At 41.9% G+C, this 54,580-nt stretch carries 46 protein-coding genes, 18 tRNA genes, 1 rRNA gene and 1 pseudogene; 63 read left to right on the top strand and 3 right to left on the bottom strand.

Annotated features, from left to right (window positions below; all coding sequences use genetic code 11):
• Positions 1-8 precede the first annotated feature (8 nt).
• The 44 genes and pseudogenes from rrf to AC4HAL_RS07325 all read left to right on the top strand — a co-directional run bounded on the left by rrf (position 9) and on the right by AC4HAL_RS07325 (position 27,388).
• A 5S ribosomal RNA gene (rrf, locus tag AC4HAL_RS07540) occupies positions 9-124 on the top strand.
• 114 nt (positions 125-238) lie between these two features.
• A tRNA-Val gene (locus AC4HAL_RS07535) sits at positions 239-311 on the top strand.
• A 122-nt stretch (positions 312-433) separates the two neighbouring features.
• A tRNA-Asp gene (locus AC4HAL_RS07530) sits at positions 434-506 on the top strand.
• A 138-nt stretch (positions 507-644) separates the two neighbouring features.
• Positions 645-717 (top strand) — tRNA-Lys (locus AC4HAL_RS07525).
• 5 nt (positions 718-722) lie between these two features.
• Positions 723-804, top strand: a tRNA-Leu gene (locus AC4HAL_RS07520).
• A gap of 12 nt (positions 805-816) precedes the next feature.
• Positions 817-889, top strand: a tRNA-Thr gene (locus AC4HAL_RS07515).
• Positions 890-892: 3 nt separating this feature from the next.
• A tRNA-Gly gene (locus tag AC4HAL_RS07510) sits at positions 893-964 on the top strand.
• An 8-nt stretch (positions 965-972) separates the two neighbouring features.
• Positions 973-1,058, top strand: a tRNA-Leu gene (locus AC4HAL_RS07505).
• Positions 1,059-1,066: 8 nt separating this feature from the next.
• Positions 1,067-1,140: transfer RNA gene (locus AC4HAL_RS07500), tRNA-Arg, on the top strand.
• Positions 1,141-1,155: 15 nt separating this feature from the next.
• Positions 1,156-1,229: transfer RNA gene (locus tag AC4HAL_RS07495), tRNA-Pro, on the top strand.
• Between the two features lie 5 nt (positions 1,230-1,234).
• Positions 1,235-1,308, top strand: a tRNA-Met gene (locus AC4HAL_RS07490).
• Between the two features lie 22 nt (positions 1,309-1,330).
• Positions 1,331-1,404, top strand: a tRNA-Ile gene (locus AC4HAL_RS07485).
• Positions 1,405-1,426: 22 nt separating this feature from the next.
• Positions 1,427-1,516: transfer RNA gene (locus tag AC4HAL_RS07480), tRNA-Ser, on the top strand.
• A gap of 9 nt (positions 1,517-1,525) precedes the next feature.
• Positions 1,526-1,599: transfer RNA gene (locus AC4HAL_RS07475), tRNA-Met, on the top strand.
• Between the two features lie 18 nt (positions 1,600-1,617).
• A tRNA-Phe gene (locus AC4HAL_RS07470) sits at positions 1,618-1,690 on the top strand.
• Between the two features lie 5 nt (positions 1,691-1,695).
• Positions 1,696-1,766 (top strand) — tRNA-Gly (locus AC4HAL_RS07465).
• 36 nt (positions 1,767-1,802) lie between these two features.
• Positions 1,803-1,876, top strand: a tRNA-Ile gene (locus tag AC4HAL_RS07460).
• 5 nt (positions 1,877-1,881) lie between these two features.
• Positions 1,882-1,953 (top strand) — tRNA-Glu (locus AC4HAL_RS07455).
• 5 nt (positions 1,954-1,958) lie between these two features.
• Positions 1,959-2,046: transfer RNA gene (locus AC4HAL_RS07450), tRNA-Ser, on the top strand.
• 67 nt (positions 2,047-2,113) lie between these two features.
• Positions 2,114-2,944 (top strand): rod shape-determining protein MreC, encoded by an 831-nt coding sequence (gene mreC / locus AC4HAL_RS07445; protein WP_491093658.1) that lies wholly within the window; start codon positions 2,114-2,116, stop codon positions 2,942-2,944.
• Between the two features lies 1 nt (position 2,945).
• A complete protein-coding gene (mreD, locus tag AC4HAL_RS07440) occupies positions 2,946-3,449 on the top strand; it encodes a rod shape-determining protein MreD (protein ID WP_491093657.1) in 504 nt (167 codons plus the stop codon).
• Between the two features lie 89 nt (positions 3,450-3,538).
• Positions 3,539-4,885, top strand: coding sequence for a CHAP domain-containing protein (locus tag AC4HAL_RS07435; RefSeq protein WP_491093656.1), 1,347 nt, complete (start codon positions 3,539-3,541; stop codon positions 4,883-4,885).
• 122 nt (positions 4,886-5,007) lie between these two features.
• Positions 5,008-5,976: a ribose-phosphate diphosphokinase gene (locus tag AC4HAL_RS07430; protein ID WP_447453006.1), complete on the top strand. Its 969-nt coding sequence runs from the start codon at positions 5,008-5,010 to the stop codon at positions 5,974-5,976.
• Between the two features lie 97 nt (positions 5,977-6,073).
• Positions 6,074-7,249, top strand: coding sequence for a pyridoxal phosphate-dependent aminotransferase (locus AC4HAL_RS07425; protein ID WP_491093655.1), 1,176 nt, complete (start codon positions 6,074-6,076; stop codon positions 7,247-7,249).
• Positions 7,239-7,994, top strand: a complete 756-nt coding sequence (gene recO / locus AC4HAL_RS07420) for a DNA repair protein RecO (RefSeq protein ID WP_491093654.1) — start codon at positions 7,239-7,241, stop codon at positions 7,992-7,994. The genes AC4HAL_RS07425 and recO overlap by 11 nt, the downstream gene beginning before the upstream one ends.
• 215 nt (positions 7,995-8,209) lie before the next feature.
• Positions 8,210-9,199, top strand: coding sequence for a phosphate acyltransferase PlsX (gene plsX / locus AC4HAL_RS07415; protein WP_491093653.1), 990 nt, complete (start codon positions 8,210-8,212; stop codon positions 9,197-9,199).
• 12 nt (positions 9,200-9,211) lie between these two features.
• Entirely contained in the window at positions 9,212-9,457 is a 246-nt protein-coding gene (gene acpP / locus AC4HAL_RS07410) for an acyl carrier protein (protein ID WP_491093652.1), read from the top strand.
• Between the two features lie 300 nt (positions 9,458-9,757).
• Complete coding sequence (locus tag AC4HAL_RS07405) at positions 9,758-9,886, top strand: hypothetical protein (RefSeq protein WP_491093651.1); 129 nt, start codon at positions 9,758-9,760, stop codon at positions 9,884-9,886.
• Positions 9,887-10,015: 129 nt separating this feature from the next.
• Positions 10,016-10,177, top strand: a complete 162-nt coding sequence (locus AC4HAL_RS07400) for a hypothetical protein (RefSeq protein WP_491093650.1) — start codon at positions 10,016-10,018, stop codon at positions 10,175-10,177.
• Between the two features lie 376 nt (positions 10,178-10,553).
• Positions 10,554-11,012 (top strand): annotated as a pseudogene (locus tag AC4HAL_RS07395) (ATP-binding cassette domain-containing protein); the annotation flags it as partial.
• Between the two features lie 210 nt (positions 11,013-11,222).
• Entirely contained in the window at positions 11,223-12,128 is a 906-nt protein-coding gene (locus AC4HAL_RS07390; protein ID WP_491093649.1) for a helix-turn-helix domain-containing protein, read from the top strand.
• Positions 12,129-12,378: 250 nt separating this feature from the next.
• Complete coding sequence (locus tag AC4HAL_RS07385) at positions 12,379-13,077, top strand: ATP-binding cassette domain-containing protein (protein ID WP_491093648.1); 699 nt, start codon at positions 12,379-12,381, stop codon at positions 13,075-13,077.
• A 460-nt stretch (positions 13,078-13,537) separates the two neighbouring features.
• On the top strand, positions 13,538-14,245 hold the full coding sequence (gene purC, locus AC4HAL_RS07380; RefSeq protein WP_491093647.1) for a phosphoribosylaminoimidazolesuccinocarboxamide synthase: 708 nt from the start codon (positions 13,538-13,540) through the stop codon (positions 14,243-14,245).
• A gap of 51 nt (positions 14,246-14,296) precedes the next feature.
• Positions 14,297-18,022, top strand: a complete 3,726-nt coding sequence (locus AC4HAL_RS07375; protein ID WP_491093646.1) for a phosphoribosylformylglycinamidine synthase — start codon at positions 14,297-14,299, stop codon at positions 18,020-18,022.
• A 131-nt stretch (positions 18,023-18,153) separates the two neighbouring features.
• Positions 18,154-19,593, top strand: coding sequence for an amidophosphoribosyltransferase (purF, locus tag AC4HAL_RS07370; RefSeq protein WP_491093645.1), 1,440 nt, complete (start codon positions 18,154-18,156; stop codon positions 19,591-19,593).
• Between the two features lie 14 nt (positions 19,594-19,607).
• On the top strand, positions 19,608-19,835 hold the full coding sequence (locus AC4HAL_RS07365) for a hypothetical protein (protein WP_491093644.1): 228 nt from the start codon (positions 19,608-19,610) through the stop codon (positions 19,833-19,835).
• Positions 19,836-19,847: 12 nt separating this feature from the next.
• Positions 19,848-20,579: an alpha/beta fold hydrolase gene (locus AC4HAL_RS07360; protein WP_491093660.1), complete on the top strand. Its 732-nt coding sequence runs from the start codon at positions 19,848-19,850 to the stop codon at positions 20,577-20,579.
• A 46-nt stretch (positions 20,580-20,625) separates the two neighbouring features.
• Positions 20,626-21,651, top strand: a complete 1,026-nt coding sequence (gene purM, locus AC4HAL_RS07355; RefSeq protein ID WP_491093643.1) for a phosphoribosylformylglycinamidine cyclo-ligase — start codon at positions 20,626-20,628, stop codon at positions 21,649-21,651.
• Complete coding sequence (gene purN, locus AC4HAL_RS07350) at positions 21,651-22,205, top strand: phosphoribosylglycinamide formyltransferase (protein WP_491093642.1); 555 nt, start codon at positions 21,651-21,653, stop codon at positions 22,203-22,205. The genes purM and purN overlap by 1 nt, the downstream gene beginning before the upstream one ends.
• Positions 22,205-22,522, top strand: a complete 318-nt coding sequence (locus AC4HAL_RS07345; RefSeq protein ID WP_491093641.1) for a MazG nucleotide pyrophosphohydrolase domain-containing protein — start codon at positions 22,205-22,207, stop codon at positions 22,520-22,522. The genes purN and AC4HAL_RS07345 overlap by 1 nt, the downstream gene beginning before the upstream one ends.
• Positions 22,519-23,079 (top strand): LOG family protein, encoded by a 561-nt coding sequence (locus AC4HAL_RS07340; protein WP_491093640.1) that lies wholly within the window; start codon positions 22,519-22,521, stop codon positions 23,077-23,079. The genes AC4HAL_RS07345 and AC4HAL_RS07340 overlap by 4 nt, the downstream gene beginning before the upstream one ends.
• Positions 23,080-23,138: 59 nt before the next feature.
• Entirely contained in the window at positions 23,139-24,686 is a 1,548-nt protein-coding gene (purH, locus tag AC4HAL_RS07335) for a bifunctional phosphoribosylaminoimidazolecarboxamide formyltransferase/IMP cyclohydrolase (protein ID WP_491093639.1), read from the top strand.
• 87 nt (positions 24,687-24,773) lie between these two features.
• The gene (locus AC4HAL_RS07330; protein ID WP_491093638.1) at positions 24,774-25,532 is read left to right on the top strand and encodes a hypothetical protein; all 759 of its coding nucleotides are present in this window, start codon (positions 24,774-24,776) and stop codon (positions 25,530-25,532) included.
• 689 nt (positions 25,533-26,221) lie between these two features.
• Positions 26,222-27,388, top strand: a complete 1,167-nt coding sequence (locus AC4HAL_RS07325; RefSeq protein ID WP_491093637.1) for a LysM peptidoglycan-binding domain-containing protein — start codon at positions 26,222-26,224, stop codon at positions 27,386-27,388.
• 78 nt (positions 27,389-27,466) lie between these two features.
• On the opposite strand, the gene AC4HAL_RS07320 is transcribed toward AC4HAL_RS07325, so the two are convergent.
• Both AC4HAL_RS07320 and AC4HAL_RS07315 read right to left on the bottom strand, forming a co-directional pair.
• The gene (locus AC4HAL_RS07320) at positions 27,467-28,303 is read right to left on the bottom strand and encodes an aldo/keto reductase (RefSeq protein WP_491093636.1); all 837 of its coding nucleotides are present in this window, start codon (positions 28,301-28,303) and stop codon (positions 27,467-27,469) included.
• Between the two features lie 63 nt (positions 28,304-28,366).
• Complete coding sequence (locus AC4HAL_RS07315) at positions 28,367-29,482, bottom strand: CdaR family transcriptional regulator (protein WP_491093635.1); 1,116 nt, start codon at positions 29,480-29,482, stop codon at positions 28,367-28,369.
• Between the two features lie 498 nt (positions 29,483-29,980).
• On the opposite strand from AC4HAL_RS07315, the gene AC4HAL_RS07310 reads away from it, so the two are divergent.
• The 7 genes from AC4HAL_RS07310 (at position 29,981) to garR (ending at position 38,907) form a co-directional block, all read left to right on the top strand.
• Positions 29,981-31,321 carry a GntP family permease gene (locus tag AC4HAL_RS07310; RefSeq protein WP_491093634.1) on the top strand — a complete coding sequence of 447 codons (1,341 nt, stop codon included), beginning with the start codon at positions 29,981-29,983 and terminating at the stop codon, positions 31,319-31,321.
• 662 nt (positions 31,322-31,983) lie between these two features.
• On the top strand, positions 31,984-33,324 hold the full coding sequence (locus AC4HAL_RS07305) for an enolase C-terminal domain-like protein (RefSeq protein WP_491093633.1): 1,341 nt from the start codon (positions 31,984-31,986) through the stop codon (positions 33,322-33,324).
• A 20-nt stretch (positions 33,325-33,344) separates the two neighbouring features.
• Complete coding sequence (locus tag AC4HAL_RS07300; RefSeq protein ID WP_491093632.1) at positions 33,345-34,472, top strand: L-talarate/galactarate dehydratase; 1,128 nt, start codon at positions 33,345-33,347, stop codon at positions 34,470-34,472.
• A 37-nt stretch (positions 34,473-34,509) separates the two neighbouring features.
• The gene (locus AC4HAL_RS07295; protein WP_491093631.1) at positions 34,510-35,838 is read left to right on the top strand and encodes an enolase C-terminal domain-like protein; all 1,329 of its coding nucleotides are present in this window, start codon (positions 34,510-34,512) and stop codon (positions 35,836-35,838) included.
• Between the two features lie 12 nt (positions 35,839-35,850).
• Entirely contained in the window at positions 35,851-36,759 is a 909-nt protein-coding gene (locus AC4HAL_RS07290) for a dihydrodipicolinate synthase family protein (RefSeq protein WP_491093630.1), read from the top strand.
• 24 nt (positions 36,760-36,783) lie between these two features.
• Positions 36,784-37,926: a glycerate kinase gene (locus tag AC4HAL_RS07285; RefSeq protein ID WP_491093629.1), complete on the top strand. Its 1,143-nt coding sequence runs from the start codon at positions 36,784-36,786 to the stop codon at positions 37,924-37,926.
• Between the two features lie 99 nt (positions 37,927-38,025).
• Positions 38,026-38,907, top strand: coding sequence for a 2-hydroxy-3-oxopropionate reductase (gene garR / locus AC4HAL_RS07280; protein WP_491093628.1), 882 nt, complete (start codon positions 38,026-38,028; stop codon positions 38,905-38,907).
• Between the two features lie 273 nt (positions 38,908-39,180).
• Here garR and AC4HAL_RS07275 read toward each other — a convergent pair whose 3' ends face one another.
• On the bottom strand, positions 39,181-40,137 hold the full coding sequence (locus tag AC4HAL_RS07275; protein WP_491093627.1) for a response regulator transcription factor: 957 nt from the start codon (positions 40,135-40,137) through the stop codon (positions 39,181-39,183).
• Between the two features lie 270 nt (positions 40,138-40,407).
• Between AC4HAL_RS07275 and ptcA the strand changes: the two genes are divergently transcribed.
• The 12 genes from ptcA to purB all read left to right on the top strand — a co-directional run bounded on the left by ptcA (position 40,408) and on the right by purB (position 54,222).
• Positions 40,408-41,427: a putrescine carbamoyltransferase gene (ptcA, locus tag AC4HAL_RS07270; RefSeq protein WP_491093659.1), complete on the top strand. Its 1,020-nt coding sequence runs from the start codon at positions 40,408-40,410 to the stop codon at positions 41,425-41,427.
• Positions 41,428-41,501: 74 nt separating this feature from the next.
• Positions 41,502-42,863 (top strand): APC family permease, encoded by a 1,362-nt coding sequence (locus AC4HAL_RS07265; protein ID WP_491093626.1) that lies wholly within the window; start codon positions 41,502-41,504, stop codon positions 42,861-42,863.
• Positions 42,864-42,882: 19 nt separating this feature from the next.
• Positions 42,883-43,980, top strand: a complete 1,098-nt coding sequence (gene aguA, locus AC4HAL_RS07260) for an agmatine deiminase (RefSeq protein ID WP_491093625.1) — start codon at positions 42,883-42,885, stop codon at positions 43,978-43,980.
• A gap of 12 nt (positions 43,981-43,992) precedes the next feature.
• The gene (gene arcC, locus AC4HAL_RS07255) at positions 43,993-44,934 is read left to right on the top strand and encodes a carbamate kinase (RefSeq protein WP_491093624.1); all 942 of its coding nucleotides are present in this window, start codon (positions 43,993-43,995) and stop codon (positions 44,932-44,934) included.
• Positions 44,935-45,145: 211 nt separating this feature from the next.
• Entirely contained in the window at positions 45,146-46,129 is a 984-nt protein-coding gene (locus AC4HAL_RS07250) for a Gfo/Idh/MocA family protein (RefSeq protein WP_491093623.1), read from the top strand.
• A 361-nt stretch (positions 46,130-46,490) separates the two neighbouring features.
• Positions 46,491-47,756: a phosphoribosylamine--glycine ligase gene (purD, locus tag AC4HAL_RS07245; protein WP_491093622.1), complete on the top strand. Its 1,266-nt coding sequence runs from the start codon at positions 46,491-46,493 to the stop codon at positions 47,754-47,756.
• 493 nt (positions 47,757-48,249) lie between these two features.
• Positions 48,250-48,738: a 5-(carboxyamino)imidazole ribonucleotide mutase gene (gene purE, locus AC4HAL_RS07240; RefSeq protein WP_491093621.1), complete on the top strand. Its 489-nt coding sequence runs from the start codon at positions 48,250-48,252 to the stop codon at positions 48,736-48,738.
• Entirely contained in the window at positions 48,725-49,816 is a 1,092-nt protein-coding gene (purK, locus tag AC4HAL_RS07235) for a 5-(carboxyamino)imidazole ribonucleotide synthase (protein WP_491093620.1), read from the top strand. The genes purE and purK overlap by 14 nt, the downstream gene beginning before the upstream one ends.
• A 9-nt stretch (positions 49,817-49,825) precedes the next feature.
• Entirely contained in the window at positions 49,826-51,010 is a 1,185-nt protein-coding gene (locus tag AC4HAL_RS07230) for a hypothetical protein (protein ID WP_491093619.1), read from the top strand.
• Between the two features lie 236 nt (positions 51,011-51,246).
• Positions 51,247-51,858 (top strand): CPBP family intramembrane glutamic endopeptidase, encoded by a 612-nt coding sequence (locus AC4HAL_RS07225; RefSeq protein WP_491093618.1) that lies wholly within the window; start codon positions 51,247-51,249, stop codon positions 51,856-51,858.
• Positions 51,859-52,011: 153 nt separating this feature from the next.
• Positions 52,012-52,683 carry a hypothetical protein gene (locus tag AC4HAL_RS07220; RefSeq protein ID WP_491093617.1) on the top strand — a complete coding sequence of 224 codons (672 nt, stop codon included), beginning with the start codon at positions 52,012-52,014 and terminating at the stop codon, positions 52,681-52,683.
• Between the two features lie 240 nt (positions 52,684-52,923).
• Entirely contained in the window at positions 52,924-54,222 is a 1,299-nt protein-coding gene (gene purB, locus AC4HAL_RS07215; RefSeq protein ID WP_491093616.1) for an adenylosuccinate lyase, read from the top strand.
• Positions 54,223-54,580 lie beyond the last annotated feature (358 nt).

Here is a 54,580-nt window from a genome sequence, read left to right as displayed (position 1 = left end):
ATTCATAGTTAAGTGACGCTAGCCTAGGAGAGACACCTGTACCCATGCCGAACACAGTCGTTAAGCCCTAGTACGCCTGAAGTAGTTGGAGGTTGCCTCCTGCGAGATAGGGGAGTTGCTTAGCATCATATAGGGAGTTTAGCTCAGTTAAAAGCGAGAGGGAATCGAGCTTTTAAACGGGGGATAGGGAAAGCGAAGCTTTCGACTGTTTCCCAGCTAGAGCTAAATTTTCGACCTAGGGAGTTTAGCTCAGCTGGGAGAGCATCTGCCTTACAAGCAGAGGGTCAGCGGTTCGATCCCGTTAACTCCCATGATTAAGTAATGAGAACGTAAAGAAAAGCGTATGATTTTAGGAAATAGGTAAGAAATCCTGATTTCTTAAGCCATTTATCTAAATCCCTAGCTTTTTAGTTCGAATACAATTACTTGAATAGGTCCCGTGGTGTAGCGGTTATCACGTCGCCCTGTCACGGCGAAGATCGCGGGTTCGATTCCCGTCGGGACCGTTCAAAATGTCTGGAAGACATTTTGAAGTTGGAAATAAAGTAAGCGTAGCTTACATGATCAGTATAATAGTCCAGTGGACTATTTCAATCTGGAAAAAGAACAAATGCAGTTTGTGTTGGTTCTTTAAAGCCAAGAAGGACTCGTTAGCTCAGTTGGTAGAGCATTTGACTTTTAATCAAAGGGTCACTGGTTCGAGCCCAGTACGGGTCATAGATGCGGGTTTGGCGGAATTGGCAGACGCACCAGATTTAGGATCTGGCGCTTAACGGCGTGGGGGTTCAAGTCCCTTAACCCGCATAAGAGAGATAGGCCGGCTTAGCTCAGTTGGTAGAGCATCTGATTTGTAATCAGAGGGTCGCGTGTTCAAGTCATGTAGCCGGCATTAGCGAACGTAGTTCAGTGGTAGAACATCACCTTGCCAAGGTGGGGGTCGCGGGTTCGAATCCCGTCGTTCGCTTGAGGATTGCCGGGGTGGCGGAACTGGCAGACGCACAGGACTTAAAATCCTGCGAAGGGTAACCTTCGTACCGGTTCGATTCCGGTCCTCGGCATAAGAGAAGCACCCTTGGCTCAACTGGATAGAGTACCTGACTACGAATCAGGCGGTTAGAGGTTCGAATCCTCTAGGGTGCATAGCGATAGCATATACGGGAAGTAGCTCAGCTTGGTAGAGCACTTGGTTTGGGACCAAGGGGTCGCAGGTTCGAATCCTGTCTTCCCGATTTTTGGCGGTGTAGCTCAGCTGGCTAGAGCGTCCGGTTCATACCCGGGAGGTCGGGGGTTCGATCCCCTTCGCCGCTATTACTAGAATATGGGTGGCTTTGGACCTTTAGCTCAGCTGGTTAGAGCACTCGGCTCATAACCGAGCGGTCGTAGGTTCGAGTCCTACAAGGTCCATATTGTTTAGTTATATTCAATCGGAGGATTACCCAAGTCTGGCTGAAGGGAACGGTCTTGAAAACCGTCAGGCGTGTAACAGCGTGCGTGGGTTCGAATCCCACATCCTCCTTTTACTTATCGCGGGATGGAGCAGTTAGGTAGCTCGTCGGGCTCATAACCCGAAGGTCGTAGGTTCAAATCCTGCTCCCGCAATACCTATGGAGGTAGGAAGGCTCGGTAGCTCAGTTGGTAGAGCAATGGATTGAAGCTCCATGTGTCGGCGGTTCGATTCCGTCTCGCGCCATTTTAGCGGGTGTAGTTTAGTGGTAAAACTACAGCCTTCCAAGCTGTTGTCGCGAGTTCGATTCTCGTCACCCGCTTTATAATGAAAATTATAAGTGCCAAACAGTTAGTTTGGGCGCATAGCTCAGCTGGTTAGAGCGCACGCCTGATAAGCGTGAGGTCGGTGGTTCGAGTCCACTTGTGCCCATGAAAGGTCCGTTGGTCAAGGGGTTAAGACACCGCCTTTTCACGGCGGTAACACGGGTTCGAATCCCGTACGGACTATTGTTGGAGAATTACTCAAGAGGCTGAAGAGGACGGTTTGCTAAATCGTTAGGTCGGGAAACTGACGCGGGGGTTCGAATCCCCCATTCTCCGTATTAGTTAAGAAAAACGAGTTATCGTGAGATATCTCGTTTTGTTTATTTTAAAAAAGAGGTTTCTTATGAAAAAAATTAGATTTTCCCGTGTAGTTACGTTTAGTGTGACAAGTGTATTAATTTTTTTAGTACTTCTTTTTTTTATCTTTCGCAATAGTTCAGTTATTAAAAAAGTAGCAACTCCTATTAATGGCGTAACTACGAAGATTGATCATTTTGTCTCTTATCCGTTTCGTTGGGCTTCATCAGCTAAGGATGAGATTGTAGAGCTCTTTAATGCCTATAGTGAAAATGAATCATTAAAAAAAGAGCTTGCCGAAATGAGAGATCAATCGTCAACAGTAGATTCTTTGACAGAAGAGAATAAAAGTTTGGCCAATGCATTGGAAATTGAAAAGGCTTTTTCCAGTTATGAAACTATTACTAGTGATGTAACAGTTCGTTCAACCTTATCTTGGTATGAGAATCTAACTGTTGGTGTCGGGAAAAATGATGGAGTTACAGATTCTATGCTAGCTGTCTCAGATGGCGGCTTGATTGGTAAGGTATCAGACGTATCACAATCGGGAACTACACTGCAGTTGATTTCTAATTCGGAAGGGACATACGAAATTCCCGTTAAATTTAGTAGCTCAGATGGTGATGTTTACGGCATATTAACGGGTTACAATTCCAAAAAGAATCTCTTGATCATAGAAGAGCTGAATGTCGATAAACCGATGAATGCTGGGGATAGTGTTACTACTAGTGGCCTAGATGGCAAAAGTATTCCTAGTATCAGTGTTGGTAAAATTTCTTCAATTAGTGATGCAAAGGAATTGAACAAGCGGAAAGTCTATGTTACTCCTACAGCGGATTTGGATAATATCAGTTATGTCACTTTGATTGGTAAATAAAATGAATTGGTTTAAAAATAAAATTTCAATATCACTTTTTGCTTTCTTACTTATGCTAATTGATGGTCACCTATCTGATATCTTTTCAACCCTAACTGGGCGTTCTATTATTTTACAGGTACATTTCTTGCTGATCTTTCTGTTTTTTGTGCAGAGGTATATAAATAATGCCTACTTTTCTTATTCATTAGCTTTTATACTAGGTCTTATTTACGATAGCTATAATCTCAATTTTATTGGTGTTGCTTTCTTTATATTACCGCTTGTTGTCTATATCATTAGAAAGTGGGGAAGACACTTCGTAACGGGACTTCGCAGAGCACAAGCCTTCTTCATTTTAATTACTTTATTTGAGACTGGTTGCTATGGATTGGCTTATCTTTACCATTTAACAACTTATGATTTTTTATCTTTTGTCACTTATCAATTGGTTGTTTCTTTATTGTTAAATTCTCTGATTTTTATAATAATAGATAAAATAATGCGTAGAAACGGCTTTAAATAAACATATAACTGTAACATATACGTAACAAAAGATGGACTAGTTTCTGGTATAATATAGTGGTCTTATCAATATGGGAGTAGTTTATTAACATGAAAAAACGTATTTTATCAACAGTATTGCTCAGTGGTGTTGCTCTTACAGCAGCAGCTACACATGTAAAAGCGGATGACTATGACTCAGCGATTGCTGGTCAAGATGCTGTTATCAGTAACTTAGCAGCACAATCACAAGCAGCTCAGTCACAAGCTTCATTGATCCAAGGACAACAAGCCGTACTTGAAGGTCAAAATGCTGAACTTGAGGCACAAAATTCTGCGCTTCAGACAGAATCAGCTACGCTTGCAGCTGAAATTCAAGATTTATCTGCTAAGATTGTTGCTCGTAATGCGTCTATTCAAGCACAAGCACAAAATGCTCAAAAGAATAATACAGCTTCAAGCTATATTAATACAATTCTGAATTCAAAATCAATTTCAGAAGCTATTAGCCGTATCGTTGCGGTACATGAAGTTGTATCTGCTAGCCAAAGTCAATTGGCTCAACAACAAGCAGATGAAGCTGCTCTTGCAACTAAGCAAGCTGAAAACCAGGCAGCTATGGATCAAGTTGCTGCAAACCAAGCAACTATTCAAGCTAATCAGTCTGCTTTAACTCAGCAACAAGCTCAGTTGGAAGCAGCACAAGCAGCACTTGCTACTGAAATTGCTACGGCTCAAGCTAATAAACAAGCGTTGGTATCTGCTAAATCTACCGCAGAATCACAAGCAGCAAGTGCATCGGCAGCGGCTTCAGTAGCAACATCAGAATCTGAAGTTGCAGCGGCATCTGAGGCAGCAGCACAATCTGAAGCTGTTGATCAACAAAATCAACAGCAGCCTGTTGATGAGCAATCTGCCTCAGCTGAAACTTCTGCATCTGAAGCAGCTGTAGAAGCACCAACTACTGAAAATTCAGAAGCTCCAGCTCAAGAACAAGAGGCTCAGCCAGCTCCTGAACAATCACAAACAGAAGAAGTTGCTGCAGCTCCTGCTCAAGAAGAAGCTCCGGCTGCACCTGAGGCTCAACCAGCCCCTGAAGCTCAGCCAGCTCCAGCCCCTGCTCAGGTTGATAATACTAACACTTACCCAGCTGGACAATGTACTTGGGGTGTTAAATCGTTGGCTTCATGGGTTGGTAATTATTGGGGTAATGCTAACCAATGGGGTGCAAGCGCTGTATCAGCAGGACACACGACTGGTTCTACACCACAAGTTGGTTCCGTCATTGTATGGCCTAACGATGGTGGTGGCTATGGTCACGTTGCTTATGTTACATCTGTTAATGGTTCTACTATTACTGTTAATGAATCAAACTATGCAGGTAACCAGTCTATTGGTGATTACCGTGGAAGCTTTGATGTTAACTCATCTGGTTCTCACTACTTTATCTATCAGTAAGAATATCGAAATGGGAAACGTTGAAAAAGCGTTTTCCTTTTTTATATCTTTGTATTTTATCGACATTGAAAATTTAGATGAAAAACGTTAAAATATTAGTGGATTAAATTTTGGAGGACGTCATGTCATTTAACAATTTGAAGCTCTTTGCCCTATCGTCTAATCAGGAATTAGCTGAGAAAGTCGCTGATTCTATTGGTATTTCACTTGGTCAGGCCACTGTCCGTCAGTTTTCTGATGGTGAAATACAGGTAAATATTGAGGAATCTATTCGTGGTCACCATGTATTTATTCTTCAATCAACAAGTTCACCAGTCAATACAAATTTAATGGAAATTCTCATAATGGTTGATGCACTTAAAAGGGCTAGTGCTGAAACTGTTAGCGTTGTGATGCCTTATTATGGATATGCACGTCAAGACCGAAAGGCACGTTCGCGTGAGCCTATTACATCTAAGTTGGTTGCTAACATGCTTGAGGTAGCTGGTGTTGACAGACTGTTGACAGTTGATCTGCATGCAGCGCAAATTCAGGGCTTCTTTGATATCCCAGTGGATCATTTGATGGGGGCTCCTTTGATTGCTGATTACTTTATCCGTCAGGGATTGGTGGGTAACGATGTCGTTGTTGTTAGTCCTGACCATGGAGGGGTGACGCGTGCGCGTAAATTAGCTCAATGCCTCCATACTCCAATTGCTATTATTGATAAACGTCGCAGTGTTGATAAAATGAATACCAGTGAGGTTATGAATATCATTGGTAATGTCAAAGGAAAGACTTGTATTTTGATTGATGACATGATTGATACGGCTGGGACAATTTGTCATGCAGCTGATGCTTTGGCTGAAGCAGGTGCAACTGAAGTTTATGCTTCTTGTACGCACCCTGTTTTATCTGGACCAGCCCTAGATAATATTGAGGGATCCGCAATTAAAAAGTTGGTCGTTTTAGATACGATTTATCTGCCTAGTGAGCGTCTAATTGACAAAATTGAGCAAATTTCAATTGCAGATTTGATTGGTGAAGCTATTGTACGTATCCATGAAAAGCGGCCGCTTTCCCCGCTATTTGAACTTGAAATTTCTAAATAAATATAGGAGGTCCGAACTTCGGACCTCTTTTAGTAAGGCTGAAAATTCTTTAGTTTTGCTGTATAATAGAATTACTTATTTACTAAGGAGTGGATTTATGGATTTAGCAAAGCGTTTCAATAAAAACTTGGAAAAAATAGAAGTTTCTTTAATTCGTCAATTTGATCAATCAATATCATCGGTTCCGGGGATTTTAAAAATGACACTGGGAGAGCCTGACTTTACGACACCAGATCATGTTAAGGAAGCAGCTAAGGCGGCCATTGACGCTAATCAAAGTCACTATACTGGTATGGCGGGTTTACCTGAACTGCGACAAGCTGCTTCTAACTTTGTGAGAGAAAAATATCGTTTGAACTATGATCCAGATTCTGAAATTTTAGTCACTATCGGTGCTACAGAGGCTCTATCTGCTACTCTGACTGCTATTCTGGAGCCTGGTGATGCTGTTTTGCTGCCAGCTCCTGCTTATCCAGGTTATGAGCCTATTGTTAATCTTGTTGGAGCTGAAATTGTTGAAATTGATACAACTGATAATGATTTTGTTTTGACACCTGAGCAATTGGAAAAGGCTATTCTGGAGCAGGGTGACAGATTGAAGGTTGTACTTCTAAATTATCCCACCAATCCTACAGGTGTAACTTATTCACGTGAGCAAATTAAGGCTTTTGCGGATGTTTTGGAAAAATATGATGTATTTGTGGTTAGTGATGAAGTTTATTCGGAATTAACTTATACTGATGAGGGACATGTTTCCATTGGGGAGTATCTACCAGATCAAGCCATTATTATCAATGGTCTATCTAAATCCCATGCGATGACGGGGTGGAGGATTGGCTTTATCTTTGCCCCTGAGATGTTTACACGACAGCTGATTAAAAGCCATCAATATTTGGTTACAGCTGCAACGACCAATGCTCAGTTTGCTGCTATTGAGGCTTTGACAGTTGGAAAAGATGATGCTCTTTCTATGAAGAGTGAGTATATTAAGCGTCGGGACTATATCATTGAAAAAATGGAAGAGATGAATTTTAAAATTATTAAGCCAACAGGGGCCTTCTATATTTTTGCTAAAATTCCAGTGGTAGAAGGGCAAGATTCCTTCCAATTTTTAAAAGATTTTGCTCACCAGAAGGCAGTTGCAATGATTCCAGGGGTTGCCTTTGGCCAATATGGAGAGGGGTATTTACGCATCTCTTACGCGGCTAGTATGGAGACGATACAAGAGGCGATGAAACGTTTGAAAGAATATATGGAGCAGTATGCAGACTAAGGAATCGCGAGGAATTGTTCTTTTTAATCGCAATTATCGAGAGGATGATAAGCTAGTCAAAATTTTTACAGAAACTTCAGGAAAGCGAATGTTTTTCGTGAAACATGTTAGTCGGTCTAAGCTTGTGTCTGCCATCCAGCCGTTAACTTTAGCGGATTTCCTAATGAAAATTAATGATAATGGTTTGTCTTACATTGATGATTATAAGGAAATGACAACTTTTAAGCATATTAATGAGGATATTTTTACTTTATCTTATGCTAGTTACGTACTTGCTTTGGCAGATGCTGCGGTTGCTGATGGTGTTTATGATTCTCAGCTTTTTGATTTTTTAGTAAAAACTCTAGAGTTAATGGAGCAAGGGCTTGATTATGAAATATTGACGAATATTTTTGAACTACAGCTACTCGATCGTTTTGGTGTACGTTTAAATTTTCATGAGTGTGTTTTTTGTCATCGCGTAGGGCAACGATTTGATTTTTCTCATAAATATTCAGGTCTTTTATGCCCAGAACATTATGAAAAGGATATGAGACGTAGTCATTTAGATCCTAATGTTCTCTACTTATTAGGTAGATTTCAAATTATTTCCTTTGAGGAATTACAGACGATTTCAGTGAAGCCAGAGATGAAGCATAAGATTCGACTTTTCTTAGATGATCTCTATGATACTTATGTTGGTATTCATCTTAAATCGAAAAGATTTATTGATGATTTGGCTAGCTGGGGGGATATTATGAAATAGCGGAAGGTCTGTGACATTGTCCAGTCCTTTTATAGTGTAGATAATCTACTACTGTAGTGAATTGCTTCTTTGTTTTTGGAAAGATTAATCCTGTGCTTTGCCCGCTAAAATCTTATTTATTTTATAATAGGAGTTATTACTAACTGGTGATGAAAATACAGCTGGTTTATGCTATAATACTGACACTGAATTAGGCTTAAAGAGAGGAATAATTGATGAAAACAATTGCTGTAGATGCAATGGGTGGTGATAAAGCTCCCCAGGCGATTATTGAAGGTGTTAATCAAGCATTGGAGGAGTTTGATGATATTCAGATTAAACTTTATGGGGATGAAACAAAAATAAAAGAGTATTTAGAGGCAGATGAGCGAGTTGAGATTATCCACACGGATGAAAAAATTAATTCAGATGATGAACCGGTAAAGGCGATTCGAAAGAAGAAACAAGCCTCAATGGTACTAGGAGCTCAAGCTGTTAAAGATGGTCAAGCTGAAGCGGTAATTTCCGCTGGGAATACGGGGGCCTTATTAGCAGCTGGCCTCTTTGTGGTTGGCCGTATTAAAGGAATTGATCGTCCAGCTCTTATGTCTACCTTGCCGACGATCGATGGTGGCAACTTTGATATGTTAGATTTGGGAGCTAATGCTGAAAATACGCCTCACCATCTTCATCAATATGCAATTTTAGGTTCTTACTATGCGGAAGCTGTACGTGGAGTAAAAAATCCGCGTGTTGGCCTTTTAAATAACGGGACAGAAGAAACTAAGGGGGATCCCCTTCGTAAAGAGGTATTTGAACTTTTATCCAAGGAATCTGCGATTAACTTTGTTGGGAATGTAGAGGCGCGTGAGCTGCTTAACGGTGTAGCAGATGTTGTTGTAGCAGATGGTTTTACGGGTAATGCGGTTTTGAAAACCATTGAAGGTACTGGTCTTTCTATTCTTAGTGCCTTGAAGACAGCTATCAAAACTGGCGGTGTTAAGGCTAAGCTTGGTGCTTATTTCATGAAAGACAGTCTCTATAGCCTGCGCAGTATCATGGATTATTCATCGGCTGGTGGTGCTGTGCTCATTGGGCTACAGGCTCCTGTGGTGAAGTGCCATGGTTCTAGTGATGCTAAATCGGTTTATTATACGATTAGACAGGTCAGAACTATGCTAGAGCATCAGGTTGTTGAAGAGATTGTAGAGGAATTTTCCGAATAGAAAGGGATAGCGATGACACGATCAGAGATATTTGCCAAAATTAGCCAGATGATTAAGGAACAGATGCATTTAGAAAGTTTGGAAGTTACAGAAGAGACCTCATTTAAAGATGAGCTTGGTGTGGATTCTATTGATTTGATGGAATTTGTAGTAAACTTAGAGGATGAGTTTGCTATTGAAATTCCTGACGATGATATTGAGGACATGACGACACTTGGCAATATGTTGGATTATTTAGCAACTAAGGTAGGGGAGTAAAGGCAAACTCGAAAGGGTTTGTTTTTTTATACTAGTTTCCCTTCTAAACAACGGCTTTCAAAAAATTAGGGAATTTATGATTAAAGAAAATCGAAATTTTTAGGGTTATTTTCTACTTCCCAGTTATAAGTACAGTACCTATCGTTTTGATTTTTAAATAGCATTAATTTTTAAATTGTTAGGGGATGACATCGATGTCTCTAGTTTTTTAAGCTGGCTTACTCTATAATAAAATCGTAGCAATGAAGAAGGGAAGTTGCTACTGATTTCAAAATTAATTGTGGAAGAAAGGAAAATATTATGTTTAACGAAAAGAATAATTCAAAAGAATTGACCAATCAAGAGTTTGCAGTAGTTCAAGGTGGTGGGTGGCTTAATGCCTTTAGGAAAGCTATTGATATTGTTAACCAGAGTGTTATTGTTTATTAGAAGAAATTAATTTTAGAGAAAGGATAGAGCTAAGGAAATTTTGTTAAGATGATAGCTTGAATCTTTGTAGCATTCACAAAGGTCGGGTGATTCAGTTGAATAACTAACTTTTCTAAGTTCCGGATTTTTATGATGAAAAAAATAGGTCGTATTAGTGCTTTATTATTAGCAGTATTATTAGTGGGATTATTAATATCAAAATTAATTTTAGGACAGGTAACACATCCAGCAGCTTTAATTGTTGTTGTTTTAGTCATAATAGGTTTGGGAAAAAGAGCCTTAGCCAACTGAATTATAATTTTTCACAAAAGGGTGATATTAATGTTATTGTTGAATTTAGAAACCTGAGGCTGGACAAAAACTCGTCCAGTCTTCCTGTTTTGTAATGAACCACTGCTGGCTGGTTTTCCTTTTGCCACAAGACCAAAGCGGAAAAACAAATGTGATGAACGCTGTTCATCTTATTTCCAATCTCCAAAGGTCCCCCAGACCTTTGGAGCTACGCGGGGGTGGGTTAAAAAGGTCTGGGAGGCCTTTTTAATCGGGAAATAAAGCTTGCAAAGCAAGTGTCAAAAACGGTCTGGGGAGAGACCGTTTCAGGTCACCACTTTAAAATTAGGGAGTGGTGAGAACCAAAATTTTCAATTTTTGGGTTGATCCCACTCCCTATATGCCACAACAATCGTATGTTTTTACAGGAACCATTTTAGAAAATCTATTGCTGGGGGTCTCTGGTGAAGTTGATGAGGAGTGTCTGATGGAAGCTTGTGCGGTAGCCGAAATCTTGGAAGATATTCAAGCTATGCCATTAGGTTTTCAATCCCAAGTCTCTGAGGATGGCGGTCTACCAGGTGGACAAAAACAACGTTTGGTAATGGCACGGGCCTTGCTTTCAAACCAGCCTATTTTAGTGTTTGATGAAGCTACTAGTGGACTTGATGGAGATACGGAGGAAAAGGTTATTAAGAATCTGACTCAAATCGACCGTACGATGGTCTTTGTTGCCCACCGAGGTAGTGTTTTAAATTACGCTAATCGAATTGTTAAGATTGAAGGTGGTCAAAAAGTTAGTGACCAATCTACTCAAAGATTATGGTGGCCACATCTAGGTCATGTTGCGGGTTAATGTTAGTACAAAAATAAATTCTTTTTCATAGATAGTATAAGCATTCTCAATTGATCTATAGTTGAGAATGTTTTTATATTATCGTTAAATACTGGGTTATTCTGTAGCGATTACGCCTCTGTTATTAAAATGAAATCTTTTTGATATTGATTAAAAAATAAGAACAAGGTATAATGTTGAGCTGATAATTATATGTGAGGGGGCATTCTTTTGGGGATTAAAGGGAGACTCGGGCAGCGAATTCGTGAAGTAAGGCAGGAGCGGAAGTTATCGCGTGACAATGTCTGCGGTAATGGTGAGAAATTGACCGTTCGCCAGCTAGTGCGTATTGAAAGTGGTGAGTCACTTCCTTCTATAGAAAAGTTAGAATACATTGCGCGAGTGCTCAATACAACGATGTCTGATCTACTGGAAGGTGATGATATCAAGATTCCAAGTGATTACTTTGAAAAGAAGCAGCGTATTATTAAGTTTCCCACTTATGGGGATCCAGACAGAGTTCAGCAGAAGCAAAAAATGATTGAGGAAATTTATGAGCAGTATTTTGAGCTTTTGCCTGAAGATGAGTTGCTCTTTTTAGATCTATCTGAGAATATTTATAATTCACTGTTGGGGGATAGGTTACCCAATATCGAGGAGATTTATGATGATGCCTTTGAACAAGTATTGAAAAAGAAGGTTTTTCAGTTCAATGATTATCTGTATTTAGGTTATTATCTGTTAAAGATTCAAAGGGAAAAGTACTACGATGCGGAAGTTCTTCAAAAGATTAAGCGCAAGCTTCTGCGGCAAGAGCCGACTTCTGACGAGCTCTATAATGTGGAACTTTTAGCGACCTTGATGGATATTATTAGCGTCCATGCGCATCACGATGATTACAGGGATGTTTTGTCCTTAGCGGAAAAAGCTGAGGAGGTGATTGAGCGGGCTCAGCTGCATACTTATAAGGCGGGTGTTTTAGAAGCCAAGGCGAAGTATTATATCAAAGTAAAAGGGAATAAAGAAAAGGCTAGAGAATTTTATAATCAGGCCTTGGCCTTTGGGCAGGTATTGGGAGACTCAGTTATCATTGAGGATATAAAAATGGAGATGAGAAATGATGGTTTAAGCAAATAGTGACATCGATGTCACTATTTTTTTGTGCTTAAGAACAGTATAATAGTACTTGTAAGTGAAAGAAAGGAGTTAGCTACTATGAAATCATTTTTTAAATCGCTAGTAACAGCAATTATTCTTGCTTGTCTCTGTGCACGTTAGAAGTATTTAGTAAAGGTTTGCGTAATAACTAGATTTTCGGTGGAAAATCTTGAAGAGGGGAGATATCTCAGGCTTAAGAATGGAGGGCTAAATCAGTTAACGTTATCATATGGTAAATCAACTTATAAATTTAGAAGAGATTCGTTATGGTTCTCGTATAGACAAAGGGGTATTACAGGATATCCATTTAACCATTAATAGGGGTGATAAGATTGCCTTGGTTGGGAAAAGTGGTTCTGGTAAGACAACTTTAGTTAAATTGATTGCGGGTTTTATAGAACCTAAGCAAGGGAAGATATACTATGATGGAGAACTTGCTGATTCATCAAATCTACGTCATTTAACAACCTATATTTCACAGAGAACCTATATTCTCAAGGGGACGGTTTTAGATAATTTATTGTTGGGGACTGAGAGCCAGATTGGTGAAGAGGCCTTGATAGCTGCTTGTTCCACCAGTGAAATCTTAGAAGATATTGAAGCCCTGCCACAAGGTTTCCAGACTTTTATCTCAGAGGATGTTTTGTCTGATGGTCAGAAGCAGCGCTTGGCTATTGCTAATGCCTTGCTTATTGGGCGTCCTCTCTTAATTTTTGATGTCGCTACTAGCCATCTGGATAGTGAGACTGAAGCGAGGGTCATTGAAAATTTAACTAGATTGGATCGTACGATGATCTTTGTTGCTCACAGGGGTAATACTATCAATTATGCTAATCGTATTGTCAAGATTGATAAAGGGCAAAAGGTTAGTGACCTTCCTAATTATCATGCCCGTTTTACACAGGCTGATTTGGTAGATCTCCGTTAATGGAAAATTAAAAGTGTTTTATTGAGCTGTATTCTAGGCTGAACTATTAATTTGTAAAAGGGACTGTGTCTTCCGTTACCGTGTAGGATTCAGTCCTTTTATTTTTACCTAATTTAAGAAATCAGCCTCCTTTAAAAATCTCAAATAATGAGCTCTTGTACTTATGACGCTAGCTCTGCTGGTCTTGTTTCCCTACTTCATAAGATTAGGGGGCTCTGCATCAGCGCTGCTAAATATTCGCTGGACTCTAAGATGTCTACGGGGTCTTATAATCTGATTTTTTTTTTTGAGTATAGGGAGATTTCTTATTAATACAGTCTTTAAAATAGTTTTAGGAAAGCAAAAACAGCAAAAACCGAACGATATAAAAATGTAATCTTTTAAATGTTTGCAAAATATTGAAATCAAAAATCTTATGTGTTAAACTTTAATATAATAAAAACGAAAGGCGAACTTTCTAATGAAAAAACAGTTGATTTATAGTGGTAAGGCGAAGGACATTTTTGATACAGAAGATGAGAATTTGATTGTGTCTGTTTACAAGGACCAGGCTACTATGCTCAATGGGGCTCGAAAAGAGACCATTCAAGGTAAGGGGGGACTGAACAATCAAATCTCATCTTTTATTTTTAAAAAATTGAATCAAGCAGGAGTTGCGACTCACTTTGTTAAATCTCTATCGGAAACTGAACAATTGAATAAGAAGGTTGAGATTATCCCTTTAGAAGTGGTGTTGCGTAACTACACTGCTGGTTCCTTCGCCAAGCGTTTTGGCTTGGAAGAAGGTAATAAGCTTGAAAGTCCAATTGTGGAATTTTATTATAAGAATGATGATTTGGATGATCCTTTTATCAATGATGAGCATGTCAAGTTTTTGGGGATTGCCAACGATGAACAGATTGCTTTTTTGAAAGCTGAGACTCGCCGCATCAATCAACTCTTGACAGATTGGTTCAACCAGATTGGTTTGACACTGATTGATTTCAAATTAGAATTTGGTTTCGATCAAAATGGGGACATCATCTTAGCTGATGAATTTTCACCGGATAATTGCCGTCTTTGGGATGAAAAAGGAAATCATATGGATAAAGATGTTTTTCGCCGGGATTTAGGGAATTTGACAGATATTTATCAGTTGGTATGGACTAAGTTGCAAGAATTGGTTTAAGTGCTCACGTGATAATTTTAAGAATTGAGGTTAAGGGTAATTTTTAGTGTTATGGATAAACGTATTTTTGTAGAAAAAAAGACTGATTTTCGGGGGAAAGCGGAAGCCCTTGTCAAAGAGTTGACACATCGTTTACAGTTGACAAGCTTGTCAAGCATCCGGTTGATTCAGGTGTACGATGTTTTTAATATTGACAAGGAATTATTAAAGTCAGCAGAGTTGCAGGTGTTTTCTGAACGCGTAACTGACTGTCTTTTAGATGAATCTGAATTAGTTGCGGCTCTTGACGATTTTGCTTTCTTTGCGATCGAGGCCTTGCCGGGGCAGTTTGATCAGCGCGCAGCAAGTGCGCAGGAAGCTCTTCTTTTGTTGGGGGGAGCTGACGATAGTGTTGTTCATACAGCCCAGCTTTACCTTATCAATAAGGATATTAAACCAGAAGAGTTAGAAGCAGTCAAAGCTTATCTGCTAAATCCCGTTGATTCCCGCTTTAAAGATATAAGGACTGATATTCAACCACAAGATTTCTCGTTCTCTGATGAGAGAATTATGACCTTAGATTTCTTTGACAACTATACAGCAGAACAGTTTACAAGTTATAAGGCTGAACAGGGTTTAGCTATGGAAGTAGATGATTTGCTTTTTATTCAAAATTACTTTAAAAAGTTAGGCCGTGTTCCTACCGAGACAGAGCTCAAAGTTTTGGATACTTACTGGTCAGATCACTGCCGTCATACGACTTTTGAAACTGAGTTGAAATCAATAGATTTCTCAGCTTCGCAGTTCCAATCACAGTTGCAGGCAAGTTACGAAAAGTATCTGGCCATGCGCCATGAATTAGGCCGTGATCATAAACCGCAGACTCTTATGGATATGGCGACGATTTTTGGGCGGTATGAACGGGCTAATGGACGTCTTGATGATATGGAAGTGTCTGATGAAATTAATGCTTGCTCTGTCGAAATTGACGTTGATGTCAATGGTGTCAAAGAACCTTGGCTTCTGATGTTTAAGAATGAAACCCACAATCATCCAACGGAAATTGAGCCTTTTGGCGGTGCGGCAACCTGTATCGGCGGGGCAATCCGTGATCCTTTATCAGGACGTTCCTATGTTTATCAGGCCATGAGAATTTCAGGTGCTGGTGATATTACAGCTGCAATATCTGACACTCGTACCGGTAAGTTACCGCAGCAGGTCATTTCAAAAACTGCAGCTCATGGTTATTCTTCTTACGGTAATCAAATTGGTTTGGCAACAACGTATGTCAAAGAGTATTTTCACCCAGGATTTGTGGCTAAGCGTATGGAGCTTGGGGCAGTTGTCGGAGTGGCACCGAAAGTTAATGTTCGGCGTGAAAAGCCTGCAGCTGGTGATGTGGTGATTCTTCTTGGTGGAAAAACAGGGCGTGACGGAATTGGTGGTGCGACTGGTTCGTCTAAGGTTCAAACAGCTGAGTCTGTAGAAACAGCTGGGGCTGAGGTTCAAAAAGGGAATGCACTTGAGGAGCGCAAAATTCAACGGCTATTTCGTAATGGTGACGTGACGCGTCTGGTTAAAAAATCCAATGATTTTGGAGCTGGCGGTGTCTGTGTCGCAATTGGTGAACTAGCTGATGGCCTCAATATTAACCTAGATAAAGTTCCCTTGAAATATGCTGGTTTGAATGGGACCGAGATTGCTATCTCGGAGTCACAGGAGCGGATGGCTGTTGTTGTAGCTCCTGAGGATGCGGATCATTTTGTGGAGGCTTGTGCCAGAGAAAATATTGCTGCCATTGTGGTGGCAACTGTAACTGAAAAGCCAAATCTTGTTATGACTTGGAGAGGTCGCACTATTGTTGATTTAGAACGCGCTTTTTTAGATACGAATGGTGTCCGTGTACAAGTGGATGCTAAGGTTATTGACAGTTCTGTCAAGTTACCAGAAAAGCGGATAACATCAGAAAAAACTCTTGAACAAGATACAATAGCTGTTCTTTCAGAACTTAACCATACGAGTCAGAAAGGGCTGCAAACTATTTTTGATAGTTCAGTTGGGCGCTCAACTGTCAACCATCCGCTTGGTGGCCGTTATCAAATTACTCCTGCTGAAAGTTCTGTACAAAAATTACCTGTCCAAGACGGTGTGACACGAACAGCATCGGTCATGGCACAAGGCTATAACCCTTACATCGCGGAATGGTCCCCTTACCACGGCGCAGCCTATGCGGTTATTGAAGCGACAGCACGTTTGGCAGCGACAGGAGCCAAGTGGTCACAAGCACGCTTCTCATATCAAGAATACTTTCAGCGTATGGATAAAATGGCGGAGCGTTTTGGTCAGCCAGTTGCAGCTCTTCTTGGTTCTGTTGAAGCACAGGTTCAGCTCGGTCTACCATCAATTGGTGGCAAGGATTCTATGTCTGGGACCTTTGAAGAATTAACCGTGCCCCCTACTTTGGTGGCCTTTGGTGTGACAACGGCTGATACAAATAAGGTGCTCTCCCCTGAGTTTAAAGCGGCTGGGGAAACTATTTATTATATTCCTGGACAGGCTCTCTCTGAGACGATTAATTTTTCAGGTATCAAGGGTAGTTTTGAATGCTTTTCAGAAATTCATGCCCAATATGAGCTATCATCAGCTGCAGCTGTTAAATATGGTGGCTTAATGGAAAGCTTAGCTCTTATGAGCTTTGGTAATCATATTGGAGCAAGTATCCATATTGACAAAGTTGACACTATCTTGACAGGTCAGTTAGGTGGCTTTGTTTTCACATCTTCTCAGGAAATTCCGGGCATTAAAAAGATTGGCCAAACACGTGGAGACTTTACACTGTCTGTCAATGGTGTAAATATCTCTGGTAGTAAGCTGTTAGCTGCTTTTGAAGGAAGGTTAGAAGATATTTATCCAACAATTTTTGCACAGAGTTCTGATTTTGGGGAAGTTCCAGCAGTTACAAAACCGGTGCCTGTAAGTGCATTAAAGAAAGTGAAAGAGCCACTTGTCTATATTCCTGTTTTTCCGGGGACGAATTCAGAATATGATTCCGCAAAGGCTTTTGAGCAGGCAGGGGCCAAGACCAACCTAGTTCCATTTGTTACTCTTAATGAAGTAGCTATTGAAAAATCGGTTGACACTATGGTTGACAACATTGCCAAGGCAAATATTATCTTTTTCGCCGGTGGCTTTTCAGCAGCAGATGAGCCAGATGGTTCGGCTAAGTTCATTGTCAATATCTTGCTCAATGCAAAAGTTCGCGCAGCTATTGACAACTTTATTGAAAGAGGTGGACTGATCATCGGCATCTGTAATGGGTTCCAAGCTCTTGTCAAATCCGGTCTTCTGCCTTATGGTAATTTTGAAAAATCTTCTAAGACCAGTCCAACTCTCTTTTACAACGATGCTAACCAACACGTAGCTAAAATGGTTGAAACCCGTATTGCCAATACCAACTCTCCGTGGTTGTCTGGCGTTGAAGTTGGTGATATTCATACGATCCCAGTTTCACATGGGGAAGGAAAATTTGTCGTCAGTCCAGAGGAATTTAACCAGCTTCGTGACAATGGGCAAATTTGGAGCCAGTACGTTGATTTTGACGGTCAGCCAAGTATGGATTCGCGTTTCAATCCCAATGGTTCTTACTATGCTATTGAGGGTATCATCAGTGAGAACGGCCAGATTATCGGTAAGATGGGACATTCTGAACGTTTTGAGGAAGGATTGTTCCAAAATATTCCTGGGAACAAAAACCAGTATCTGTTTGAAAGTGCTGCGAAATACTTTACTGGGAAATAAACATACAGTTTATATGCTGTACTGAACACGGCCTAAGCACTGTGTCAAAAAGGTAAAGCGCTTGGGAAATCAAGATTTCTGCCGCTTTCCCATTTTGACGGTGGCTTAATGGCCTTTGTATCGAGGTAAAAATGACATACGAAGTAAAATCTCTGAATGAAGAGTGCGGCCTGTTCGGAATTTGGAATCATCCTCAAGCCGCTCAAGTAACTTATTTTGGCTTACATAGTCTCCAGCACCGTGGGCAAGAAGGTGCTGGAATATTAACGAACGATCGAAAAATCCTAAAGCGTCATCGTGATGTTGGCTTGCTATCTGAAGTCTTCAAGAATTCAGATGATCTGGCTAAGTTAAAGGGGACAGGGGCTATTGGCCATGTTCGCTATGCGACGGCTGGTGAAGCCAGTGTTGATAATATTCAGCCCTTCTACTTTCGTTTTCACGATGGTGACCTTGGTCTGGCTCACAATGGTAACTTGACCAATGCTGTTTCCTTGCGGCGTGAACTGGAAGAAAAAGGGGCCATCTTTTCGTCAACCTCTGACACTGAGATTCTAGCCCACCTCATTCGCCATAGTCAACAAACAGATTTTATTGATAAGGTTAAAGAAGCGCTTAATACTATTAAAGGTGGTTTTGCCTATCTGCTCATGACTGAGGATAAACTGATAGCAGCTCTGGATCCTAATGGTTTTCGTCCCTTGTCTATCGGTCGTATGAAAAATGGCGCTTGGGTGGTGTCTTCTGAGACATGTGCTTTTGAGGTTGTCGGTGCCCAGTGGGTTCGGGATGTTAAACCTGGTGAACTTGTGATAATCGATGATGAAGGTATTCACTACGATAGCTATACGGCAGACACTCAGCTGGCTATCTGCTCTATGGAATATGTCTACTTTGCCCGTCCGGACTCGACCATTGCTGGTGTTAATGTTCATACAGCGCGCAAAAACATGGGTAAACGTTTGGCTCAGGAATTTCATCAGCAGGCGGATATTGTCGTTGGCGTGCCTAATTCTTCTTTATCAGCAGCCATGGGCTTTTCAGAAGAATCTGGCTTACCAAATGAAATGGGGCTGATCAAAAACCAGTACACTCAGCGTACCTTTATCCAGCCAACGCAGGAACTGCGGGAGCAAGGGGTACGCATGAAGTTGTCAGCCGTTTCCGGTGTGGTTAAGGGCAAGCGCGTGGTTATGATCGATGACTCTATTGTTCGTGGAACGACCAGTCGCCGGATTGTGCAGCTTCTTCGTGAAGCGGGGGCAGCAGAAGTGCATGTGGCTATTGCCAGCCCGCCTTTAGCCTATCCATGTTTTTATGGTATCGATATTCAAGATCGAAAAGAGCTTATCTCAGCTAATCATAGTGTTGAGGAAGTTCGTCAAATCATCGGTGCAGATAGTCTAACCTATCTGTCGAAAGAAGGTCTGATTGATTCCGTTGGCCTTGAAACCGATGCGCCCAATGGCGGTCTTTGCGTCGCCTACTTTGATGGTGATTATCCAACCCCTCTCTATGACTATGAGGAACGCTATCTGAAAAGTCTTAAAGAGAAGACGAATTTTTTCTAGGGAGAAGGGATAGTTTGAATAAACGAAGGCGAGAGATTATTGCGCAGAACGCTGTATCAGAAATTCATACCTTTTCACTAGCAGGTTTTTCGCAGAAGGTGTTGATTGAAAGGGAAAATGCCACTCTTCCTCTTGTTATGACTTTGCACGGCGGACCGGGAGGTCCGATACCTTTTTCAGTTGGCTGTAGAGGTTTGTTTCCCCAATTTACCAGTCAGTTTATCATGGTTTACTGGGATTAGCTAGGTTGCGGGATAAACAATTATCCCATTGATGAATGTTTTAAAATTAGTACTTTTATTGATATGACCAGAGACCTCATAGAAGAGGTTAAAAAGTTGTTCCCTAACAATCCACTTTATCTGTTTAGTATGTCCTGGGGTTCTGTACTCAGTGCTCTAGTGGCGAGTCAGTATCCACAACTCGTAGATGGTGTTGTCGTTTCAGGACAAGTTATTAATGCTCTTTTTCTCTGTGATGAAGTGATAAATACACTGGCGGACTCCGCTATCCCCAAAAGAAAACTTGATAGGATTCGTCAAATAACTGCTCAAACCCTTGCCACTAAAGACCTCCAATTGATTAGTTCTAGTATTAACAAATATACAGATGGTTATATCAATAAAAAAGGAAATAAAATTCCCACTTTTCCTATTATCTGGGGATTGTTGACCAGTCCTGATTATAGATTTCGTGACTTTAAGGCAATTGTCAATAATGGCTATTGGAAGAGTACTGCTCTTCCTCTCTGGCGTGAGCTCCTTCAGGTTGATTTGAGTGAAACACTTGAGTCTATAGCTATTCCTTACAGAGTTTTTCAAGGGGATACAGATATTGTGACATCAACGAAAACGATAAAAAAGTTAATTGGCCAAACGACAAATGATAACCTTCAATTAAGTATTGTCAGAAATACTGGTCATATACCAGGTGTTGATATGATGGAGAAGGTTTTAGAAAGTTTATCAAATTTGGCAAAATCCTAAGGTTGAAAGCTTAGGAGAATTGCCCATATTAAAAAGAGGAGAAAAGATGTCTGAAAACAAAAATGCTTACGCCCAATCGGGTGTTGATGTTGAGGCTGGTTATGAAGTGGTCGAACGTATCAAAAAACATGTTGCACGGACAGAGCGTCTGGGGGTCATGGGAGCTCTTGGGGGCTTCGGTGGCATGTTTGATTTGACGACAACTGGTGTTAAAGAGCCCGTCCTCATTTCAGGGACAGATGGTGTTGGAACCAAGCTTATGCTGGCTATTAAATATGATAAGCACGATACCATCGGTCAGGACTGTGTTGCCATGTGTGTCAATGATATCATTGCGGCAGGTGCTGAGCCCCTCTACTTCCTTGATTATATCGCGACTGGCAAAAATGAGCCGTCTAAATTGGAGCAGGTTGTTGCCGGTGTCGCTGAAGGCTGTGTGCAGGCTGGTGCGGCCCTTATCGGCGGGGAAACGGCTGAAATGCCTGGTATGTATGGCCAAGACGACTACGATTTAGCGGGCTTTGCGGTCGGTATTGCTGAAAAAAGTCAAATCATTAACGGCTCAAAAGTTAAGGAAGGCGATGTGCTTCTGGGTCTTGCATCTAGCGGTATTCATTCAAATGGTTATTCGCTTGTCCGCCATGTCTTTGCAGACTATACGGGTGAAGAAGTGCTGCCAGAATTAGACGGCAAAAAACTTAAGGAAGTCCTGCTTGAACCAACACGCATTTATGTCAAAGCAGCTCTGCCATTGATTAAGGAAGAGCTGGTCAATGGCATTGCCCATATCACAGGCGGTGGCTTTGTCGAGAATGTTCCTCGTATGTTTAGTGACCATTTGGCAGCTGAAATCGAAGAAGATAAGGTACCTGTTCTACCAATTTTCAAAGCTCTTGAAAAATACGGCGAGATCAAGCATGAGGAAATGTTTGAAATTTTCAATATGGGGATTGGTCTCATGTTGGCGGTAAGTCCTGAAAATGTGGATCGTGTCAAAGAACTGGTAGATGAAGTTGTCTATGAGTTAGGTCGCATTGTGGAAAAAACTGACGCTAGTGTGGTGATTAAGTAATGGGAAAAAAGATCGCAATCTTTGCTTCTGGGAATGGCTCCAATTTCCAAGTTATCGCTGAGCAATTCCCCGTTGAGTTTCTCTTCTCGGATCACCGGGATGCCTACGTGCTTGAACGGGCGCAGAACCTAAATGTTCTATCCTACGCCTTTGAACTTAAGGAATTCAGCAGTAAGGTAGACTATGAAACCTCTATCTTGGAACTCTTAGAGCAACATCAGATTGATTTGATTGTCCTCGCTGGATACATGAAAATTATAGGAACGACGCTTCTGTCGGCCTATCAGGGGCATATCATCAATATCCATCCAGCCTATCTGCCCGAATTTCCCGGTGCCCATGGTATCGAAGATGCCTGGAATGCAGGTGTTTCTGAGAGCGGTGTGACAGTTCACTGGGTGGATAGCGGTGTTGACACGGGCCAAATTATCAAACAAGTGCGCGTGCCACGCCTAGCTGATGACACCATTGAAACCTTTGAAGCTCGGATCCATGAGGCTGAGTATCAGTTGTATCCAGAGGTGCTGAGAGAACTTGAAGTTGAGGAAAAATAATGGATCTAAAAGATTATCAAAATTGGGTCAGTGCTTTTTATAAAAAGCGTCATTGGTATCAGTACAACCCCTTTATCCGCTGTAATTTTTTGACAGAAGAGGTCGGAGAGTTGGCGCAGGCTGTTAGAAAAAGAGAGATCGGTCGGGATAGGCCTGATGAGCTCGTTCAAGGTGATGCTGAAAATCTTGCTGATATCAAGGAAGAGCTGGGAGATGTGCTAGATAATATTTTTATTCTGGCCGATAAGTACCAAATTTCTTTGGAGGATATTATGGAAACCCATAAAAATAAATTGGAAAAGAGATTTGCACCATGAAAGTAACGGTTTATTGTGGAGCTAGCTTGGGCCATAAGGATATTTACCAAACTAAAGCCAGAGAACTTGGACAATGGCTGGCTCATAATGGTCATGACTTAGTTTATGGTGGCGGCAAAATCGGTCTTATGGGGCTTATAGCGGATACTGTTCTAGCGAATGGAGGTTATGCTCTAGGAGTTATCCCAAGTTTTTTAAAGGATAGAGAAATCGCACATTCCGATATAAATGAGCTAATCGTAGTTGATGATATGCCTAGTCGTAAGGCAAAAATGGTTGAACTCGGTGATACATTTATAGCTCTCCCAGGTGGCCCAGGAACCTTGGAGGAGATTACTGAGGTTATATCCTGGTCTCGGATCGGTCAAAATGACGGCCCTTGTATTTTATATAATGTATCTGGGTATTTTGATCGTTTACAAGACCAATATGATGATATGGTAAGGGAAGGATTTCTCAGTCAGGCAGACCGCGATAAAATTCTCTTCTCTGATAATTTAGTAGAAATAGAAGAATTTATAAAAACCTACCAAGCACCTAAAATCAGAAAATACTAATAGAATAAAAATAAGCAACATGGATACGATGCTAAAAAGTATCAATGAAAGGAAGAATCATGACTAAACGCGCACTAATCAGTGTATCAGACAAAGCGGGCATCGTAGAGTTTGCCCAAGAACTTAAAAAACTTGGTTGGGATATTATCTCAACTGGAGGAACTAAGGTTGCCCTTGATAATGCAGGGATTGCTACCATCGCTATTGACGATGTGACTGGCTTTCCTGAAATGATGGATGGTCGTGTCAAGACCCTTCACCCTGATATTCACGGTGGACTCCTAGCACGTCGTGATTTGGATAGTCATCTGCAGGCTGCAAGGGATAATAATATTGAACTCATCGATCTCGTGGTGGTCAATCTTTATCCTTTCAAGGAAACCATCCTCAAACCAGATGTCACTTATGCGGATGCTGTAGAAAATATTGACATCGGCGGACCGTCTATGCTGCGTTCGGCTGCGAAAAATCATGCCAGTGTTACGGTTATCGTGGATCCTTCGGACTATGCGGTGGTACTTGATGAGCTTAAAGCGGATGGTGAAACAACTTACGCCATTCGTCAGCGCTTGGCTGCTAAGGTTTACCGCCATACAGCGGCTTACGACGCACTTATTGCCGATTATTTCACAGCGCAAGTGGGTGAGACCAAGCCTGAAAAATTAACCATCACCTACGATCTTAAACAGCCTATGCGCTATGGTGAGAACCCACAGCAGGATGCGGATTTCTATCGATCGGCCATTCCGACCGAGTATTCCATTGCCTCAGCCAAACAGCTCAACGGTAAAGAACTCTCATTCAACAACATCCGTGACGCTGATGCAGCTATTCGTATTATTCGTGATTTTACTGATCGTCCGACGGTTGTTGCCCTCAAGCACATGAACCCTTGCGGTATCGGTCAGGCTGACACGATTGAAGGCGCTTGGGACAATGCTTACGCAGCTGATCCAGTTTCTATTTTCGGTGGTATTGTTGTGCTTAATCGTGAGGTGGATGCGGCTACTGCTGAAAAAATGCATAGCATCTTCTTAGAAATCATCATTGCACCGTCTTATTCAGATGAAGCGCTTAAGATTCTTAGAACTAAAAAGAAAAACTTGCGTATCTTGGAGTTACCATTTGATGCGCAAGAAGCCAGTGAAATTGAAGCAGAATACACCGGTGTGGTTGGCGGTCTCCTTGTCCAAAATCAAGATGTGGTCAAGGAAAATCCAGCTGACTGGAAAGCTGTCACCAAACGTCAGCCTGATGACCGTGAGCAAACAGCCCTTGAGTTTGCTTGGAAGGCCATCAAGTATGTCAAATCAAATGGTATCTTGATTGCCAACGACCACATGACTCTTGGCGTTGGCCCAGGTCAGACTAACCGAGTTGGTGCGGTTAAGATTGCTCTGGAACAGGCATCAGACCGTCTTGATGGGGCAGTTCTTGCCAGCGATGCATTCTTCCCCTTTGCCGATAACGTTGAAGAAATTGCAGCTGCAGGCATCAAGGCGATCATCCAGCCAGGTGGTTCTGTCCGCGACCAAGAAGTCATTGAAGCGGCGGATAGATACGGTATCGCTATGGTGTTTACAGGGGTGAGACATTTTAGGCATTGATAGAGAAAAATGATGAGCGGGACAGATACAATTGGTAGTAATACTATCGATGTGTCTGTCCCAGCCTCTTTTTAAAAAGGATTAGTTATGTTGAAGTATTTTAAGGAAAATAGGAAAGTTTTAGTCTTGCTTATTGTATTGGTTGTTATTTCTGGGCCGATATTTTCATTTATTTTATCTTCTATTTCTAGTTTGTTAGATACTAATTTAGGTGATTGGTTGAGCTTTTATGGAGCAATGACTGGTATTGTCATCTCACTAGTTGTTATTCATTTTCAGCTTTATTTAGAAAATGAAAAGAATCTCAAAAGGCAACGCCCAAAACTATTTTTAGAGTATGATTATCAAACTATTAAATCAGGCTGCTCTATTTATTATCATGATAAATATTGGTTTGGGTTAACCAATCGTAATACAAATACCAAAAAGCTGACAACACAGAATTTTAAAGAGTTCTATGCTGCAAAAGACAAAAAAGACAAAATTTTGTCAGTTGAAATTCAAAACAGTCGTCCTGTATTTGATCTTCAAATCCAATTTGGAAATCAAGGAAGCTACGCTCTTATTCCAAAATTAAGCGACAGTCAAAGGATTTATGTTGTATCAAGAGAACATCAAGAGGCGATTTTTAAGTTCTTGTTAAATGGCAGTAGGGGAGCGTCAGCGATTTTTACCCACGTTCCCCAGCTATTAAAAATTTATTATACAACTATCGCTGATGAAAAAATCTACCAAGAATACTCTGTCGGTATAAATGGCTACTGTAAATTAATTAAAGAAAAGTATAATGTAAGCTATCCAATCTTGCCAGAAGAAAGCTATATTTGTGATGACTTCATAAAATGATTGGTGTTTAAAAAGTCAATAGCTGCTGTTCGCTATTGGAATTGAATATATTCCCTATTTCAGCTGTTGACTCCTTTTTATAAATTTATGGGATCGGGAGTTTGACGGGAACATTAATTGAAAAGTTATACCAAGGGCATTAGGCTTCACTTCAAAAGTTGGATGATGTATTTTAAGAGGAGGACTGAGCTTCTGTATTGAACAGGAGCCAGTTTTTTAAGTTCTAGTTAGTTTATTTCTCGCGGCAGATTCCTATATCCAAAATGGAGGTAGGACGATGAAGTCGATTTATATAAAAAATTAACTTCTGTCCCACTCTCTAACGAACTGTGCAGGGATAAGACTTCTTGGCTTACCTGACTAGCCTTATCCCAACAACTGCGTCAAGAGCTTATTCTAAAAGAGGAATACTGGACGAGTTTTGCCCAGCCTCTGGCACATTATTGATAGATAGCTATTTAGGCAGTTTGTTTTTTAAAATTACTAATTAGTAGGGTATTACAAATAAGTCAAATGTTACAGCTATAATATACTTTTGTTAAGGCGAGCCGTTGAGGTGGATTTTTTGAAAATCTGTGATAGGATAGATAGCGTACTAAAAATGATTAGGTGTATTCGCTCCTTTGAATAGCGAACCTCTCCAATAAAACTCGGTTGATTGACTGGGTAGAAAGAAAGGGACTTATAACATGAAACTCAACAAAAAAATGCTATTAGCCTCAACTGTTGCTCTATCGCTTTTTGCAGCTGTTAATGTTAAGGCTGAAGAAGCTTTGGCAAACCAAAACTGGGCTCCTCGCTCAGTTGAAGAAGTTAAAATGGATCTTGTCAATCAAGGAGATACTAGCACTTATACTGTTAAAACTGGTGATACACTCAGCACCATCGCGCAAGCTATGGGTGTAGATGTCAATGTGTTAGCTAAGGTTAACCAAATTGCTAACATCGACTTGATTTATCCAGGAACGACTATTACAACGACTTATGACGCTCAGCACAATGCAACAGGTGTTACGATTGAGGGTGCGGGTGACAGTGCAAATGCAGGTCAGTCTGCTTCTGTCAATCTTTCGACCAATGAAGTGACTGTTGGTGATACAACGACTTCTTTAGATGAAGTTGAGACACCAGCCTCAAGTGAGACACCGGCGGTGAACACTGAAGTACCTGCGGAATATCCAGCAGCTCAGTCATCAGAAGCAACCCAATCTTCTGAAGTAGCAGAAGCGCCAGCTCCGGTGCAGTCAGAAGCGGCAGTTCCTCCAGCAGCGACAGAAGCAGCTGATACTAATGCTGAACAAACAGCCAGTCAGGCAGCTGAGCAAGCTTCAACAGCTGAGGCAGCTCCTGTGTCAGAAGCTAGCCAAGCAGAAGTTGTCGCTTCGGAAGCTCCAGCACAATCAGAGGCTCCAGCTGCTGAGGCGGCTCCAGAGGCTGCTGCTCCAGTACAAGAAGAAGTACAGCCAACAGCGACATCGGAAGCAGCTCAAGGAACTGGTGCGACCGTCGATACTACAGGTCTTCAGCCATCTGCAGCAGCTTTCGCTAATGATGTTGCCAACCGTTACGGAGCTACTGATATCGGCGGTGTTCGTCCAGGTGACTCGGGCGACCACGGAACAGGTAACGCTGTTGATGTTATGACCTATGACAATACTCAACTCGGTCAAGAAGTTGCTGATTACGCAACTTCAAACATGGAAGCTAATAATATCTCTTACGTGATTTATCAGCAAAAATTCTATGCTCCGACTGACAATATCTACGGTCCAGCTTACACTTGGAACGACATGCCAGACCGCGGTGATGCTACAGCGAACCACTACGATCATGTCCACGTATCATTCAATAACTAATTAGTGATTTAAGATAAGAAAGCACCTAACTGCATTCATAGCTAGGTGCTTTTTTGTATACAGGTCTAAAGCCAGATTTTATTCAATGTCCAGAGGAACTCGGTGCCGAGGCGCTGGGAACAGTTTGTTAAGTTGTTCCATAATGTCAGGAGTAAGCTTGATGTCTTGGGCAGCGATAAGTTCTTTCATGTGTGTCACTTGCCCAGTTCGGGGAATTGAGATCATATTGGGCTGGGCCAAAGTGAAAGCCAGTAAAAGTTGGTAAATATTGATATTTAATGCTTGGGCAATATCAGAGAGACCTTTATCGTGGAGTAATTTTCTTTGCAAGGATCCTGCTTGGGCTAGAGGACAGTAAGCAATCGTAGGAATATGATGCTGATCTTGAAAGGGTTTCAAACAGTATTCGATACCGCGGGAGCCTAGGTGGTATAAGACTTCATTAGCTTGGCAATGACTGCCTGCCGGCAAAGCTAAGAGTTCTTGCATATCTTCTAGGTCGAAATTAGAGACTCCCCAAGCTTTGATTTTTCCTTTGCTTTTTAAACGCTCTAACTCTGATATCGTTTCAGAAAGTGGAGTTCCTCCACGCCAGTGGTAGAGGTAAAGATCTAAATAATCTGTTTGTAGGGCTTTAAGTGAAGCATCGAGACTGATCTCCATATGCTTTTTGTTAGCATTTGAGGGCAGTACTTTGGAAATTAGGTAGAGCTTATCGCGATCGAAAGGCTGAATAGCCTTACCAACCAACCTCTCGGCCTTACCGTTACCATACATTTCTGCTGTATCAATAATGGTCACTCCCTTATCTAGGGCATACTGTAAGGCGGCTAGTTCTTCTTTTTCAGCAGCAGCCTTTTCTCCTAAAAACCATGTTCCGATTCCTAGGGCAGGCTGTAGTAGTAAATCATTCATAGTAGACCTCCATAAATACTGTGGAATTTGATTGAGGACGGCTCCTGTCTTGGATGAGTTGGCTTATTTTTGCATTTTGTAGAGAATAGAAGCTAGCTTTAGGATGAAAAAATCTGAAAGCTTTCTTGGGTCATGGCCGGTTTTCTCGGTAATTTTATTGAGCTTATACTGGACCGTGTTTTTGTGGATAAATAACTTTACAGCACATTTTTTAATGCTGCCGTTACAAGTCTCGTAGGTATCTAAAAGGGGTATCATGTCCTCTATTTCTTTTTGAGAGAGGTGGGCAAAAATCTTATCTAAGAAATACCTTTTATGGATATCAGCAATATTGTGTAGCACTAGTCCATACTCCATATCGGTGAATAAGAGCTCTCGTTTTTGGTAAAACGTTTTATTCCAGCCTAGGGCGGTTTTGGCCTGGCTGATGCTCCGATTTAACTCCTCTTTTCCTTGACCAGGCATGCCGACACCAAATAATAGAGATATCTTGTACTTCTTTTTAATGACACTCTCTATTTTTTTAATAATTTTGGAGGCAGCTGAAGGCTCTTTGAGCCGCAAGAGCACTAGAATCATATTTCCCCTAACTTCAAAGATAGCATCTTCATCTCCTAATAAGAGTTCTAAATCTAGATAAACATTAGAGATGTCATCAAAATACTGTTCAGTCAGACTGCCGTTGGGTAAACCGACGATAGCAGTATATTTTTTAGACGACAGATTGATACCGTAGAGCATTTCAACAGAAAAAGCATCGCTCTGATCATCATTTTGAATATAATCAATAATGTTTCGGTGGACATTGCGCCGGTTATAAACAAGTTCTCGAGCAGCATTATTCAAGATGAGGATTTTGGTCATCTCTTTAATAATTTGCCCATACTGAGAGACCTCCTCTTTTTTGCCGGTAATACCGATAACACCAACGATTTGGTTATCAATGTCAACTGGCAGGTTAATCCCTTGTTTGGCTCCCTCGTACTGGTTATCGAATTCAATAACGATAGGCTGATTTTTATCGAGAGCAAACTGCGCTCCTTCGTGATTGACTTGGCCGATGCGGTTGGGATCGGTGCTGGCAATAATGACGCCTTCAGTCGAAAAGAAGTTCAATTCTTGATTGATGATTTCCTTCATACGAGTCAGGATATCCTGAACGACACTAGCCTCAATCATAAATGTTTTTCCTCCCTCAGGTACTAGAGTCATTATACTACTTTTAGCATTAGTTTTTGTAATAAAAACGGACTATGATTAATTTTTAGGAAGAGTCTATTGCAGCCTATTTTGTTTCTTGCTTGCTAAGTCTAGATATTGCTTATATTATGCGGAAAAATCCTACAACTTCCCATTTATGCTATCTAAACGGATACCCTATAAATCTTAAATAGTATAAGCAGTTAGAAAAATTAATTTGTTACAGAGACTAAAAAATTAGGGGAAACTGCCTAGCAAACTATAGTTTGTGAAACGTTGAACATAAAAAGGAGAATGTGGTACCATGGAGCCATCGAATCTGAGAGTAAGCCTGCTATCGTTCTGTACCGGGTCAGTAGCGTTTACTCTTAAGCATCGCTGATTGAGAATGATATTACGGGGCAGATCATGGGAGAGTGTTTTGTTGCTGTTAATGGTTTTCTCGATGTTCAATTTTAATGCTAAAGGAGTACGATTATGGACAGTGGACTAATTAGCTTGTTAGGTGTTCTGGTTGCCTTAGCCTTTTTGATTTGGGGTTCTTATAAGCAGTTTCCTATTTTAATTTTAGGGCCAGTTGCCTCTCTTGTTGTCATTCTTTTATCAGGTCTGCCGGTGACAGAAAGTCTGACTAACGACTATGCATCAGCTTTTGCTGATTTTGCAAAAGATAACTTTTTAATTTTCTTGCCGGCAACCATTCTTGGTTCTATGCTTGGAGATTGTGGAGCGGCTCAAGATATTGCTAATAAAATCGCAGAATGGTCTCTAAAAATGGGAACTAAAAATGCTAAATTTTGGGTTTTGATGGGACTTTCCCTCATTACAGCTATTCTGTCATTTGGTGGAGTCAGTGGTTTTGTTGTTATCTTTACGATTGCTCCCATCTGTTTTCGGATTTTTAAAGAGTTGGACATTCCCTGGCATTTCATTATTGCTGTTGCGGTTTATGGTGGTTCTATGTGGACAGCTATCCTGCCAGGTTCACCGGCTATCCAGAATCTGATTCCGATGGAGACATTAGGAACCAAACCAACGGCGGCTCCTGTTCTTGGGGTTATCGCAGCTGGCGTATCCATCATCTTTGGGGCTTGGTACATTTGGTGGATGCTCAAACGTAATGAAAAGCGCGGAGAAGGTTTCGAAAAGACTGGGCATAAAATGGAAGAAGCTTCGCAAATTTTAGCCTTAAAGGCTATGGATAAAAAGACGACAACGCTAGATTTTATCAAAGCACTTGTGCCCTCTATTGTTCTGATTGTCGCTATGAATGTTTTTAATGTTCCTCCTTACCTTTCTTTGACTCTTGGCTGCTTGGCTTGCTTTACTCTCTACTATAATAAATTTGCTAACTTTAAAAATACCATGGCTGATGGTGTTAACTCAACGATGAAGTCTATCATGAATGTTGCCTCTGTTGTTGGTTTCGGTGGTATTGTTGCTGCGGCACCAGGCTTTGATTATCTGGTTAATAACTTGGACAAAATTCCAGGGCCACCGCTGATTCAATTAGCGATTGCGACGAACTTAATTGCTGGTATTACAGGTTCTGCTTCGGGTGGTGAAGCCATTTCGCTCAATGTTTTTGCACCGCGTTTTTTGAAGCAGGGTATCAGTGCAGATGTTTTGCACCGTATGGTTAATATCTCTTGTTACGGTCTGGACTCTCTACCACACAACGGTTCGGTTATCAACCGTCTCAACTATACTCACTTAACTCATAAAGAAGGCTACTATCATGAATTCTGGCTGGGAGCAGCTTTCCCTCTGCTGAATTCAGTTTTCATTGCTATCGTCGCTTCATTTGGTGTTGTTTAAAAATCAATTCTCAGTTGCGAGCTAGAAGCAACTATGAAAAACTGTAGCTGTTGCCGTCTGAGTGTTTACAGCTTAGGCTACTCTATCTAGTTTATATAAGGAGGCTGGGACAAAAAGTCCTGCTTCATTTAACTATTTAAGATATAGCAGTTTGATGCAATGGTTGGGAGTAAAGACTTGTTGGCTATGCCAAGAAGTATTACCCCCTGCACAGTTCATTAGATGCTTTAGAACCAATGAACTCCTGTTGATTGGCGTTTGTTATCAAGTGGAAAGCACTTAGATAACAATCCTCTGCCATATCTTAGTAACTGAACACGGGCTAAAAGCGTTGAGAAAAAGATAGCCTGCCTTATGCGTAAAGCGCATGGCCTCAAGCCTCCTATTTTCTTCTCGCTTTCTTAATGCCCTTAGTATCTTAAATAACTGAACACGAGCTGCGAGCTGTGTCAAAAAGATAGCTTCCCCTAGCGTCCTGTGGCGCTTCGTCGAATCTCCTATTTTGCCCTTGTTCGCTAACGCTCTTTGTATCTTGGTAACTGAACACGGCTACGACACTGTGCAAAAAGATAAAGACTTCCTAGATGCTAGGCATCTTCGTCAGCTTTCCTATTTTGCTATGTGTCGCTTACGCCTTTGTATCTTAAATAAAGGAGAAAAATATGGGTAAAGCACCGAAAGTCATTGAAATGGCTGTTTATCCTGTTGCTGGTCATGACAGTCCCTTGCTAACGTTAAGCGGCTGTCACGCTCCTTACTTTACAAGAAATATTGTTGTTTTAAAAGACGATAGCGGTAATCTTGGTATCGGAGAAATACACGGCGGAGAGCATATCACCAAGCAACTTGAGAGCTATAAGCCCTTTGTTCTTGGTGAACGTGTCAGTGAGTACCGTAAGGTTCTGACCAATATCCGCAGGAGCCGTGAAAGGGCTGTACAAGATACTGGTGAGGGTCTGCAGCAGCTCAACATCTCAAATTTAAAATTTGTGGTTCAATCTGAAGCTGCTATTGAATGCGCCATGCTGGATTTGCTGGGGAAATTCTTAGAGCTGCCTGTTGCTGCTCTTTTGGGCGAAGGCGGTATTCAACGTGATGAGGTTGAGTTTTTAGGTTATCTCTTTTACTCGGCGGATTCTTCTAAGATTGATTTACCCTATGAAAAGGGTGAAGGCGGCGACAGCTGGGAGTCGCTGCGCCGAACCGAAATGATGGCGCCTGAGGCGATTGTCAAACAGGCGCGTGTGCTCAAAGACAAATATGGTTTTAACAATTTTAAACTAAAAGGCGGCGTTTTATCTGGCGAAGAAGAGATGCAGGCTGTTGACGCTTTGAAGGCAGCCTTCCCAGATGCTCGCATTAACATTGATCCAAATGGAGCTTGGACGCTGGAAGAAGCGGTTACTCTGACACAAGACCGTAAAAATGTGCTGACTTATATTGAGGATCCTTGCGGTCCGGAACAGGGCCTCTCCAGCCGTGAAATCATGGCAGAATATCGCGATGCCACGGGAATTCCTGTGGCGACCAATATGATTGCGACCAACTGGCGGCAATTTCACCATGCTGCGGCTCTGCGCAGCGTCAATATTGTTTTAGCCGACCCGCATTTTTGGACTCTAAATGGCAGTGTTCGTATGGCCTATCTTTTGAATGAGTGGGGTCTAACTTGGGGCTCGCATTCCAATAATCATTTTGACATTACACTTGCGACCTTTGTACAGGTTGCAGCTGCAGCTCCAGGCAAGATTGCTCCGGTTGATACACACTGGATCTGGCAGGATGGTGAGTCCTTGCTCAAAGAACCGCTCAGCTTTATTGATGGGAAAATCAAGCTTCCGGATAAACCCGGCTTAGGTGTTGAGATTGATTTGGATAAATTAGGGAAGCAAAATGAACTTTACCATCAAATGGCATTTAAAGATCGTGATGATACCATTGCCATGCAGTATCTAGAAGAGGGCTGGCAGTTCGATCCTAATCGGCCGGTCTTCTGTCACTGATTATATGGAGGTTCGATTGTATGATAGATAAGATTACAAAAGTTGAAGTAAAGTTGATACGCGTTCCGCTCAAAAAGCCTGTCAGTGATGCCAAGGTTATCCAAGGTAAGCAGACACCCCTAAAAGAAGTCATGATTACAGCGGCTCTGATTGAGACGGAAGGCGGCTACACGGGAATGGGCTACACCTACTGCAAACGAAACGGCGGCCCGGCTCAGTATGCTCTATCGAAGGAATATGCACCCTTGCTATTAGGACAGGATCCTAACGATATCAGCCGCTTATGGAATAAATTATTGTGGTCTAGTATTTCCATCGGCAATACTGGTGTTGCTGTGCAGGGAATCACGCCTTTTGATATCGCTCTGTGGGATATTAAGGCTAAGCGTGCCGGCTTACCGCTGAGTAAGCTTTTGGGGCAACATAAAGAATATGTTCCTTGCTACAACACAACCGGCGGCTTTCTGCAGGACACGATTGACGAAGTGATTGCCCATGCCAATACGGTATTGGAACAAGGTGTCGGCGGTGTAAAGATCAAGGTCGGTCAGCCCGACTACAAAGATGATGTCAAACGTGTGGCTGCTTTGAGAAAGGCGCTGGGTGATGATGTTCCGATTATGATTGATGCTAATCAGCAGTGGGATGTCTCAACGGCCCTTAAGGCTGGTAAGTATTTTGACGAGTACAATCTGGTTTGGTTTGAAGAACCTGTGACCTGCCATGATGTTGAAGGGCACCTGCGTCTATCACAAGCTCTGGGGACACCGATTGCAACAGGAGAAATGCTGACCAGTTACGAAGAAGGCCTTCCTTTCTTTGATAAACGGGCTTTTGATGTTTGTCAGCTTGATGCACCGCGGATCGGCGGCATCACGCAGTTTCAAAAGGTGCTCCAGCGGGCTGAAGAAAATCATTTAGTCTTGGCGCCGCACTACAGCATGGAGCTCCATCTGCCACTAACAGCTTGCTACAGCGGCGATGCTTGGGTAGAACATTTTGAATGGTTTGAAACGGTTGGTCTTTTTGAAGAAAAAGTAGAATTGGTAGATGGCAAGATGAAAGTACCGACACGTCTGGGTCTGGGACTTACGCTCAATAAGGATGTTCTACCGGACTTACAAGTCGATGCCCAAGTATTTCAATAAAAAATAAATGAAAAAAGATGATTTCGGAGGATAAAAAATGTCAGTGCCTACAGTTGTTAAAATGGATGTTTACCCGGTTGCTGGATATGATTCTATGCTATTAAATTTAAGCGGAGCTCACGGTCCCTATTTCACGCGCAATGTGGTCGTCTTAGAAGACAGCTCAGGGAATCTGGGTGTCGGTGAGGTTCCGGGCGGCCAGAAAATTACAGATACTTTAGAAAAGGCTAAAGACTTAGTTGTCGGACGCAGCATCGGAGAGTACAAAAATATTGTCAAAGAAATTGGTCAGCAATTTGGCCAGCTTGACTCAGGCGGCCGAGGCCTCCAAACGTTTGATCTCCGGACAACTGTTCACGTTCAAACAGCAGTAGAAACGCCTTTGCTTGACCTTTTGGGTCAGCATCTTCAAGTACCAGTGGCTGCTCTTTTAGGAGATGGACAAGTTCGTGAAGATGTGCCTTTCTTGGGTTATCTCTTCTATGTTGCTGATCCTAATAAAACCGATCTTCCTTATCTACAAGGAGATGACGATTCCGATGACTGGGGTCGCCTGCGTCGCAAGGAAGCTATGACACCGGAAGCTATTGTTGATTTAGCCAAGGCTGCCTACAAGCGCTATGGCTTTAAGGATTTTAAACTTAAAGGCGGAGTTCTGGAGGGCAAGGAAGAAGCTAAGGCTATTAAAGCTTTGAAAAAAGAATTTCCAAATGCCCGTATCACTCTTGATCCAAACGGTGCTTGGTCCTTGAAAGAGGCCATTGAAATCGGTAAAGATTTAAAAGGCATTGCTGCTTATATCGAAGACCCTTGTGGGGCAGAAGATGGCTTTAGTGGCCGTGAAGTCATGGCCGAATTTGTCAAAGCTACTGGAATTCCGACGGCAACTAATATGGTTGCGACAGACTGGCGGCAAATGCAGCATTCTGTTGCTTTGCATTCTGTAACGATTCCGCTTGCTGATCCGCATTTCTGGACCATGCAGGGCTCTGTCCGTGTCGCTCAGATGTGCCATGATTTTGGCATGACTTGGGGCGTTCATTCCAACAACCACTTCGATATTTCCTTGGCCATGGTAGCCCATGCGGCTGCAGCAGCACCAGGCGATATCAATGCTTGTGACACGCATTATATATGGCAGGATGGCCAAGCTCTGTCAGAGAATCCTCATGTGATTAGGGATGGTCTTATCCATATTGCCAAAGATTCTGTTGGTTTAGGTATCAAACCTGATCTGGCTGCCATCAAAAAAGCCCATCAGCTCTACCTTGATAAGAATCTTGGCGCGCGTGATGATGCTCTGGCCATGCAATATTTGATTCCAGATTGGACGTTTGACAATAAAAAGCCAAGTTTAGTAAGATAGGAGATAATCTCAGTGTTTGATAAAGAAGATGTAAAAGGTATTATCGTCCCAATTATTACACCAGTGGACGACGATGAAAATATTGATGACGTCAAATTAAGAAAGATTGTTAATCACGTCATTGACAATGGGGTACACGGAATTTTGGCTTTTGGTAGTAATTCAGAATTTTACATGTTTGAACCGTCTGAGATGTTCCATGCCCTTGATGTGATGCTGGAAGAAGCTGCTGGCCGTGTTCCCGTTTATTTTGGTATCGGTGCTATCCGTACTCGCAAGTGCATTGAGCTTGCTCAAGAAGCTGCAAAAAGGGACATTGCTGCTGTATCCATTTTGAATCCGATGTTTATTAAGCCGACACCAGAAGCTTTATACCACCATTTTAAGGCTATTGCGGACAGTGTTCCTGATACGGCTGTGCTGATTTACAATAATCCTGGTCGCTCTGGCTATTCTGTTCCGCTGGATATTATTGTCCGTTTGGCTCACGATGTGTCCAACATTATCGGTATCAAGGAATCAAGCGGAGATATCACCTTTTGCAGTGAACTGGTCCGTCAGACTCAGGATGTCAATTTCCGAGTACTGACAGGCAAAGATACGGTTGTTTTTCCAGGTCTCTGTGTAGGTGCGGTTGGCAGTGTTTGCTCCACAGCCAATATGTACACTCACTTGGTCAGCAGTATTTATGATTACTATGTTGCCGGGGACTTTGCTAGGTCCTTAGAAGCTCAGTTTAAGCTCAATCCTATTCGCCTATCTCAAGATGCAGCAAGCTTCCCAGCTGCTACTAAGGATATGGCTAATCTGATGGGAATGGATGTCGGTAAATCAATTTTGCCGACAGAAGCAACAGTAGGCCCTGTCCTAGAAAAAATGAAAGAAGAAATGCGCCAAGGTGGTTTTCTTCCACCTGAATAAATAATATTAGCAGGAGGTATCTGTATGGGGAAAAGGATTGTCATTGCATCGGACTCTTTTAAGGGCAGTGCCAGTTCTAAAGAAGTTGGAACCTATATTTCTGAAGGTATCCGCAGCCTATATCCTGATTATGAGACGAAGATTTTTGCGATCGCGGATGGCGGAGAAGGAACGGTTGATGCTATTCTTGATGTTAATCACGGTGAGAGGGTTACGGTTTGTGTGCAAGGTCCGCTTGGTACCCCTGTCAATGCTTCCTATGCTATTATTGACGATGGAAAAACGGCTGTCTTGGAGATGGCATCAGCTTCTGGTATTACCTTGATTGCGCCTGAGTCCTTAAATGTGATGCAAGCTTCTACCTATGGTACCGGGCAGCTCATAAAAGATGCTCTGGAGCATGGTGTAGAACGTATTTACATCGGCATCGGTGGTTCAGCGACTAATGACGGTGGCTTGGGCATGGCATCAGCGTTGGGTGTCAGATTCTTTGATAGCCACCAACAAGAACTAGCAGCGACTGTTGAAAATTTAGGGGAAATAGCTGACTTGGATGCTTCTGCTATAAGGGATAGCTGTCGCTCGGTAGAATTACATATTCTATCTGATGTGACCAATCCGCTTTGCGGTGATAACGGTGCAACAGCGATTTATGGACCGCAAAAAGGTGCCACTGCTGACCTAATTACTGTTTTAGATGAAGGTCTTGCCAATTTTGCTGAGGTCATTAAGAAAAACTTGCAAAAGGATATTAAGGATATCCCGGGAGCAGGGGCTGCAGGCGGGCTTGGAGCCGGTCTGATGGCTTTCTTAGATGGGAAACCAGAGCGCGGTATTGATAAGATTCTGCAGATGATTCATATTGAAGAAGATATCAAGCAGGCGGACTTAGTTATCACTGGCGAAGGACGTATGGACGGCCAGTCCATCAATGGTAAGGCTCCTATTGGCATTGCTGCCATCGCTCAAAAATACCGTGTGCCTACGGTAGCTATTGTTGGTAGCCGTTCTTTAGACTTGGATGAAGTTTACCGTCAGGGTATAGCAGGTGTCTTTGATGTCGTTAATCGGCCAATGAGCTTGGAAGAAGCTATGGCTGATACGAGGAATTTAGTCGCTTCAGCCAGTCGCAATCTTATCAGTTTATTTGGTACATTGACCAAATAATTGATGATAACACCTTATAATTGTAGTCCATGGACTATTTATCTTGAAATAAAGGTCTGCTACAATGTAAGGTAAGAATTTAGAAGGGATGTATTAAAGATGAAAATCGGATTTGTCGGATTAGGTATTATGGGAAAACCAATGGCTATCAATCTAGTAAAAGCTGGTCATGAAGTCTATGGTTTCGATTTTAATCAAGCGAGTGTTGATGCTTTGGTGGCAGCCGGCGGACATGCTGCAGAAAGCGGTAAGGATGCTGCTCAAAAAGGTGACCTTGTGATCACTATGCTGCCCAATTCACCGCACGTCAAAGCAGCCCTATTTGACGAAAATGGGATTGCTGAGGGCTTGAGTGCCGGTCAAGCAGTTATTGATATGAGTTCTATTTCACCGGTAGCTAGTAAAGAATTTCATGATAAATTGAAGGAGCAGTCTGTTTCCTTCTTGGATGCTCCTGTATCTGGCGGTGAACCCAAGGCTATTGACGGGACTATTGCTGTTATGGTTGGCGGCGACGAAAAAGTTTTTGAACAATATAAGGATGTCCTGCAGGCCATGGCTAGCAGCGTTACTTTAGTCGGTGAAGTTGGTGCTGGTAATTTGACTAAGTTGGCCAACCAAATGATTGTTGCAGTCAATATTGCGGCGGTGTCAGAAGCTTACTCTTTGGCTAAGAAGGCTGGCGTCGATCCATCACGGGTTTACGAAGCTATTCGAGGCGGTCTTGCTGGCTCGACCGTCATGGATCAAAAATCACAAAAAATCTTTGACGGTGACTTTGCGCCAGGTTTCCGTATTGATTTGCATATCAAGGATTTGCAAAACGCTTTGGATGCTTCGCATTCCTACAATGTCTCAACGCCGTTCACAGCTCAAGCCATGGAAATTTTACAAGTGCTGAAAGCTCATGACTACGGTTCAGATGACCATTCAGCTATTGCCCGCTACTATGAGTTGGTGAATGGACAAAAACTGCAGTAGGTTGATCTTTACAAGTGTAAAAAACTTACAGATAAAAATAGTGCTTAGAAGGAGGCTTAAAAAGCGGAAACTTCTTGAAAAACGATAGCACTGAGAAAGCCAGCAGGCGACCGATTCGGTGGTGACTGCTGGCTTTTTTATTTTTGAAAAAGTATTTGGTTTAAAATCAGATCGTCAAAAAGTTGAATGATTTTTATGGAAGGATTGGATATCTTAAAGAATTTAGCCTATTTTATTAAACAAGTTTCACAGTGCCATTTTCTTGGTACTGGTTTAAAAAGCTGCGGAATATTCTTGATAAAGATTGAATAATTCTTCTCTTTTGTTGATATTCAGTTTGATATAGATGTTGTGAGTATGGGTTTTAACAGTTCCTACAGATAAATAAAGCGTATCAGCAATCTCTTGGTTATTCTTATGTTTAAGAAGGAGCTGAAGAATTTCACTTTCTCTAGCAGTAAGATCATAACTGCAGCAAAAATTTTTAAAGGCGGCGGTTGTCTCCTTCGTTAGATCCACATTTGTTGTTTGGTTGTTAAACTTTAATCGCAGGTTTTTTAAAAGGGAGTAGCTAAGGATAATGGCATAGGTTATTGAAAAGAGGTCTTCATTAAAATTACGGTTTTGAATTTTTAGGTTAAGGGATGAGTAGTGATCAATATAGAAAATAACGATGAAGTCTTCCAGTGTAATACTAATTGCAAAAATTAGACAAATGATCCCCATACCTCTTAGGTAGAAATCGTAGGGTTTGTTCTGACCCAGAGCGCGGGAAGATTTTAGAATGGCTAAACACCCACAGTAAAATAGGAAAAGCTGATTTGGGAGATAAAATAAAAAAACCTGCAGTGGGGATTGAACAAGGTAGGTGGCTGCCAGCATCCACACAATGTTCACTATCAAGGGTAAGTAATAAGCTGTCGTAAATTTTTGATCACTTAAGAGAAGAATAATCTTTAGCAGACAAAAGTTAATAATGGCAGACAGGACTAATTTTGACGTTGGCAGTCCGACGAATGTTTGATTGTAAAATTGTGTAAATGATCTAATTAGCTCTGTCATAGAGATGATACTGCTATTTAAGATAAAACAGGTAAAAAAGATAGCAAGGATTCCAAATATTGATTTCAGAACTTGGTTCTTTTCAATTAAAAAAGCTAGGAGAGATAAGGAGAAGGCACTAGCATAAATGATAAGCAAGGTGACACTGTAAAGATAAATCAGTTCCATAGTCTATATCCTCTACTTCCTATGGCTATATCGGCTTAATTGTAGCATAAAACGATTACATTTTTATATCAACCTAGGGACTAAACTTATCTAAACTTTACATTATTCAGTTTAGATGCTCCACGCTAAAATGCAAGCTTAGCGGAATTTAGAGAAATAAGAGGTTTACAGCTTGAAGATTATTTTCAACTTAGGCGGAACGGCTTATACTCAAAGAGTCTTACAATAAATCAGGTTTAAGCTTAACGATTAAAAGGAGGTAGCACGATGATGGATGCAAAAAAAGATTATATTACCACAGAGGATTTCAGCAAGGAAGAGTTGCTCAATTTGGCAGAGTTGTCCTTGAAAATCAAAGCCTGTATCAAGCAGGGATATTATCCACCCTTATTAAAAAATAAAACGCTGGGTATGATTTTTCAGCAAACTTCTACGCGGACACGGGTTTCTTTTGAGACAGCTATGACGCAATTAGGCGGTCACGCACAGTATCTTGCGCCGGGACAAATTCAGTTAGGCGGCCATGAAACCATCGAAGATACTAGTCGGGTTCTGTCACGTTTAGATGATATCCTAATGGCGCGTGTTGAGCGCCATCAAAGTGTTGTTGATTTAGCGCGCTATGCTTACATACCTGTTATCAACGGGATGTCGGATTATAATCATCCAACACAGGAACTTGGTGATCTTTGTACCATGCTAGAACATCTACCGGCTGGTAAAAGTCTGGAGGATTGTAAGGTTGTTTTTGTTGGAGATGCTACGCAAGTCTGCTTTTCATTAGGCTTGATGACAACTAAGATGGGAATGGAATTTGTCCATTTTGGTCCTCAAGGTTTCCAGCTTAATGATAAACATAAAGAAAAATTAGATGCTGTCTGTGCTGGTTCTGGCGGTAAATATAGTGTAACAGATAAGGAAGACGCTATTGAAGGTGCTGATTTTCTCTATACAGATGTTTGGTACGGACTTTATGAAGCTGAGTTGTCAGAAGAAGAGCGAATGCGAATTTTTTATCCTAAGTATCAAGTGGATAGCGACATGATGGCAAAAGCAGGTAGCCAGTGTAAATTTATGCACTGTCTGCCCGCAACTCGGGGAGAAGAAGTAACAGATGAAGTGATGGACGGTGCTCATTCCATTTGCTTTGATGAAGCAGAGAATCGCCTAACCTCTATCAGAGGACTGCTTGTTTATCTTGTGAGAGATTATGAAAATAGGCATCCGCTTGATGCGGGACTTCAATCTGAGGCAAGGGCTGATTTAGAAGACTTCCTTCAAAATCAGTAACCATAAAGCCGTTGCTGAGTAGAGCTTTTCCTTACTTCAGCAAGATATTTTTGTTCATAAGAGAGGCAGTCATTATGGAAGAACAAAAGAAAAAATTTAGCCTGATAAGTGCGGTACTGTCAGTCATCTGTGTTGTATTTGTTGCCGAAGCAGCAGCGCCGGTTGCTGCCATTGGGAACTCTCAGTTTTTCTGGTGGCTGTTTCTGCTCATTGCTTTCTTGCTCCCTTATGGCTTGATTTCGTCAGAACTAGGAACAACTTATATTGGAGATGGCGGTATTTACGATTGGGTAACCAAGGCTTACGGACATCGCTGGGGATCGCGAGTCTCGTGGTACTATTGGATTAATTTTCCCCTATGGTTGGCTTCCTTAGCTGTTATGACGCCGGGACTTTTGACAACAATTACAGGCATTACGTTTTCTGTGCCTCTGCAGGTTGTTATTGAGCTCGTTTTTACATGGATTATTGTTTGGATTAGCTTTTATCCGGTGAGTGACAGCATCTGGATATTAAATGGTGCAGCAGTGATTAAGATGATTTTAGCGCTCCTAGTCGGACTGCTTGGTGTTTATACGGCTTTGACAAAGGGAATGGCTAATGATGTGACCTTAAGGTCACTCTTGCCAAGTTTTGATCTTAAGAGCCTCTCTTTCATTTCTGTTATCATTTTTAATCTGTTAGGGTTTGAGGTTATTTGCACCTTTGCCAATGATATGGAAAATCCCAGAAAACAGATTCCGCAGTCAATTATCGTGGCTGGGATAGTGATTGCTGCGATTTATATCTTTTCAGCTTTTGGAATTGGTGTTGCAATCCCTGTTAGAGAAATCTCAACGAGCAGCGGTATGATGGATAGCTTTAAACTGTTAACAGGCTCTTCTGGTGGATGGTTTATTATTCTTATGGCAGTGCTTTTTCTAACAACGCTTTTTGGCAATATGATTTCCTGGTCATTAGGGGTCAACAATACGGCCTGCTATGCAGCGGAAAACGGAGACTTACCTAGTGTATTTAAGATTAGAAGTCAAAAAAATAAAATGCCAGTTGGCTCGGCTATTATGAATGGAGCAGTAGCAAGCGTGGTTATCATAGCAGCTCCTTTTCTTCCTAATCAGGATTTATTTTGGGCTTTCTTTTCTCTTAATTTGGTTATGTTTTTGCTATCTTACGTGCCTGTTTTTCCAGCCTTTTATAGATTGCGGCAGATTGATCCAGACATCCATAGACCCTTTGAGGTTCGTGGGGGACCAGGTTTGCTCAAAGTTTTGGTTGTCTTGCCGATGGTTTTAATTACCATTTCACTAATATTTACAGCCCTGCCTCTCTCCTTTGACAAGGCCAGCTTGACAGAGCAGCTGCCAATTACTATCGGATCTCTTCTTTGTATTATTATTGGGGAGTTCATTATTAAATTAAAGCATATCAATAAATGAAATTTGGAGGAAAGGTAACATGGCAAAAAGGATTAATGGTAGGACACCCAAAGCAGACGGATTTTATATGCCAGCTGAGTATGCACCGCAAGATAAGGTTTTTATGATTTGGCCAGAACGTCCGGATAATTGGCGCAATGGTGGCAAGCCAGCACAAAAGGCTTTTGCGGATGTTGCGCGTGCTGTCAGTCGTTTTACAAATATGAATGTGCTTGTCTCTGCTCAGCAATTTCAGAATTGCCGCAGACAGCTGCCTCCTGAGATCACAGTTTATGAGGTTTCCAGCAACGATGCTTGGGTTCGGGACTGTGGACCAACTTTTGTTATCGATGGTCAAGGCCAGCGCAGAGCTGTAGACTGGGCCTTCAATGCCTGGGGTGGATTGGTAGATGGTCTCTATTTCCCTTGGGATCAGGACGATCTAGTAGCGCAAAAAATATGTGAGATTGAAGGGGCTGATTCCTATCGCACATCAGATTTTATCCTAGAAGGAGGCTCTTTTCATGTGGACGGTGAGGGTACTGTCTTGACAACTGAAATGTGCCTTCTCAGTCAAGGACGTAATCCACAGCTGACTCGTGCAGCGATTGAGAAAAAACTTTGTGATTACCTTAATTGTGAAAAAGTTCTGTGGCTCAAAGACGGTATTGATCCAGAGGAAACTAATGGTCATATTGATGATGTGGCCTGCTTTATCGCCCCAGGTGAAGTTGCCTGTATCTATACGGACGATGTCAGCAGTCCTTTTTACGAGGCTGCTCAAGACGCTTATGCAAGGCTAAGTAAAATGACTGATGCCAAGGGGCGTCAGCTAAAGGTTCATAAACTTTGTTGCCCAGTTAATACGATTACCATCAAGGGTGATTTTGCCATTGATTATGTGGAAGGGACTATCCCACGTGAGGATGGTGATATCTGCATTGCTTCTTATATGAATTTCCTCATCACTAACGGGGGTGTTATCGTTCCTCAGTATGGTGATGAAAATGATCATCTAGCCTTGGAGCAAGTTCAGGCATTCTTCCCTGATAAGGAGGTAGTGGGTGTTAACACAGTCGAAATCGTTTATGGCGGAGGCAACATTCACTGTATCACTCAGCAGGAGCCCAGTGTATAAGTGAGGTGACTTATGGCTACTAATGTCATCGCCCTAGGTGGCAACGCTATTTTGGACAAGGATCCAACTGATACTGGTCAAAAAAAGGTAGTCAAGACTGTTGCTAAGTCTATTGCTGATTTTATTGAAAGAGGAGAAAAGGTGGTCATTTGCCACGGGAATGGACCGCAGGTTGGCAATCTGCTTAATCAGCAAAGAGCTGGTGAGTCGGATATTAATCCAGCATTTGGTCTTGATACCTGCGTTGCTATGACTCAGGGGAGTATCGGTTACTGGCTGCAAAATGCTCTGAAAAATGAGTTACAGCAACGCAACAACTCCAGTTCTGTTGTAGCCACTGTGTCTCAAGTTTTAGTCGATAAAGAAGATCCTGCTTTTAAGAATCCCAGCAAACCGATTGGTCCTTTTTACAGCAAAGAAGAAGCCGTGCTTGAAAGGAAAAAGTCTAAAACAAGTGCTGTTTTTAAGGAAGATGCTGGTCGCGGTTACCGCAGAGTAGTGCCATCGCCTTATCCAATGAAAATTATTGAAAATGCTGCTATCAAAAGTCTTGTTGCAGACGGTATTATTCCAATTTGTTCAGGTGGTGGGGGCATTCCAGTTATTTATGATAGAGGTGTTTATCAGGGAATCGAAGCCGTTATTGATAAAGATTTTTCTGCTATGATGCTAGCGAAAAATATTAAGGCAGATCGGCTGATTATCCTGACAAACGTAACTAATGTCTATATCAACTACAATACACCTCAGCAAAAGGCTTTGGAAGCCGTCACAGCTTCTGAGCTTAAGACCTACATTGCTCAGAAGCAGTTTGCAGCAGGAAGTATGCTTCCTAAAATCCAAGCAGCTATTGACTTTGTCTATGGTGAATCTACCAAAACAGCAGTGATTACCTCTTTCGACCAGCTCCCTTATATCCGGCAAGGGGTCGGGACAGTAGTTACAGATGGGTAATCCTATAAGTAAGAACGCCTCAGTTGGGACGTTCTTTTGCTTTATGGCCTAAAATTTTGGAGGTCTAGCTGGTTCTTTCCAATTCCTATTTATCCTTTTTCTTTACAACCTTTGTTTACTCTTGTACAATGAAATTATTAAGATCACCGCTTCTTTGATGCGACAAGGCGGATATTTTATAAGATGATTGAACCAGCGTTAGGAGACTATTATGACAGGAACCAAGCAGTACAATTGGGCAACCTTAGGAACGGGTGTCATTGCTAATGAATTAGCCCAGGCCTTGCAGACTCAGGGCAGAAAACTCTACTCAGTCGCTAACCGAACCTATGAAAAGGGCGTGGTCTTCGCTGAAAAATATGGGATTGAGAAAGTCTATGGCAAGATTGATGAAGTGTTTGAAGATCCAGCCGTTGATATCATTTATATCTCAACACCCCACAATACCCATATCAATTTTTTACGCAAGGCTTTGGCACACGGTAAGCATGTGCTCTGCGAAAAGTCCATTACGCTCAACTCTGAGGAATTAGCGGAAGCTATTCACTTAGCTGAGGACAATCATGTTGTCTTAGCAGAAGCTATGACAATTTTCCACATGCCTATTTACCGCCAATTATCAGAGATTGTGAATTCGGAGAAATTGGGTGAACTCAAGCTTATCCAGATGAACTTTGGCAGCTATAAAGACTACGATATGACCAATCGCTTCTTTAATCGCGATTTGGCGGGCGGTGCCTTATTGGATATCGGCGTCTACGCTTTGTCCTTTGTTCGCTGGTTTATGGCATCGAGCCCCAACCAGATAGCTTCGCAGGTTAAGCTGGCACCGACAGGTGTAGATGAACAGGTCGGTATCCTTCTGACCAATGACCAAGGCGAGATGGCGACTATTACCCTCAGCCTCCACGCTAAGCAGCCTAAACGGGGAACTATTGCTTATGATAAAGGCTATATCGAGATTTATGAGTATCCGCGCGGTCAAAAAGCAGTCATCACCTATACCGAGGATGGCCATCAAGAAGTGATCGAAGTAGGAGACACCGCTCAGGCTCTGGCCTACGAAGTCGCCGATATGGAAAAAGCGGTCGCAGGTATCGAGGATAGCATGCACCTGGACTATACACAGGATGTCATGACCATCATGACCCAGTTGCGCCGAGAATGGAGCATGACTTACCCTGAGGAAGAATAAAAAAGATTTGAGTTGCGGAGGTAGTAAGTTGTGTGTTCCGTTACATCTTGCTAGCAAAATTTTTTAAAGGTGAGCAGTTTGCTCAGTGGGGGGTATAGTTATAAAAAATTCGCAAGATGCGGATTTTTAAATTTTTTCTCTCTGGTAAATATTACGAACAAATATGTTATAATATCTCTGTATAATTCGTAAATGAAAGGGATTGAACTCGGGCAGAAAGCAGGGGGGTTAGAGTCACAGCTGTTTTAGCTTTAGTTGGCAAATGCGGTTGCCTTAAGGTGCGAGTCGGCTTTTGTGCAGGCACAAGGCGCTGATTCCCTAAAATTCTGCTGCTTTTCTGTTCGCTCTTGGTATCTTAGCTATGAAACTTTTGGTTGTTGGTTCTGGCGGTCGCGAGCATGCGATTGCGAAGAAATTGTTGGAGTCTCCGCAGGTTGAGCAGGTCTTTGTGGCGTCCGGCAATGATGGCATGACCCTTGATGGGTTGGATTTGGTTAATATCGGAATTTCCGAACATTCTGCTTTGATTGATTTTGCTAAAGAAAATGACATCGCTTGGACCTTTATCGGTCCTGATGATGTCTTAGCAGCTGGTATCGTTGATGATTTTAACCAAGCTGGGCTTAAAGTTTTCGGCCCAACTAAGTTAGCAGCGGAGCTGGAGTGGTCGAAAGATTTTGCTAAAGAAATCATGGTCAAATACGGCGTTCCGACAGCAGCCTATGGCACATTTACCGACTTTGAAAAAGCCAAGGCTTATATCGAAAAGCAGGGCGCTCCAATCGTGGTCAAGGCGGACGGCTTGGCGCTGGGCAAGGGCGTGGTCGTGGCTGAAACCGTGGAGCAAGCGGTCGAAGCAGCGCATGAAATGCTGCTGGACAATAAGTTTGGCGATTCTGGTGCGTGTGTGGTTATCGAAGAATTTCTGGACGGTGAGGAGTTCTCGCTCTTTGCCTTTGTCAATGGGGATAAGTTCTACGTCATGCCTGCGGCGCAGGATCACAAGCGTGCTTGTGACGGTGACAAGGGGCCAAATACAGGCGGGATGGGGGCCTATGCACCAGTTCCCCACCTGCCGCAAAGCGTAATTGACCAGTCGGTTGACAGTATTGTCAAGCCAGTGCTTGATGGCATGATTAGGGAAGGGCGTCCTTATCTTGGGGTGCTTTACGCGGGGCTTATCTTGACCAAGGATGGTCCTAAGGTCATTGAGTTCAACTCCCGTTTTGGCGATCCCGAGACCCAGATTATTTTACCGCGCCTGACTTCTGACTTCGCGCAGAATATCACGGACATTTTGGCTGGTAAAGAGCCTGAGATCACTTGGCTGGATGGGGGCGTGACCCTTGGTGTGGTGGTCGCTTCAGATGGCTATCCGCTGGCCTACGAAAAAGGCGTGGCTTTACCAGAAAAGACCGACGGCGACATTATCACCTACTATGCAGGGGCTAAGTTTGCGGAAAATAGCAAAGCGCTGCTGTCAAACGGCGGCCGTGTCTATATGCTGGCCACCACAGCTGACAGCGTCAAAGCTGCGCAGGACAAAATTTATAAGAAACTTGCCGAACAAAATACGGAAGGGCTATTCTACCGTACTGATATCGGGAGTAAAGCCATTAAAGACTAGAAAAAAGAAGGGCGAGCGTAAGCGAGCCCTAAACGAGACTTTCTGTCACTCGGAAATTTTGAGACTTCGGCTCAAATTTTAGGAATGAAACCACAGGTTCGCGACACGAAGTAGCGATTTCGATAATAAATCGCTACTGAGTTAGTGCAGTGTTTAGGTTATATCCGATAGGGATAACCGTAGTCGGTTGAGTGAAGAATTCGTCAACCTGACTTAACACTGCCTGCCGTCCCCAACACTTGAGAAAAGTATCAAAAAAGAAAAGGAATAAGTAAATCCCTAAACTTAAAGAAAGGAAAGTTTAGTTGGCTAGTCTAACTGAACACGGGACTAATTTCCTAGGAAAAAAAGATAAAACGGCCTAGACGCAAGCGTCGTCGTTAGTTTTCCCTCTCGCATTTGGGTTGTAAGACTCAAGGCTAAAATAATCCACTGGATTATTTTACTTCTACGGAAATTTTCGGTAAACCGAAACGTCCCTTTGTATCTTATTATGAAACCAATTATTTCTATTATCATGGGCTCAAAATCCGACTGGGTCACCATGCAAAAGACAGCAGAAGTTTTAGATAAATTCGGTGTGGCTTATGAGAAAAAAGTCGTCTCAGCCCACCGCACACCAGACCTCATGATCAAACATGCTCAAGAAGCACGTGACCGCGGCATCAAGGTCATCATTGCCGGTGCTGGCGGTGCAGCGCACTTGCCGGGTATGGTAGCAGCCAAAACAACGCTGCCTGTTATCGGTGTGCCTGTCAAATCACGCGCCCTTTCAGGGCTTGATTCGCTTTACTCTATCGTGCAAATGCCGGGCGGCGTACCCGTGGCAACTATGGCCATTGGAGAAGCGGGAGCGACCAACGCTGCCCTGACTGCCCTGCGAATTCTCTCGATTGAAGACCAAGACTTGGCAGTAGCGTTAGCAAATTTTGCAGAGGAACAAGGAAAAATCGCGGAGGCTTCAACGGATGAGCTCAACTAAAACCATTGGCATAATCGGCGGCGGCCAGCTGGGTCAGATGATGGCCATTTCCGCTATTTACATGGGGCACAAGGTAGTGACGCTGGATCCGACAGGGGATTGTCCTGCCTCGCGCGTGTCTGAGATGATTGTGGCGCCTTACGATGATGTGGACGCTTTGCGTCAACTGGCTGCGCGCTGTGATGTACTCACTTATGAGTTTGAGAATGTCGATGCCGACGGACTGGACGCGGTCATCAAGGCTGGTCAGCTGCCGCAGGGGACTGACCTGCTGCGCATTTCGCAAAACCGTATCTTTGAAAAAGACTTCCTCGCCAACAAGGCTGGTGTGACAGTCGCTCCTTATAAGGTCGTGACTTCCAGCCTGGACTTGGAGAATTTGGATTTGGGCAAGACTTATGTCTTGAAAACGGCCACAGGCGGTTACGATGGCCATGGTCAAGTCGTCATCAAATCACAGGACGATTTAGCTGCCGCTAGCCAATTAGCCAACTCTGCCGAGTGTGTCTTGGAAGAGTTTGTGAACTTTGACCTTGAAATCTCGGTTATTGTGTCAGGCAATGGTAGGGACGTGCCGGTCTTCCCTGTTCAGGAAAATATCCACCGCAACAATATCCTCTCAAAGACCGTTGTTCCAGCTCGCATTTCTGATCAATTGGCTGAGAAGGCTAAGAGCATGGCCGTGCAAATTGCCCAAAAACTCAAACTTTCAGGCACCCTCTGCGTGGAAATGTTTGCGACGTCTGATGACATCATCGTCAACGAAATCGCACCGCGCCCTCACAACTCAGGGCACTATTCCATCGAAGCCTGCGACTTTTCGCAATTTGACACCCATATCCTAGGCGTGCTTGGAGCACCCCTGCCCGCCATTCACCTGCATGCGCCGGCTGTCATGCTCAATGTCCTCGGCCAACATATGGAAGCAGCGCAAGACTATGTTCGCGCCAACCCTAGCGCCCACCTCCACCTTTATGGTAAACTAGAAGCCAAGCATAACCGCAAAATGGGGCATGTGACGGTGTTTAGTAATGAGCCGAATAGTGTGAGAGAGTTTGGGGAAGGAGTGGATTTTTAGAGAATAAATATGAAATTCGAGGTTGAATTATTAACGAAAAATATTAGTATTACTGAACTTGATGAATTATTACTTAGCTTTGAAGTCATTGGTATTATCCCTGATGGAAGTGTTAAAGTTGGAGATAAGTATATTAAGGTTAACCGTTCGGAAAAGTATAAATCTTCTTTTGAAGGGACCGACTTTGTGATACAGATACAACAATTATCGAGCGGAATTGTCAAAATTTTACTTAGTTATGAATATAATAAGAATAAATTTGGATCGGCAAAAAACTTTGAAAATTTTGTTTCAAAGTTTAAAGAGCTTTTAGGGAAAAATCATTTAAAATATTCAGTTTTGTCCAATGATTTATCTAGCTATTTTGCACAAAGGCTTTATCCTAAATTTCAAAGATATGAATCAACTTTACGGAAAATTTTTGTACTGGCTTTGTCTCCATTGGAAGATGAAAATGTTATAAAAATTATCAAGGAAAAGACTAACGATAAAATAGATTTATCAAAAATTCATACGATAAACTATATGGAAAATCTGCAGATTGCCGAACTTCACACTTTGATATTTGAATTAAATTTAAACCAAATTGATAGTTTATCTGAACATTTTAAAAGTTTTCAAAATAAAAATGAACATGATTTGAAAAAAATAATAAACTCTGCGTTACCAATTACTATTTGGGAAAAGTATTTTTTGAATTTTACTACTGATAGTAGCAAGGATATACTCAAAAATAACTATGATAAAATCAGAGAGTATAGAAATGATGTTATGCACTTTCATATGATAAGCTATAGACGTTACCAAAAAATAGATTCTTTGCTATCTGATGTAAGTACAGAATTAGAAGCTCTTAAGGATAAAATGCTTACTAATTGGGACTTTGAATCAACTAGAAGACTGTTTAATGACATTTCTAAGCAGCAAAGGACATTGGTTAACATAGTGAATTTATCGAAAGCAGTAACTGAAGTTATAAGACCAGCAACGGAGAGAATTTACGCTAATAATGCAAATTTAAACATTGCACTAACATCAATGATAGATGCATTTAAGAATATTCAAGTACCCAAAATTGACTCAGGTGTAGACAAAGCTTTGCAAAACATGTCTTCTATACTTAGACAATTACCCTTACAAAACGGTTTTGGTGATATGAATGAAAACGGAGATGCTAAAAATGATGAGGAATGATTTTTCAATATTACTTGATTTATAAAAATAGAAAAGAGTACAGGTAGTGGATTGTATAAGAAAATCTTAGACTGTCCGCTTAACGCTCTTAATATCTTATATTATAATTAACCGTTCGTCACTTACATTCTGAGATGCTAAAACCCTAACTGGAGAACAAACATGGAAACAATCGGTTCTATTGAAGACTGGATAAGAGATGTTGAAATAGTATAATGGTATCAGGAGGTTAACACATGGAACTATTCATTTCAAAAGTCATCAGCAGCTTTTTAGAAATAGTATTATTTGCTATCATTCCATTTATTTATTGGTTTGGTATAGACAGGAAACACGCTACCTTTCTAGACTGGCTAGGCTTTAGGAAAGTCCGTAAACATGATTTTAAACAAGTCTTTGTGCCCCTACTGGTGATGACAGTATTATTTTTGCTCCTTTCTCTTTTTGTTTTATTCCGCTTAAAGGGAACATCAACGGCCACAACCGTTTTTCGAGGTGGTGGTTTTAAAGTGTTACCCGCTATTCTCATTTATGGGATATTTAATACCGCTTTGCCGGAAGAATTGTTCTTTAGAGGATTCTTATTGAAACGCCTTATGCAAAAACTGGCCTTTCCCTTGGCTAATAGCATTCAGTCCTTGTGTTTTGCTTTAGTACATGGTCTCATATTTTTTAAAGCGGTAGATATTGGTTCTACAATCATGATAACAGTGTTCACATTTGTCATTGCTTATGGGATGGGATATATCAATGAACAAAAGAGCCAAGGATCCATTATTCCAAGTTGGATTATCCATGCAGGCGCTAATATTTTTTCAGGCCTATGTGCTGCGTTTATGTTAGTTTAGTAGCAAGATAGTCGTAGAAATATTGTTCAATAAAATGAGTTTGTTGTGGTGAACACAACAGGCAAAACGGGGAATGTGATGGTGTTTAGTGATGAGCCAGATGAAGTGAGGGAGTTTGGAGAGGGGATTGATTTCTAGAAAGGGGTATTTGAAATGAAGAAGTTGTTGTTAGATGCTTTTTTAAGGAATAAAGAAAAACTAGGTAAGGTATCTAGTTGGGCAGTTTGGGAAAATAGATCGTTAGGAAATTATGACTCAGCTGTTAATACTTTAAATGAAATAGATTCCCAGTCTAGTCTAGATAGTTTAAATTTGAACCCTAATATAGTAATTCTTGCTTTAAATTTTGCAGATAGAACAGAAGATGATTTGGATAGTTATGTTATGAATTTTCAAAGCTTTCACGAGCATGTTGAAGGGGTTCAAAAGAATGATGACAAGTTAAAAGCTATCTGTGTTGATAATAATTTTCTAGGAGCCTATTTAACGGATTTAGTAAAATATGATGAAGATGGGGAACCAAGAGGGTATCGAAATAGTAATTCTCAAGAAGTTGGCAAGAAATTAAGAAAAGATAGTAACTATGAATCAGTTCAAATCAACAATTTAATTCAAGAATTACTAGAACTTGGTGTTAAAAATCCATTGATTATTTCATTAGGTGATGAAGTTAAAAAATCTATACAAAGAAATAAGCAATTGTTACAGAGTGAGTTGGGTCCAGATACAAATTTTAAGTTTATATACCATTATTCGTATCGACATAAAGGTAATCATGATATAGAAGTGTATAAGCAAACTGTGAGGAAACAACTGATGAGATAGATTTCTATTATATAAACTGGTTCATAAAAATATAATTGAGTGAATTTCAAATAGCAGAATTGCTCTTTCGGCTATTATAAAAAGTAGAGCAGTAAAAAATGAAAGGAGATGGGCACCAGAATTGTCAAACTGAACCCGGGCGGAAAGCTCGGAATTTAGATAAACCGCCTCGGACGCAAGCGTCCATCGTTGGTTTCCTAAAATTCAGTCGCTTTCTTGTTGCCCTTGGTATCTTAAATTATGTTAGACCGTTATTCACGCTCCGAGATGGCGAATATTTGGAGTGAAGAAAACAAGTACCGTGCTTGGTTGGAGGTGGAAATCCTCGCTGATGAGGCATGGGCTGAGTTGGGTGAGATTCCTAAGGAAGATGTGGCCAAGATTCGTGAGAAGGCGGATTTTGATATCGACCGCATTTTGGAGATTGAGCAGGAGACGCGCCACGATGTGGTGGCCTTTACCCGTGCGGTGTCTGAGACGCTGGGTGAGGAGCGCAAGTGGGTGCACTTTGGCTTGACCTCGACAGACGTAGTGGACACGGCTTACGGCTACCTCTACAAGCAGGCTAATGCCATCATTCGCAAGGATTTGGACAATTTCCTGGCTATCATCGCTGATAAGGCTAAGGAGCACAAGTTCACGATCATGATGGGACGTACCCACGGTGTCCATGCGGAGCCAACGACTTTTGGTCTCAAACTCGCAACTTGGTACAGCGAAATGAAACGTAATATTGAGCGTTTTGAACATGCTGCCGCTGGTGTGGAAGCTGGTAAGATTTCAGGTGCCGTTGGTAACTTTGCCAATATTCCGCCTTTTGTGGAAAAATATGTTTGTGATAAATTAGGCATTCGTGCTCAGGAAATCTCAACCCAAGTGCTGCCGCGTGACCTGCATGCAGAATACTTTGCAGTGCTGGCCAGCATCGCGACCTCAATCGAGCGTATGGCGACGGAAATCCGCGGTCTGCAAAAATCAGAACAGCGCGAAGTGGAAGAATTCTTTGCCAAGGGTCAAAAGGGAAGCTCAGCCATGCCTCATAAACGTAACCCAATTGGTTCAGAAAACATGACGGGCCTTGCGCGTGTCATCCGGGGTCACATGGTGACGGCCTATGAAAATGTATCCCTCTGGCATGAACGCGACATTTCCCACTCCTCAGCTGAGCGTATTATCGCGCCTGATACGACTATTCTCATTGACTACATGCTCAACCGTTATGGCAATATCGTCAAGAACCTGACGGTCTTCCCAGAAAACATGAAGCGCAACATGGGCTCTACCTTTGGTCTTATCTTCAGCCAGCGTGCCATGCTGGCCTTGATTGAAAAAGGCATGACCCGTGAGCAGGCTTACGACCTTGTCCAGCCTAAGACTGCGCAGTCTTGGGATAATCAAATAGACTTCAAACCGCTGCTAGAAGCAGATCCAGAAGTGACTTCCCGCCTGAGCCAAGAAGAAATCGACGAAATCTTCAATCCTGCCTATTATACTAAGCGTGTGGATGAGATTTTCAAAAGAACTGGCTTAGAGGAATGATAGAGTAAGTACAAGCAGGTGCCTTCACTTGCTTGTTATTTATTTCCAAGGTTGGCAAAACATTTTAGAAAAATTTTCTAATTTTTTTCAAGCCATATTGACAGCATACAGGAAATGATGGTACACTAATAAGGCTAGAAGGCAGTAAAAATTATAGTTAAAAAATATTAAAAAAAGTATTGACAATTTCTAAATGAGATAGTAGACTATAAGAGTTGCTTTTAACGGCAGGAAAGACCTTTGAGAACTGAATAGACAAGAAACCAAGCGTGCGGGTTAAGGAATTAACCTGTCAAAAATACGAAAATAAGTCAGAAATGACTGAGTTAGATTAACTTTAATGAGAGTTTGATCCTGG

The sequence above is a fragment of the Streptococcus sp. ELY_125 genome, assembly GCF_058314535.1.
The sequence above is the reverse complement of the archived record's forward strand: the minus strand, read 5'-3'. Positions and strand labels throughout refer to the sequence as shown.

Bases quoted from the DNA above. Each gene is read 5' to 3' on its own strand.
- mreD (WP_491093657.1), top strand. From the start codon at position 2,946: ATGAATTGGTTTAAAAATAAAATTTCAATATCACTTTTTGCTTTCTTA.
- purK (WP_491093620.1), top strand. From the start codon at position 48,725: ATGAGCTCAACTAAAACCATTGGCATAATCGGCGGCGGCCAGCTGGGT.
- AC4HAL_RS07405 (WP_491093651.1), top strand. From the start codon at position 9,758: ATGTTTAACGAAAAGAATAATTCAAAAGAATTGACCAATCAAGAGTTT.
- purH (WP_491093639.1), top strand. From the start codon at position 23,139: ATGACTAAACGCGCACTAATCAGTGTATCAGACAAAGCGGGCATCGTA.
- AC4HAL_RS07305 (WP_491093633.1), top strand. From the start codon at position 31,984: ATGGGTAAAGCACCGAAAGTCATTGAAATGGCTGTTTATCCTGTTGCT.
- AC4HAL_RS07250 (WP_491093623.1), top strand. From the start codon at position 45,146: ATGACAGGAACCAAGCAGTACAATTGGGCAACCTTAGGAACGGGTGTC.
- AC4HAL_RS07400 (WP_491093650.1), top strand. From the start codon at position 10,016: ATGATGAAAAAAATAGGTCGTATTAGTGCTTTATTATTAGCAGTATTA.
- AC4HAL_RS07220 (WP_491093617.1), top strand. From the start codon at position 52,012: ATGAAGAAGTTGTTGTTAGATGCTTTTTTAAGGAATAAAGAAAAACTA.
- AC4HAL_RS07375 (WP_491093646.1), top strand. From the start codon at position 14,297: ATGGATAAACGTATTTTTGTAGAAAAAAAGACTGATTTTCGGGGGAAA.
- AC4HAL_RS07330 (WP_491093638.1), top strand. From the start codon at position 24,774: ATGTTGAAGTATTTTAAGGAAAATAGGAAAGTTTTAGTCTTGCTTATT.
- ptcA (WP_491093659.1), top strand. From the start codon at position 40,408: ATGGATGCAAAAAAAGATTATATTACCACAGAGGATTTCAGCAAGGAA.
- purD (WP_491093622.1), top strand. From the start codon at position 46,491: ATGAAACTTTTGGTTGTTGGTTCTGGCGGTCGCGAGCATGCGATTGCG.
- AC4HAL_RS07315 (WP_491093635.1), bottom strand. From the start codon at position 29,482: ATGATTGAGGCTAGTGTCGTTCAGGATATCCTGACTCGTATGAAGGAA.
- mreC (WP_491093658.1), top strand. From the start codon at position 2,114: ATGAAAAAAATTAGATTTTCCCGTGTAGTTACGTTTAGTGTGACAAGT.
- AC4HAL_RS07435 (WP_491093656.1), top strand. From the start codon at position 3,539: ATGAAAAAACGTATTTTATCAACAGTATTGCTCAGTGGTGTTGCTCTT.
- AC4HAL_RS07230 (WP_491093619.1), top strand. From the start codon at position 49,826: ATGAAATTCGAGGTTGAATTATTAACGAAAAATATTAGTATTACTGAA.
- AC4HAL_RS07285 (WP_491093629.1), top strand. From the start codon at position 36,784: ATGGGGAAAAGGATTGTCATTGCATCGGACTCTTTTAAGGGCAGTGCC.
- arcC (WP_491093624.1), top strand. From the start codon at position 43,993: ATGGCTACTAATGTCATCGCCCTAGGTGGCAACGCTATTTTGGACAAG.
- purB (WP_491093616.1), top strand. From the start codon at position 52,924: ATGTTAGACCGTTATTCACGCTCCGAGATGGCGAATATTTGGAGTGAA.
- plsX (WP_491093653.1), top strand. From the start codon at position 8,210: ATGAAAACAATTGCTGTAGATGCAATGGGTGGTGATAAAGCTCCCCAG.
- AC4HAL_RS07320 (WP_491093636.1), bottom strand. From the start codon at position 28,303: ATGAATGATTTACTACTACAGCCTGCCCTAGGAATCGGAACATGGTTT.
- AC4HAL_RS07265 (WP_491093626.1), top strand. From the start codon at position 41,502: ATGGAAGAACAAAAGAAAAAATTTAGCCTGATAAGTGCGGTACTGTCA.
- AC4HAL_RS07225 (WP_491093618.1), top strand. From the start codon at position 51,247: ATGGAACTATTCATTTCAAAAGTCATCAGCAGCTTTTTAGAAATAGTA.
- AC4HAL_RS07345 (WP_491093641.1), top strand. From the start codon at position 22,205: ATGGATCTAAAAGATTATCAAAATTGGGTCAGTGCTTTTTATAAAAAG.
- aguA (WP_491093625.1), top strand. From the start codon at position 42,883: ATGGCAAAAAGGATTAATGGTAGGACACCCAAAGCAGACGGATTTTAT.
- purM (WP_491093643.1), top strand. From the start codon at position 20,626: ATGTCTGAAAACAAAAATGCTTACGCCCAATCGGGTGTTGATGTTGAG.
- recO (WP_491093654.1), top strand. From the start codon at position 7,239: ATGCAGACTAAGGAATCGCGAGGAATTGTTCTTTTTAATCGCAATTAT.
- AC4HAL_RS07425 (WP_491093655.1), top strand. From the start codon at position 6,074: ATGGATTTAGCAAAGCGTTTCAATAAAAACTTGGAAAAAATAGAAGTT.
- AC4HAL_RS07300 (WP_491093632.1), top strand. From the start codon at position 33,345: ATGATAGATAAGATTACAAAAGTTGAAGTAAAGTTGATACGCGTTCCG.
- purN (WP_491093642.1), top strand. From the start codon at position 21,651: ATGGGAAAAAAGATCGCAATCTTTGCTTCTGGGAATGGCTCCAATTTC.
- AC4HAL_RS07325 (WP_491093637.1), top strand. From the start codon at position 26,222: ATGAAACTCAACAAAAAAATGCTATTAGCCTCAACTGTTGCTCTATCG.
- AC4HAL_RS07275 (WP_491093627.1), bottom strand. From the start codon at position 40,137: ATGGAACTGATTTATCTTTACAGTGTCACCTTGCTTATCATTTATGCT.
- AC4HAL_RS07430 (WP_447453006.1), top strand. From the start codon at position 5,008: ATGTCATTTAACAATTTGAAGCTCTTTGCCCTATCGTCTAATCAGGAA.
- AC4HAL_RS07385 (WP_491093648.1), top strand. From the start codon at position 12,379: ATGGTAAATCAACTTATAAATTTAGAAGAGATTCGTTATGGTTCTCGT.
- purC (WP_491093647.1), top strand. From the start codon at position 13,538: ATGAAAAAACAGTTGATTTATAGTGGTAAGGCGAAGGACATTTTTGAT.
- purF (WP_491093645.1), top strand. From the start codon at position 18,154: ATGACATACGAAGTAAAATCTCTGAATGAAGAGTGCGGCCTGTTCGGA.
- AC4HAL_RS07310 (WP_491093634.1), top strand. From the start codon at position 29,981: ATGGACAGTGGACTAATTAGCTTGTTAGGTGTTCTGGTTGCCTTAGCC.
- acpP (WP_491093652.1), top strand. From the start codon at position 9,212: ATGACACGATCAGAGATATTTGCCAAAATTAGCCAGATGATTAAGGAA.
- purE (WP_491093621.1), top strand. From the start codon at position 48,250: ATGAAACCAATTATTTCTATTATCATGGGCTCAAAATCCGACTGGGTC.
- AC4HAL_RS07340 (WP_491093640.1), top strand. From the start codon at position 22,519: ATGAAAGTAACGGTTTATTGTGGAGCTAGCTTGGGCCATAAGGATATT.
- garR (WP_491093628.1), top strand. From the start codon at position 38,026: ATGAAAATCGGATTTGTCGGATTAGGTATTATGGGAAAACCAATGGCT.
- AC4HAL_RS07295 (WP_491093631.1), top strand. From the start codon at position 34,510: ATGTCAGTGCCTACAGTTGTTAAAATGGATGTTTACCCGGTTGCTGGA.